This window comes from Pseudarthrobacter sp. efr-133-R2A-89 (genome assembly GCF_030209315.1).
GTDB lineage: Bacteria > Actinomycetota > Actinomycetes > Actinomycetales > Micrococcaceae > Arthrobacter.
Genome location: NZ_JARVSE010000010.1, coordinates 112,368 through 168,375 on the forward strand (window position 1 = coordinate 112,368; position 56,008 = coordinate 168,375).

A 56,008-nucleotide genomic window follows, 5' to 3' on the forward strand; every position below is an offset into this window, starting at 1 on the left:
ACGTCGGCCGAAGAAGTGAAGAACCCGCAAAAGACCCTTCCCCGTGGCATCTTCGGCGGCCTGGCCCTGGTCACGCTGCTGTACATTCTGGTGTCACTGGCGCTGACCGGCATGGTGTCCTACACCCAGCTGGCCGAGGCCAAGAGCCCCACCCTCACCACCGCCTTCGAGGCGGTCGGTGACACGTCGGCCGCCAAGGTCATCGCCTTCGGATCCCTGGTGGGCCTGACCACCGTGATCATGGTGCTCCTCATGGGCCTCTCCCGCGTGGTGCTCGCCATGAGCCGCGACGGCCTGCTGCCCCGGGCCCTGTCCAAGACCAGCGAGAAGCGTTCGACGCCGGCGCGCCTCCAGATCATCTGCGGCGCCGCAGTAGCCCTTGTTGCGGGCCTAACCAACGTGGACCTGCTGGAGGAAATGATCAACATCGGTACGCTCTCCGCGTTCGTGGTGGTGAGCCTGGGAATCCTGGTGCTCCGCAAGAAGCGCCCGGACCTGAAGCCGGCCTTCCGTGTCCCGTTCGGCAAGGTGCTGCCTGTTGTCTCCGCCGTCCTTTGCTTGTACCTCATGACCAACCTCGCCGTGGAGACCTGGATCTTCTTTGCCTTCTGGCTGGTCATTGGCCTGGCCATCTACTTCGCCTACGGCCAGCGCCACTCGCGGCTCAACGAGCGCTTCGCTGAAGCCAACGCGTCCGTCAACAGTCGTCCTGCCACCGCAGACGCACCGGATGCGTCGGATGACGAGGACGAGCTGTCCCGGACCTGAGGTCCCTTCCCCCGCAAGAACTGCCCGCCCGGCACCCAGCCGGGCGGGCAGTGCCGTTTCCGGCTCCTAGGATGGAGGTATGGCACGTCCCTCCCGTTCAGAACGCAAAACTGAACTGCTCGCTGCCATCCTTGACTACCTGATGGACAAGACCCTGGCCGAGCTGAGCTTCCGGAGCCTGGCCGAGGGCCTGGGGATGAGTTCCTACACGCTGGTGTACCACTTCGGCAGCCGGGAACAATTGATCAACGACATCGTGGTGTCCATCGAGTCGCGCCTGGACCGGATGCGTAACACCGATGTCCGCGATATTGACCGGGACGCGTGGCGGGCATTCCTGCTCGACTCGTGGCAGTGGACCATGGCCCAGCGGAACCGGCACCTGACCCGGCTCGAATTCGAGGCCACAGCGCAGGACATTGTGGCTGCGACGCCCCGGGGCACCGCGCAGGAGCATTTCCGCCTGCTGCACCACAAGACCCGCGACTGGCTGATGGTCCAGGGCATTCCCGAAGAGTACGCGGACACCGATGCCAGGCTCTTCACGTCCACCTTTTACGGCCTGCAGTTCGATTTCGTGGTGATGAACCAGCCCGATGCCGCCACCAAGGCCTTTGAACTCATGTTGGCCGTGTTCTTCAACAACCTCGAGACGCGCCTCGAAGCCGCAGCACAGCACCCCGCAGGACAGCAGCCAGCAGCACAGCACCCCGCGGGACCACAGGCCGGAGGGCGTCAGGGGGCTGCGTAGCGGCCCACCCACTCCACAAGCGGACGGAGTTTCCGCCACCGTTCCGCGATCCCCGCCTTGGCGTCCGGTGTGGAAACCCACTCCGGCTGGCCGACCTCGACGCCTGCGGACAGCGATTTGTGCTTGAGCAAATCGGCGCGGGGGTGGTCTTTGGCGAAACCCCGCGGGACGGTCTTCAGTTTCTCGCCCTCGATGGCAAAACCTGCCCCGGCCACGGCGTCCACGATGTCCTGCAGGGCGGACCCGCTGGCGGAAGCATCGACGGCCGAACGGAACCGGGACAGCTGGGCAGGGGTATGGGAATGGTAGCCGCCGCCGATCAACAGTCCGTCGGCATTGATCTGGAGATAGAAACCAACGCCTTCCTGGCGTGCGGCGAATGCTCCCTGGGCGGTCTTGTACGGCGATTTGTCCAGCGAAAAGCGGATGTCCCGGTTGGGGCGGAACAGCTTGGCGGGGCCAAACTCGGGCTCCAGCTCGGCGAGCAGGGCGGTGAGCGGCTGCTTCACCGCCTCCTCATATGTCGCCTTGTGTTCCTGCCACCAGTCGCGGTTGTTGTTCTCTTCCAGCTGCGCGTAGAAGCCAAAGGCCTCCGGGGGAATGCCTGCGAAAGTACTCATGTAGGGAGCCTAGGGCTGCCTGCCGCAACCGGCCAGATCCCGGAAGCCGTATGTGCAAAACAGCCGGACAGCAGAACACCCCGTTCCTGGCAGTCCGGGAACGGGGTGTTCTGTGGCCCGCGGGCCTGAAGGCGGTGCTAGCCCACCTTGTTGGCGGACTCTGCCTGGGAGGTCGGAGCCGAGGGTGCGTCGGCTGCGCCGAGGTTGGCGCGCAGTTTGGCGCCCAGTTCGGCGTCGACGCTGGTCCAGTACTGGATGGCCCGTTCCTTGATGTCGGCGCTCTTGACGCCGCCCACTGCACCGGAGATCGTCTCCAGGAACCGGGCCTTGGCGGCCTCGTCGTAGACCTCGCGGTACAGCGCGCCGGCCTGGACGAAGTCGCTGTCCTCCGCGTGGAGGGAGTGCGCGGCGAGGGTCAGTTCGCCGTCGTTCTCCCAGCCGCCGGCCGGGTTCTGCGGCTCAACCGCAGCCGGGCCGCCCACGGAGTTCGGTGCATAGACCGGAACCGACGGAGCGTTGAACAGGTAGCGTCCTGCGCCGTCCTGGCTGTAGTTGTTGACCTGGTTCTTGGGCTGGTTCACCGGGATCTGGGCGTGGTTGGTGCCCACGCGGTAGCGGTGCGCATCGGCGTAGGAGAAGATGCGGGCCTGCAGCATCTTGTCCGGCGAGGCGGCAATGCCGGGGACGAAGTTCGACGGCGCAAACGTGGCCTGCTCGATCTGCGCGAAGTAGTTCTCCGGGTTGCGGTTCAGCTCCATGGTGCCAACCTTGATCAGCGGGTAGTCGCTGTGCGGCCACACCTTGGTCAGGTCGAACGGGTTGAAGCGGTAGGTCTTGGCGTCCTCGTACGGCATCACCTGGACGTGCAGGTCCCAGGAGGGGAAGTTGCCGGCGGCGATGTTCTCGGACAGGTCGCGGATGTAGAAGTCCGCGTCGGAACCGGCCAGCTGCTCAGCCTGCTCGCTGGTCATGGAGTTCACGCCCTGGTTGGACTTGAAGTGGTACTTGACCCAGAAGCGCTCGCCTGCGGCGTTGATCCACTGGTAGGTGTGCGAGCCGTAGCCCTGCATTTCGCGCCAGGAGGCGGGCAGGCCGCGGTCACCCATGAGCCAGGTGACCTGGTGTGCGGACTCGGGGGACAGGGTCCAGAAGTCCCACTGCATGTCGGCGTCACGCAGGTGCGTGCCCGGGAGGCGTTTCTGCGAGTGGATGAAGTCCGGGAACTTGATGCCGTCGCGGATGAAGAAGACGGGGGTGTTGTTGCCCACGAGGTCGTAGTTGCCCTCGGTGGTGTAGAACTTCACGGCAAAACCGCGGGGATCGCGCCAAGTGTCCGGGGATCCGTTTTCGCCGGCGACGGAGGAGAAGCGGATCAGCATCTCGGTCTCGGCGCCCGGCTGCAGGAACGCGGCCTTGGTGTACTTGGAGATGTCCTCAGTGGCCTTGAACGTGCCGAATGCGCCGCCACCCTTGGCGTGCACTACGCGCTCCGGAACCCGTTCGCGGTTGAACTGGGCAAGCTTTTCGATGAGGTAGTGGTCGGTCAGGATGATGGCACCGTCGGCACCAACTGACTTTGAGTGAGCGTCGGACGTAACCGGCGCACCTGACTGGGTTGTGGAAACGGCAGTCATTGTTCTCCTATTTCTCTTTTTCTTGCGAGGGACTATGGGGAGGAAGTTGCTGGGCCCGCTGGCAGTCCTGGCAGATGCCCTGGTACATGACGTCCGCGATCTGGATGGTCATGGGCTTGGCGTCAGGGTTCCAGTGGGGCGTCAGGCACGGGGCATGGCCGACGGCACAGTCCACGTCCTCCACCCGCCCGCAGCTGATGCAGATGGCGTGGTGGTGGTTGTCGCCCACGCGTGTCTCGTACAGCGCGGGGGAGTGAGGGGGCTCGAAGCGGCGCAGCATGTGCAGGTCCGTCAGGTCGCCCAGGACCACGTAGACAGACTGGGCCGTCAGCTCGGGCAGTTCGGCCCGGGCGGCGGCCAGGATGCTTTCGGCAGGTGAATGCGGGTGGCGTTCGACGGCGGCCAGCACGGCGAGCCGCTGCTTGGTCACCCTGCGGCCGTGGGCGCGCAGGGCCGCAGCCCACGCGTCCTGGCCGTCAAAGTGCTCCGTCATGGCTCCATTCAAACACTTATTTTGAATTTATCGCAATAAGGCGCGGCTAACCTTCTGCCAATTCCTGGTGAACGGCAGGAGCTCCAGGTGACATTAGGGTTGCAGGGTGGGGAAACTGCTTGCTGACATGACGCCGCTCAAGGAGAGTCCCGCATTCCGCCGGCTCTGGCTCGGCTCGGCGGTGTCCGCCGTCGGCAGCCAACTCACCCTGGTGGCCGTGAGCCTCGAGGTGTACCGGCTCACCCAGGACAGCTTCTACGTGGGCCTGCTGGGCGTTTTTGCGCTGGTTCCGCTGGTGGTGGGCGGCCTCATGGGCGGCTCCATCGCGGACGCCCACGACCGCCGGCGCATCGCCCTGCTGGCCACTTCGGTGCTCTGGCTGACCACCGGCATGATTGCCCTGCAGGCCTGGGTGCAACTGGGAAACGTGTGGGTGCTTTACCTGTTGGTGGCACTGCAGAGCGGGGCGCAGGCCATCAACCAGCCGGCCCGCAGCGCCATCATCCCCATGCTCATCCGCAAGGAACTCCTGCCTGCCGCCAACGCCCTGAGCATGCTCTCACTGGGCCTTGCCATGACCGCCGGGCCCCTGCTGGCCGGCCTCCTCGTCGCGTGGCTGGGCTTCGGCTGGACGTACACCATCGATTTCGTGAGCTTCGCATTTGTCCTGTGGGCGGTGTACCGGCTGCCGCCCATGGCGCCCACCGGGGGCCGGCGCAAGGCGGGGATCCGCTCCGTGGTCGAGGGCTTCCGGTTCCTTGGCACCCGTCCCAACCTCCGCATGACGTTCGTCATCGACCTCATTGCCATGATCCTCGCCCAGCCGCGGGCGCTGCTGCCCGCCGTTGCCGCCGTGATGATCGGCGGCGGAGAGGCAACCGTCGGCATCCTGCTGGCGTGCACCGCCGTCGGCGCCTTCCTCGCCGGACTGTTCTCCGGGCCGCTGGGCAGCGTGCGCCGCCAGGGGACCGCCGTCGTGGTTTCCGTCATGGGCTGGGGCGCATCCATCGGGGCCTTCGGGCTGGTGGTTCTGTTGGCCGGCCGGGCGCCGGGCGCCGGCGCCACGCTCTGGTTGCTGCCGGCTGCCGTCTGCTGCGCCTTGGCCGGCATCGCGGACTCCATCAGCAGCGTCTTCCGCAACACCATCCTCCAGGCCGCCGCCCCGGACCACCTGCGCGGGCGGCTCCAAGGGGTCTTCATCGTGGTGGTGGCCGGGGGACCGCGGATCGGCGACCTGCTGGCCGGCGGCGCGACTAGGATTTTGAATGAGGGCTGGGTCCTGCTGCTCGGCGGTGTGTTGTGCATCGCGGGCGCCTGGCTGGCGGCTCAACTGCAGCCGGGATTCCGCCGGTATGACGCCCGGAACCCGGTACCCTAGCGGACCGTTCCCTTAGTGAGGAGGAAACGTGCACAATCATCACAACGGCTTGAAGACGGCGGCCCTATTCGGCGTCCTGTGGGCGGTACTGCTGGGCCTTGGCGGCCTGATCGGGGTGGGAACGCGGAGCTCGGCGCCCATCGTGATCATGGCGCTGATCGGCGTCGGCACCACGTTCTACGGCTACTGGAACAGCGACAAGATCGCCATCCGGTCCATGCAGGCTTTTCCGGTCACCGAAGCACAGGCTCCGCAGCTCTACCAGATGGTCCGGGAGCTCTCGGCCCGCGCCAACCAGCCCATGCCGCGCATCTACGTCTCGCCCACCATGAACCCCAACGCCTTCGCCACCGGACGCAACCCGCGCAACGCGGCCGTCTGCTGCACCGAAGGCATCCTTCAGCTCCTGGATGCCCGCGAGCTCCGGGGTGTGCTGGGGCACGAACTCATGCACGTGTACAACCGCGACATCCTCACCTCCTCGGTGGCTGCCGCCGTCGCCGGCGTCATCACCTCGGTGGGGCAGATGCTCCTGTTCTTCGGCGGCGGAGACCGGCGGAACGCCAACCCGCTGGCCATGATCGCCATGGCACTGCTGGCGCCCTTCGCGGCGTCACTGATCCAAATGGCCATCTCCCGCACCCGGGAGTACGACGCCGACGAGGACGGTTCGCAGCTGACCGGCGATCCGCTGGCGCTTGCCTCAGCCCTGGCCAAGATTGAGCGCGGCGTCAGCATTGCTCCGCTGCCTCAGGACCAGCGCCTGGTCAACGCCTCGCACCTGATGATCGCCAACCCGTTCCGCGGGGGCGCCATGAACAAGCTGTTCGCCACCCACCCGCCCATGCGGGACCGGATCGCCCGGCTCGAGCGGATGGCCGGCCGTCAGCTGTAGCCGCTCCCTGCACGCATGTGCGCGCAGGGAACGACTGCGGCGGGAGCCTAGCTGCGGAAGTTCACGAACTGCAGATCGGCTTCCTCGAAGTCCTTCAGGAGCGCCATGGTGGCCTGGAGGTCGTCACGGGACTTGGAGGAGACGCGCAGCTCATCGCCCTGGATCTGCGACTTGACCGACTTGGGGGCTTCGTCGCGGATCAGCTTGTTGATCTTCTTGGCCAGGTCCTGGGCGATGCCCTCCTTGATGGAGGCTTCCAGACGGAATTCCTTGCCGGAGGCGTAGGGCTCGCCGGTGTCCAGCGACTTCAGCGAGATCCCGCGGCGGATCAGCTTGGACTGCAGCACGTCCAGGACGGCCAGCACGCGCTCCTCCGAGTTGGCCTTCATCAGGATTTTCTCGCCGCTGAAGTCCACCTCCGCGCCGACGCCCTTGAAGTCGTAGCGCTGCGTGAGTTCCTTCTGGGCCTGGTTGAGGGCGTTGGCCACTTCCTGCTTGTCCACTTTGCTTACGACGTCGAACGTTGACTCGCCTGCCATGACTCTCCTTTTGCTGATGGGAGCCCTGCGCGTAACAGGGCCGGGATCACTGGCATCAAGCCTAATACGGATGCCCCCGCCCGGGGCGGCGAGGAATTCACAGTTCCCTCTCAGCGGACGCACCGCGGGAACGAAGGCGCCCTGGCGAGAGTTGGAGCAGTTGTACAAGCTCGAAGGGAACACCATGCACCGCAAAGCCGCCCGTTACGTCACCCGGACCACCTCAGCAGCAGCCGGGGCGGTGGCAACGGCAGCAACCTCGGTGGCAGCGGCGGCGGTGGCGGCCTCGATCGTCTTCAGTCCGGTGGCGGACGCTTCCTCGCGGATGGACGGCGTGCGGGCCGACCTCCAGCGGGCGGTGCAGCTGAACCAGATCACCGCAGAGCAGGCGCTCAGCTTCGAAGCCAAGCTCGCCGGGCGCATCCTGGGTGAGGCCTGACCGGGGCCGGTTTTCCCGTCATTTCAGGGGATTGCGGGTGCTGCAGGGCCCGATTCGATTCTTCGCCGGAAGTTCTGTAAAGTTGTCTTGCCCGCGGTTACTGGAAGCGGAACGGACCGGAAACGGACGCTCCGAACACTGCATCGGCGGGTACTTCTTTTGAAGTTCGGCAGATTACCCGAGCGGCCAAAGGGGGCTGACTGTAAATCAGCTGGCAACGCCTACGGGGGTTCGAATCCCTCATCTGCCACCCTTGGACAAGCCTCCGGAACCATCAGGTTCCGGAGGCTTTTTCGTGTCTTCAGTCAGTTCCGGAGGACGGCCGAAAGCGGGTGCCGGACCGTCGTCGACACCATCCGGCGAACCGTCATGGCCTTGTCCGCGGATCCTGCCGGTAAAGGTTCGGACCCGCGGACAAGCTTCTGAAGTCCCGGTTCAGCGCCGTGGTTCACGTGCCGTCAGTTCAAGGCGATCAGGAGCATCGTGCTGGTGCCCGGGATGCAGGTTTGCAGGATGGCCCGGGGGAACCCGCCGAAGACCGCAATCACGTCGTTGGTGGTTCCGGGGTTGGGGACTGTGCCGCGGCCGGTCACGGTGTAGGTGCCGTATCCGGGGATGCTGACGGTCTCGCCCACGCCGATTCCGGAGAACCGTGCCCAGCCGCCGCAGAAGTCGTGCTCGGTGATGAACAGCGAGTACCCGTCATTCGGGGTGAAGTGGATGGGGCCGATGCACGCGTCCACCATTGACTGGCCGCCCGATCCTGCCACGTAGATGGTGCGGACGGCGGGTGCTGCCGGTGCCGGCGCAGGTGCGGGAGCCGCCGCGGGGGCAGGGGCCGGGGCTGCTGCCGGGGCAGGCGCGGCGGCTGGAGCCGGAGCCGGGGCGGCCACCGCGATGGCAGGGCCGGTCAGCAGCAGTGTCTGGCCCGGGTAGATGATGCTGTATGCGCCCAAGCCGTTGGCGGCGAGCATGGCGTTCATGTCCACGCCGTGGCCGGCGGCAATCGCGCCCACAGTGTCGCCGGACACCACCGTGTAGACGTTGGGGTCCCCTGCCGGCTCGGGAGCGGGAGCAGGTGCCGGAGCCGGTTCGGGGGCTGGTGCCGGGGCGGGCGCCGGTGCCGGGGCTGCTTCCGCGGCTGGGGCGGCCACTGCCGCGGCTGCGGGTGCCGCAGCGGCGGGCGCATCCGGGGCATTTTGTCCGGAGGCGTCTGCTGCCCCGCTGGAGTCAACGGCGGGAGCCGGCGACGGAACGGCGGCCGCCGCCACCTGGACCGCCGCCGCAGGTGTGCCTCCGCTGACGGACGCGGGTGGGGCAGCCATGGCGCCGATGCCCATTGCGGCGACTACGGCCGCCGTGGCCATGCCGGCCCATAACTTGTTGCTGATAACCGGGCGTCCGGTGGTGAGGTCCGTCCGGGGTTCGTCGGTGACAAAGCTCCTGCTGGTGCCGTCGGAAGGGGGGAGAGGCTGGTTCATGGGTGGGCCCATCTGGGTTCGGTCCCGCCAGGACATGCGGTGCATGCCCCCGGTCAAGGACGGATCGCGATGCCATTGCACCGCCGGCCCCGGCAGGTGCCGGAGCCGCGGGCGGTGCAAGATGGAGGCATCCGCATACCCAGAAAATGCGGAGCTCCGCGTGATGGCAGGAACGTCCGGAAGCAACCCGGTGCACCTGCCGGTGCGTGGTGGTCCTAGGAATCCCGAGTCTAGGAATCCGGCCACGGCGCGGGCACCAGTAGGAATTACCCGAGTTTTCGGCACCGGTACTCGTCCCCGGCAGCGCCCCTACTCAGGCCCGGAGCGTTCGGTACTTGCCGCTACAGCGCCCGGCGGTCCCGCAGTTCCGCGATTTCCCGGCGCAGCAGGGCGATCTCGGCCACCAGTTCCGCCACTTCCACCCGCATGGGCTCTTCAACGGCTTCGGCAACCGATTCCGCTGTGTCCTCCACCCGCTGGACCAGCCACGATGCGATGGACGCGGTCACCACGCCCAGCACGGCGATCCCGCTCATCATCAGGGCCGTAGCCACCAGCCGGCCAATGGGCGTGACGGGATACATGTCCCCGTAGCCCACCGTGGTGATGGTGGAGGTGGCCCACCACAGGGCGTCGCCGAACGTGAGGATCTTGGCGTCCGGCGCCCACTGTTCCACGTCCAAGACTGCCAGCGCGCCCACGAACACCAGCAGCGCGGCGGAACCGGCCACATAGGTGGCCACCCGGCCGCGCAGCGTCTCGCCCACGGTGCGGTGTAAAACGGACAACAGCGTCACCAGCCGCAGCAGGCGAAGGGGCCGGAAGAAGGGCAGCGCCACGATGACCAGCTCGTGGAGGTTGCGGATGAACCACTGCCGGCGGTTCTCCGCCAGCCACAGGTTCGCCGCATAGTCCAGCACGAACACGCACCACGTCACCCACATGACCATTTCCAGCCAGTCCGCGCCGCTGCCCTCGAGCCGTCCGATGACCTGCCACGCGTAGGCTGCCAGGAACACCAGTGCCGTTGCCATCAGGGGCCACTCCGCCAGGTCGCGGTAGCGTTGCTGCGTCATGCAGGAAATCCTACGGCGACGCCCCCATCAACAGCAGGTGCCCAGCATGTTACCCGCGGGTAGCATTGGGGCATGCACCTGCTCCTGAGAACCTTGCTCCTGCTGTTCCGTTCCGCCCGGCGCGCGCCCCTGTCCGTGTGGGAGTCCTCGTCGCTGCCGCTTCGGGTCCTGCCCACGGACATCGACATCGCCATGCACGTCAACAACGGCATGTACCTCTCCCTCATGGACCTTGGCCGGTTCGACCTCATGGTGCGCAGCGGCGTCTGGAAGCGGATGCGCCGCCGCGGCTGGAGCCCGGTGGTTTCCGCCGAAACCATCGCCTTCCGCAAATCGCTGCAACTTTGGCAGGAGTACACCATCGAGACCCGCGTCATCGGGCTGGACACCAAGGCGATCTTCTTTGAGCAGCGCATGGTGGCCGACGGCGAGATTTACGCACGTGCCTACATCGCCACCCGGCTGGTCACCAAGGGAGGCCCGGTCAGCCAGGAAGACATCATCGCGGAGTTTGGTGCCCCGCCGGCGGACCTGGTGCTGCCCGAATGGATCCACGAATGGCGCGCCACCAGCGCCCTCCCCGGCAGCCGCACCCCCGCCCCGCACCTGTGGGATGCCTACAGCTGAACCGTTGTGTCGGCGTCGTACGCCGGGTATTCCCGATGACGCGGGGAGCGAACACCCGCGACACGGACAGCCCCGGGCGCGTAGCGTAGTCGCATGGCTACCCTTGACATCACAGGTGAACAGTTCGCATCCACGATCGAAGGCAACGATATTGTCCTGGTCGATTTCTGGGCAGAATGGTGCGGCCCCTGCAAGAAGTTCGGTCCCACGTACGCCACCGTGTCCGAGAAGCATCCGGATGTCCTCTTCACCAAGGTGGACACCGAAGCCGAACAGCAGCTCGCGGCGGAGGCAGGCATCACCTCCATCCCCACATTGATGGCCTTCCGCGAAAAGGTGCTGGTGTTCTCGCAGCCCGGCGCACTGAACGCCCAGCAGCTGGAGCAGGTGGTTGACGCGGTTAAGGCCCTGGACATGGATGAGGTCCACGCCCATGTGGCCCGCCAGCGGGAGGAAGCAGCTGCCGCGGCCGGCAAGCCCGCCGGCGCCCAGAACGGTCCCCAGGACGGCACCCAGATTCCCGACTTCTAAATCCCTGTTAAACGCAGAAATGCGGGACCTCCCTCCGGAGGTCCCGCATTTCTGCGTTTAACGGTTGTGCTAGACGCGCTCCACCTTGACCGGTTCGGCCAGCAGTGCGCTCAACGATTCGTTCAGGTCCTGCACCGCGGTGCCCTTGGAGTGCTTGTCCAGATCTTCCTGGGACGCCCACTGCTCCGTCAGCACCAGCTTTTCCTCCGTTGCCTCGGTCAGCTCGTAGCGGATGCAGCCCGGTTCATTCACCACCTCGTCGATGGCGATTTCCAGGGCCAGTTTGACGCGGAAGAATTCGCCGTCGTTGGGGATGAACGTTGCTATCAGGTCAATGGGTGCACTCATGGTTTTCACAATACCGGGCGCCGCCGGCGGGTCTCCTGTGTTGCGCCCGCGTCCGGCCCTGCCTTCCTTCTCCTGCCGGGATCCTGTTGGTAGCGTTCCAGCATGCGTGCTTATACAGCCGGGGACACTGACGTCCCGCTCCTGGAAGAAACCATCGGCGCGAATTTCGAGCGCGTCGCCGCGCACTTTCCGCTCCATGACGCACTGATCGAGGCCGCACCCGTGCCCGGCGCCGACGCGCGGCGCTGGAGCTACACCAAGATGAACGACGACGTCGACCGGCTGGCCAGGGCGGTCCTCGCCCTGGGAGTCGCCAAGGGGGAGCGGGTGGGCATCTGGAGCCCCAACTGCGCCGAGTGGACGCTCCTGCAGTACGCCACCGCCAAGGCCGGCGTGATCCTGGTGAACGTCAACCCCGCCTACCGCAGCCACGAACTCGAATTCGTCGTCAAGCAAAACGGCATGCGCATGCTGGTCACCGCGCCGTCAGACGCCAACAGCGACTACGTCGGCATGGCCCGCCAGGCCCTGGCCGCGTGCCCGGACCTGAAGGAACTCGTCTTCCTGCCCGACCATGGCCTGGACGGCCTGGCGGCCGGCAGCCCCGAAGGCGGCGCGGAACTCACGTACGCTGAACTGCTCAAGCGGGCGGACGACGTCGGGCACGCTGCCCTGAAGGCCCGGATGGCCGAGCTCAGCCCGCACGATCCCATCAACCTGCAATACACCTCCGGTACCACGGGATTCCCCAAAGGCGCCACACTGACCCACCACAACATCCTGAACAACGGCTACGCGATCGGCGAGTTGCTGGGTTACACCGAGCACGACCGGGTGGTCATCCCCGTGCCGTTCTATCACTGCTTCGGCATGGTGATCGGCAACCTGAACGCCCTCAGCCACGGGGCCGCCACCATCATCCCCGGCCGCGGTTTCTCGCCTGCCGCCGCACTCGAGGCGGTGCAGGACTTTGCCGGCACGTCGCTGTACGGGGTGCCCACCATGTTCATCGCCGAGCTGGCGCTGCCGGACTTCGGCTCCTATGACCTTTCGACGCTCCGGACCGGGGTGATGGCCGGCTCGCTGTGCCCCATCGAGGTGATGAACCGGGTGATTTCCGAGATGAACATGGTGGATGTGGCCATCTGCTACGGCATGACCGAAACCTCCCCGGTGTCCACCATGACGCGCAAGGGTGACACGCTCCGGCAGCGCACGGAGACGGTGGGCCGGACCATGCCGCAGCTGGAAAGCCGGATCGTTGACCCGGCCACGGGGGAGGACCTGGAGCGCGGGCAGATCGGAGAACTCTGCACCCGGGGCTACGCCGTCATGGCTGGATACTGGAACCAGCCGGACAAGACAGCCGAGGCGATCGATGCCGATGGCTGGATGCACACCGGGGACCTGGCCCGCATGGACGGCGACGGCTACGTGGTGGTGGAAGGCCGGATCAAGGACATGGTGATCCGCGGCGGCGAGAACATCTACCCCCGGGAGATCGAGGAGTTCCTGTATACCCACCCGGCGATCCAGGACGTCCAGGTCATCGGGGTCCCGGATCCGAAATACGGTGAGGAACTGATGGCCTGCATCATCCTCAAACCCGGCGCGGAGCCATTGGACGCAGCGGCAGTGGCTGAGTTCTGCCGCGGCCAGTTGGCGCGCTACAAAATTCCCCGCTACGTGGAAGTCCGCGAAAGCTTCCCCATGACGGTGTCCGGGAAGATCCGCAAAGTCCAGATGCGCGAGGAAGCGGTGGCCCGGCTGGGGCTCTAGGCGTCCCTGCGGCGGCGGCCCGTGCCGGCCCGGATGGCCGCGATTGCCGCGACGGCCACCGCTGCCAACGCCGCGACGGCCAGGACCGCACGGCCTCCCCACCCCGACGGGGAGAGCGTGCGGGTACCGGCCGTGCCGGTGGCCTCGTTGGCCGGGATCTTCCACTCCTCCCGGGAGGGGAAGATTCCGGGTGGGAGCTGCACCTCGCGCAGTTCCCGCCGGGCGGCGAGCCGCTTGCGGACCGTTTCATCGGGGGCAGCCTCGAGGTCGTCGGCGGCGATGGCTGTTGGGTAGTCGATGATGTAGGGCTCACCGTAAAACGCGGAGGACGCCGCCGACTCCACCCAGGTGAACGGTGGTGGGGCCACGTCCCGCGCGGCGAACGCGGTCAGCAGCATCTCCCGGATTTCCTCAAGGCTCTTGCCCGTGGCCCCGCGGCGGGTCACGTCGAAGATGGCCAGTTGCAGCTTCAGTTTGGCATCCGGATCAGGATCGTGCGCCTCCGGGTCCACCACCGCGGGTTCTTGCCCGGTTGGATCCACGTCCAGGGGTTCCACGCCGGCGTGATTGGTGCGTCCTGGATCGGAGCTCATGGGGTTCCTCTCAATCGTGGTCCGGCCGTCTTGGCTGGACGCCACACCCTAGCCTTACCCATCCCGGTCCGGATCAAGCACCGGTTGACCTGCCGTGCAGTTCAGTGCCTCCTGTGGTCCTGGATGGTCATCCGCGGGCCAAAAGTGGGTTTGCGGTAACCGGTGCTCTGGATCATCCGCACCACCCGTTGCCGGTGCCCGCGCCACGGTTCCAGCAGCCGGATCATGCCGGCGTCGTCGGTCCTGCGGCCGGTGAGCGCGGCCCCGATGTAGGCTGCCAGGTGGTAATCGCCCACCGCGATCGAGTCCGGGCAGCCGTGGGTGCGCTGCACCACCTCGGCGGCGGTCCAGGCACCGATCCCGGGAATCACCTGCATTTTTTCGGCGGCTTCCGCAGCCGGCAGCGCTGCCAGCCGTTCCAGGGCGGCGGCGGAGCGCAGCGCCCGCATGACGGTGGCGGAACGCTGGGGACCCACGCCGGCCTTGTGCCACTCCCAACTGGGGACCTGCAACCATTGGGCCGCTGTTGGCGCCACGACGAGTCCTGGCGGAGTGGAGGCCCCCGCGCTCGGGGCCGGCGTCCCGTAGCGGTGGACCAGGTACCGGTAGGCGCGCCGGGCCTCCACCACCGTCACCTTTTGTTCCAGGATGATGGGCACCAACTGGTCCACCATGCGGCCGCTCGCGGGCAGGCGCAGCGCCTGGCTGCGCCGGCGTGCCTCCCGGACCATGCGGGGCAGCGTGGCGTGGAAGGCCGGTTCGTCGAAACCCCGCCAGTCGTCGTCGGCCCCCAACAGCCGGGGTGTTGCGTGGACCGCGGCTGCGGCACCCGGGCCCCACGCCTGGACGTCCACCCAGGGGCCGCCCGCGTCGCCGCCCGCGGGGGCCAGCCGCAGGGTGGCAGGGCCGGTGGAAGCCGTAAAGGCGTTCCAGATGACATCGCCCTGGACGCAGAAAGACGGGTCACTGTTGCCGCGCAGCAGCGGTCCAAGCGTCCGCGACAAGCTGTAGGGGGCCTCCGGATACCAGCGCAGGGACACGTCCGCGGCGGCTGCCAGCCGGGGAGGTGCGTCTGCGATCGTCATGTCTTCCATGGTCCCACGGCCCACCGACACCGGCGGGACTATCGGCCCTTCTCCGCATCGCGGCCCGGGCCTACGATCACTGCGGACGGCGCACGGGCAGCGGACTGTCCATAAGCCGCGCCGCAGAGGACCAGGAGGCCATGGTGGGCGGAGCAGTGCATTTTGAGATTCCCGCGGACGACCCCGAGCGGGCCAGGAAGTTTTACCAGGAAGCCCTGGGGTGGCGGATGGAACCGGTGCCGGGGATGGACTACACCATGGTCATCACCACGGACATGGATGCGGCCACCGGCCGGCCAACCACGCCGGGGGCGATCAACGGTGGAATGATGGCCAGGGAAGGCCGGATCACCGCCCCCGTCATCACCGTGGATGTTCCGGACATCAACGCCACACTCAAAACTGTGGAGGAGTTGGGCGGTGCGGTGGTCATGCCCAGGAACGAGATCCCGGGCATGGGCTACACGGCCTACTTCCAGGATTCGGAGGGCAACGTCATGGGGCTCTGACAGAACCTCCCGCCGCAGGCCACCGGGACCCCGGACAGCGCCTGAGCACCCTGGAAAACGAGCCGTCAGGGCATCCCGGAAACCAACCACAGCGCCAGGACGGCCAGCGGCACCGTCAGCACGACCGCCACCAGCCCGGCCAAGGCAAACCCGCCCCACCTGACAGGGACGTTTAGCACCCGCAGGCGCTCATGCCACAGCAGCGTGGCCAGCGAAGCCCAAGGGCTCACCAGCGGGCCCAGGTTCACGCCGATGAGCAAGGCGGCCAGCCTGGCCGGGGATCCGGCCACCGGCTCCAGGGCCAGGTAGGCAGGAAGGTTGTTCGCGGCGTTGGCCGCCCCCGCGCCCAGCCCGGCCAGCTGCAGGAGCGCCGGCAGTCCGTCGCCCGATCCGGCGATGCCTGCAAGCAACGTGGTCAGCCCGTGTGCGTGCAGCGTTTCCATCAGCATGAACAGTCCCACTGTCAGCATCAGCGGCCGCCACGGGACCATGGACCACCGCAGGGCCGAGGGCCTGCGGCGCAGGAACACCGCCAGCAGTACCGCCGCCGCGGCAAGGGCCGGGTACTGGACCGGGACGCCAGACACCAGGGCCGGGAGCAGGACCAGGAGCGTCACGGCGGCGGCCTTCAGCAGGGTGCGGTCACGGACGGGATGGGATGGCTGGGGCCCGTAGGTTCCGCGCAGGTCCCGGCGGAACGCCAACCAGAGCAGGATGAGGGGGACCAGCAGTCCCACGACGGCGGGCGCCCAGACCAGTCCCGCGAAGCGCCAGGGGCTCAGGCCAAGCCGGTCCTGGGCCAGGAGGTTGGTCAGGTTGGAGACGGGCAGCAGGAGTGAGGCCGTGTTCGCCAGCCAGATGCTGGTCAGCGCGAACGGCAGGGGAGGGATCCGGGCGTGGACGGCCAGGAGGACAACCACGGGTGTTACCAGCACCGCGGTGGTGTCCAGGGACAGGAACACGGTGGCCACCGTGGCCACGGCCACCACCAGCAGCCACAAAGTGAAAACGCGGCCCCTGCCCATCGCCGCCAACCGGTCCGTCACCACGCGGAAAAGGCCGGCCTCGTCCACCAGCTCGGTCACCAGGGACATGGCCAGCACGAAAGCCAGGATGGGAATGGTGCGTCCGGCCAGTTCGCCGAAGGCCGGGACGGGGAGGGCGCCGACGGCGAGGGTGGCCAGGCCTGCCGCCAGGGTTGCGCCGGGCAGCAGGTAGCTGCGGGTGGCTTTCAGCCATGCGAACTGCATCACCGGGCTATCCTCGCATCCCGGGCGGGGAACGGCCCGCAGGAAGCGGTAGCTTTGTATCTATGAAGTACGCCCAGTCCATCCTGGACCTCATCGGCAATACGCCGCTCATCAAACTCAACCACGTGACCGAGGGCATCAAAGCCACCATTTTGGTCAAACTGGAGTACCTGAACCCCGGCGGTTCCATCAAGGACCGGATCGCGGCGCAGATGATCGAGGATGCCGAACGCGAAGGCAAGCTCAAGCCGGGCGGCACCATCGTGGAGCCGACGTCCGGCAACACCGGCGTGGGCCTGGCCCTGGTGGCGCAGCAAAAGGGCTACAAATGCATCTTCGTGGTCCCGGACAAGGTGGGCGAAGACAAGCGGGCCGTGCTGCAGGCTTACGGCGCCGAAGTGGTGGTCACGCCCACGTCGGTCCCGCCGGAGAGCCCGCAAAGCTACTACGGCGTCTCGGACCGGATCACCCGGGAGACACCCGGTGCCTACAAGCCGGACCAGTTCTCCAATCCCGCCGCTCCGGGCAGCCACTACAAGACCACCGGCCCGGAGATTTGGCGCGATACCGACGGCAGGGTCACGCACTGCGTCATCGGTGCCGGCACCGGCGGCACCATCACCGGGACCGGCCGCTACTTGAAGGAAGTTTCGGCGGACCGGCCGGAGTCCGACGGCGGCGTGGTCCGGATCATCGGCGCCGACCCCGAGGGCTCGGTCTACTCGGGCGGGACCGGGCGGCCCTACTTCGTCGAGGGCGTGGGCGAGGACATGTGGCCCGGCAACTACGACAAATCCATCCCCGACGACGTGATCGCCGTCAGCGACGCCGACTCCTTCGCCATGACCCGGCGCCTGGCACGGGAGGAAGGCCTGCTGGTGGGCGGCTCCTCCGGCATGGCGGTGGTGGCGGCGCTCAAGGCGGCGCGGGACCTGCCCGAAAGTGCCGTAGTCGTGGTCATCCTGCCCGACTCGGGCCGCGGATACCTGGCGAAGATCTTCAACGACCAGTGGATGCGCTCCTACGGTTTCCTCTCCGGGGGCGAGGAAACATCGGTGGGTGAGGTCATCAAGTCCAAGAACGGCGAGCTGCCGGACCTGGTGCACATCCACCCCAACGAATCCGTACGGGACGTCATCAACATCATGACCGAGTACGGCGTCAGCCACATCCCGGTCCTCTCGCAGGAACCGCCCGTGGTGATGGGGGAGGTCCTGGGCGCCGTGGACGAGCGCACCCTGACCGCCAAGCTGTTCCGCGGCGAAGCGAAGCTGACGGACAAGATCTCCGAACACATGGGGCCCAAGCTGCCCGTGATCGGGTCGCTGGAAACCATCTCCGCCGCCAGGGAGCTGCTCTCGGACGCGGACACCCTGATGGTCACCTTCGTGGGCGCGCCGGTGGGAATCCTCACCCGGCACGACCTGCTGGCCTACTTGAGCAACTAAAGGAGCACCCATGACTGCCTCTGAGAACCAAGGATTCAACACCCGCGCCGTCCACGCCGGCCAGGCCTTCGAGCCCCGCACCGGCGCCGTGGTGCCGCCGCTGCACTTCAGTTCCACCTATGCCCAGGACGGCATCGGCGGCCTGCGCAGCGGGTACGAGTACGGCCGCGGCGGCAACCCTACCAGGGACGCGCTGCAGGAACAGCTTGCCGCCCTGGAACTCGGGACGCACGCCTACAGCTTCAGCTCCGGCCTGGCCGCGGAAGACGCCCTCATCCGTGCCCTCACCCGCCCGGGCGACCACATTGTGCTCGGCAACGACGCGTACGGCGGCACCTACCGGCTGATCAGCCGCGTGCTGGGCGATTGGGGGATCGGCAACACCCCTGTGGACATGGCCAACCTGGACACCGTCCGCAGCGCCGTCGCCGCCAACAAGACGCGCTTCGTGTGGGTGGAGACCCCCTCCAACCCGCTGATGAAGATCACGGACATCGCCGCGCTCGCAGATATCGCCCACGCTGCCGGCGCCCTGCTGGTGGTGGACAATACCTTCGCCTCGCCCTACCTGCAGAACCCGCTGGCCCTCGGTGCCGACGTCGTAGTCCACTCCACCACCAAGTACATTGGCGGACACTCGGATGTGGTGGGCGGCGCCGTTGTGGTCAAGGACGCGGAGCTGGCGGAGAAGATCGGGTTCGTGCAGTTCGCGGTGGGTGCGGTGTCCGGCCCCATGGACGCCTTCCTGACCACCCGCGGGCTGAAGACGCTTGGCGTGCGCATGGACCGGCACAGCGAGAACGGCCAGGCGGTGGCCGAGTGGCTGCTGGAGCGTCCCGAGGTGGAGGCTGTGCTGTATCCGGGCCTGCCGTCGCACCCCGGCCACGATCTCGCCAGGACACAGATGCGCAAGTTCGGCGGCATGGTGTCCGTGCAGTTCAAGGGCGGTGAGGCCGCGGCCCGGAAGGTGGCGGAGTCCACCACCGTGTTCACCCTGGCCGAATCGCTGGGCGGAATCGAATCGCTCATGAACTACCCGTCCGAGATGACCCACGCCTCGGTGAAAGGGACCGAGCTTGCAGTTCCGGTCAACCTGCTGCGCCTGTCCTGCGGCATCGAGGATGTCGAGGACCTCATCGCCGACCTGGACCACGCCTTTTCCGCAATACCGTAGACGCTTCCGCAATACGGTAGCCGTGGCACGGGAACCCTAGCTTTCTTGAAGAAAGTCAGCTAGGGTTCCCGTATGCCCCTCCGATCTGACTGGTCCCAACGCACCTGCAGCATGGCCCGCGGCCTGGACATCCTGGGCGACCCCTGGTCCGTCCTGGTCCTGCGCGAGGTCTTCTTCGGGAACGGCCGCTTCGACCCCATGAAGGCCCGCCTCGAAGTGGCCGACTCAGTCCTCACCAAGCGGCTCGCGGGTCTTGTCGAGTCCGGGCTGCTGGAGAAGAAGCCGTACGACGACGGCGGCCGCACCCGCCAGGAATACGTGCTCACCGCCATGGGTGAAGACGCACTCCCGGTCCTGAACGCGGTCACCATCTGGGCGGAGAAGCACCTGCCGGCACCCTCGGACCAGGCCCACCTGTACGTCATCCATTCGGGCTGCGGGAAACCCACCACCTCGGCCGACACCTGCACCTGGTGCGGGGAACGGCTCACCGCCGCGAACACCAGCTGGCACAGCCGGTCACGGTCCGAGCAGCCCATCCGGTTATCCACCGCAGCCCGGGAAGGATCGGCCGCGTGAGCGCCCTGCCCGAGGACGCAGCCGAACTACCCGCCGACGCCGCCACCCGGCCGGACACGGTCCGGCGCCGCCGGCTGCACCCGGCATGGATCGTCGCCGCCGTAGCGTTCCTGGCGCTGGTCGGGGCGGCCGGATTCCGGGCGGCCCCCGGGGTCCTCATGGTCCCGCTCCAGCAGGAGTTCGGCTGGTCCACCACGGTCCTGTCGGCGGCGGTCAGCATCAACCTTGTCCTGTTCGGCCTGACCGCACCGTTCGCCGCCGCCCTGATGGAACGGTTCGGCATCCGGGCCGTCACGGCAACAGCCCTGGTCCTGATCGGCCTTGGCAGCGCCTTGACGGTGCTGGTGAACCAGTCCTGGCAGATCCTGCTGACCTGGGGCCTGTTGATCGGCCTCGGCACCGGTTCCATGGCCTTGGTCTTCGCGGCCACTATCGCCAACACCTGGTTCACCAAAAACCGGGGGCTGGTCATCGGCATCCTGACCGCCGGGAGCGCCGCAGGCCAGCTCGTCTTCCTGCCGTTCATCGCCTTGCTGGCACAGGACCCCGGCTGGCGGCAGGCGTCCCTGCTGATCGCCGCCGGCGCCCTCGCGGTGGTCCCGCTGGTGCTGAAGTTCCTCAAGAACTCGCCCGCCGACGTCGGGGTGTTGCCGTACGGCGCCCTGCCTCCGGTGCCCGCGGACGCCGTGGAGCCAGACGGAGCCAAAGCCCCCGCAGCCGCGGACGGGCCCCGTGCCAACGCCGCCGTCCGCGCCCTCCAAGTCCTCCGCCGGGCCATCAAAGTCCGGACGTTCTGGGCGCTGGCGGCAGGTTTCGCCATCTGCGGTGCCACCACCAACGGGCTGATCGGCACCCACTTCATCCCCTCCGCACACGACCACGGAATGCCCGAAACCACGGCCGCGGGACTGCTCGCCGTCGTCGGGATGTTCGACATCATCGGCACCATCGCCTCCGGGTGGCTGACCGACCGGTTCAATGCCCGCGTCCTGCTGGCCGTCTACTACCAGTTCCGCGGCATCGGCCTGCTGGTGCTGCCGTTGCTGCTGAACGCCGAGGTCCAGCCCAGCATGATCGTGTTCGTGGTGATCTACGGCCTGGACTGGGTAGCCACCGTTCCCCCCACGGCCGCCATCTGCCGCGAGACGTTCGGTGCGGACGGCAGCGTGGTCTTCGGCTGGGTGTTCGCGGCCCACCAGCTGGGCGCCGCGGCGGCAGCGATCGCCGCCGGAGCCCTGCGCGATGCCACCGGGCACTACACCTACGCCTGGCTGGGTGCGGCGGCCATGTGCACCATCGCTGCGGTCATCAGCGCCACCATCCGCCGGGAGCGGAGTTCGCGGGAAGCGGAGCCGGCTGCTGCCTGAACCAGCGCCCCACGGGGCGGCGCTAGGCTGGTCGGATGGAATCAGACGCACCCGCCGCTGCCCGCCCCGTTGCCCTGGTCACCGGTGCCGGGCGCACCGGGAACATCGGTGCCGGCATCACCCGGCAGCTGGCGGCCGATGGCTGGGACCTCGTCCTCTCCTACTGGGCCGGCTATGACGCCCGGATGCCGTGGGGGAGTGAGCCGGACGATGTCCTCCGCCTTACCGCCGAGCTCGAAGCCATCGGCGCCACGGTCCACGCCGTACCCGCAGACCTGCACGACCCCGGTGTGCCGGAGAGGCTGGTGGCCGAGGCCGTGGAGCTGGCCGGTCCGCTGCGGGGCCTCGTGCTTAGCCATGCCGAATCGGTGGATTCGGGGGTGCTGGACACCAGTGTGGAGTCCTTCGACCGGCACTTCGCGGTGAACACGCGCGCCAGCTGGCAGCTGATCGCCGCATTCGCCCGCCAGGCCACGGATGACGGCGGCGCGATCGTGGCACTGACCAGCGACCACACCGCGTTCAACCTTCCCTACGGCGCCTCCAAGGGTGCCCTGGACCGGATCGTCATTGCCGCCGCACGCGAGCTGGGTCCACAGCGCATCTCGGCGAACGTCCTGAACCCCGGGCCCATCGATACGGGCTGGATGACCCAGGCCGTGCGGGAGGAGCTCACCGCCCAGCAGCCCACCGGCCGCCTCGGCACCCCTGCCGACGTCGCCGGAACGGTGGCGTTCCTGCTCTCGCCCGCCGGGCGCTGGGTCTCCGGGCAGCTGATCAAGGCCGACGGCGGCTTCTCCGCGTGAGTTCCCTGCGGCCCCGTTCGCCCCGCGCCCTCCCAACTGGCTCGCAGTAGATGCCGTTTTGGGCCGCCAAAACGGCAGCAACTGCGACCTAGTTGGGAAGAAGGGTCAGTGGAAGGCGTCCAGCCCGGTGACATGCCTGCCCAGGATCAGGGTGTGCACTTCGTCGGTGCCCTCGTAGGTCCGGACCGACTCCAGGTTCGCGGCGTGCCGGACCGGTGAGTAGTCGCCGGTGATGCCGTTGCCACCCAGGATGGTCCGTGCTTCGCGCGCCACGGCGATGGCCTCGCGGACGTTGTTCAACTTGGCCAGCGAAATCTGCTCCGGCCGGAGGGTCCCGGCGTCCTTCAGCCGGCCCAGGTGCAGCGCCAGGAGGGTGCCCTTCTGGATCTCCAGCAGCATGTTCACCAGCTTCTCCTGCGTGAGCTGGTACCCGGCCAGCGGTTTGCCGAACTGCAGCCGGTCCAGCGAATAGGCCAGCGCGGCCTCGTAGGAGTCACGGGCCGCGCCCATGGCGCCCCACGCAATGCCGTACCGGGCCTCGTTCAGGCAGGTGAACGGGCCACGCAGCCCGCGGGCCGCAGGCAACAGCGCCTCCGGGCCCAGCCGGACGTCGTCGAACACCACGTCGCACTGGATGGACGCGCGCATGGAGAGCTTATGCCGGATGGGCGTTGCCGTCACGCCGGGGGTTCCCGCCGGCACCAGGAAACCGTGCACGCCGTCGTCCGTCATGGCCCAGACCACCATCACCCCGGCCACCGAGGCAAGCCCGATCCAGCGCTTGGCCCCGTTGAGCACCCAGCCGGCGTCGTCTCCACTGCCGTCCCGGGTGGCGAAGGTGGCCATGGCGGCAGGGTCGGAGCCCGCAGTGGGCTCGGTCAGGGCAAAGCAGCCGATCACCTCGCCGGCGGCCATCCGCGGCAGCCATTCCTGCTTCTGCTCCTCCGAGCCCCAGGTGTGGATGGCGGTCATGGCAAGCGACCCCTGGACGGACACGAACGTGCGGATGCCGGAGTCGCCGGCTTCCAGTTCCATGGCCGCGAGTCCGTATTCGACGGCGGTCCGGCCCGGGCAGCCGTAGCCTTCCAAGTGCATCCCCAGGACGCCGAGCTCGCCGAGTTCGGGGGCCAGTTCCACCGGGAACACCGCGTCCTCGTACCACCGGGCGATATCCGGCTTGATCCGCTGGCGGGTGAAGTCCCGGATATGCTCGCGGAGCTCCAGCTCGTCCGCTGACAGCAGGGAGTCGAGGTCCAGGACATCGGACGGGCCGGCGCTCAACGCTTCACCTCGAAGTAGCCGCGGGTGGCCGGCAGGAACCTGCACACGGCTGCCAGGACCACGCCCAGCGCCAGCAGCACCACGCCGCTGACAAACGCACCTCCGACGCCGAAGATCCGGGTATCGCCGTACGCCGGGTCCCACATCTGCACGGCGGAGACGAAGAACGCAGCAGTCAGCAGCACCGCCCCGAGGAGGGGAAGGATGCCGCGGAACCAGAGGTTCCGTGCGGAGTCCCGCAAGGTGGTCCGGAAGTACCAGAAGCAGGCGTACCCGGTAAGGGCGTAGTAGAAGGCGATGAACAGGCTGATGGCGCTGATGGAGTCTGCCAGCAGGTTCTCGCTCAGGAAGCTCATGGCCACGTAGTAGGCGGCAGCCGCACCGCCCATCACCTGGGTGGAAAAACCGGGCGTCTGGTTCCGCTCGTGGACCTCGGCGAACTTCGCCGGCAGGGCCCCGTGGACCCCCATGGACAGGGTGCCGCGGGCCGTTGGCAGGATGGTGGTCTGGGTGGAGGACAGGACGGAAGCCAGGACCGCGACGACGATCAGCCAGCCCCAGGGTCCCAGGACGACGTCCTTCATGGCGAGGAAGACATCGTCCTTGTTTGCCTCGTTGCCCAGGCCGATGCCCTCGGTGCCCACGGTGGCGTACATCATCACCAGCAGTGCCACCGAAACATAGATCGCCATCAGGACGAAAGCTGAAATCACGGCCCCGCGGCCGGGCGTACTGGCGGGGTTCTCGGTCTCCTCGTTCACGGCAAGGCAGGTGTCCCAGCCCCAGTAGATGAACAGGGCAAGGAGGGTTCCATGCACCACGGCGCCGGGATCGGCAAAGGCTCCCGCCGGGTTGAACCACTCAAAATCGAAGGCCTGGCCTTCCGGGGCGCCGCCCACGATCCGCACCACCAGGGCAAGGGCGAAGACGCCCAGGGCAATGTACTGGACATAGGTCAGCACCCGCTGGACGTGTTCACCCAACCGGATGCCGCGGTAGTTCACCAGGGTCATCAGGACGATGAACAGCAGGCCCGTGGCGGTGACAACCACCTTGTTCTGCGCAAGCGACCCGTCACCCACCAGCAGCCACACATACTGGCCGGCCACCTGGGCGAGGTTGGCCAGGACCACGATCCCGGCCAGTGCCACACCCCAGCCGCCCAACCAGCCCGCCCACGGGCCGAAAGCCTGGCGGGACCAGGTGAACGTGGTGCCGCAGTCCGGGATGGCACTGTTGAGCTCCCGGAAGGCGTAGGCGATGAACAGGACCGGGACGAATCCCAGCAGCAGGATCAAGGGAGTGTAGTTGCCGTTGACGGCAACAATCAGGCCCAAGGTGGCGGCCAGTGAGTACACCGGGGCAGTGGAGGCCAGCCCCAGCATTACCGAGTCGCCAAGGTCCAGGATCCCGGCCCGCAATCCCTTGCCCGGCACCGGGGCGCCGGGCCCGCTGCCCGGGCCTCCCGTCGTCGTGATATCCGTGCTCATGCTGTCTCCGGGTTCATAGGACGATACCTGCCTTGCTGGAGTTGGCCACCGCCGAAAGGGGTGCCGGTGCGTCGATGGTGTTGGGCACAAAGCGGCAGAAGTAGTCCGTGACCGGGCCGTCGGATTCCCGGATGCCGCAGCCCACGGATTCGCCGTCCACCACCCAAAGGCCCAGCACTGGACGGTTGCCGTCGAAGTCGGGAAGGGCGTGGTACTGCTGGTAGCACCAGCCCTCGCGGCCGTAACCGCCGGGTTGTTCCACGGTGAGGCCGTCCGCGTGGATCCGGATGTTGTCGCCTTCGCGGCCATGCAGCGGCTTGGCCACCCATTCCTTCAGCGGCCCAGGGTCCGTGAGGTAGGCAGGCAGCAGGTTGGGGTGGTCCGGGTAGAGGTGCCACAATGCGGCCAGCAGGGCCTTGTTGGAAAGCAGCATCTTCCAGGCCGGCTCAACCCATCGTGGATTATGGGCCCGTTCCAGGAGGCGGGGCCCGAACTCTTCCTTCATCATCAGCTCCCACGGGTAGAGCTTGAAGATGGTGCTGATCATGAAGTTGTCCAGGTCCACGAACCGGTTCAGGTTGGGGTCCCAGCCGATATCCGACATGTTGATCCCGATGGTGGTCCACCCCGCCTGGCTGGCGACGTCGCGCATGTACGCGGCGGTCATCCAGTCCTCGCCGGATTCCTCCACTTCGGAGTGGGCCACGTGGAGGGTGCTCATGCCGGTGCGGTACTGGAATTTCTTCCACTGGCGGATCAGGGCCTCGTGGATGCCGTTCCACTGGTCCTTTTCCGGGAACACGTCCTGCAGCCAGAACCACTGCGCCACGGCCGCCTCGATGAGTCCGGTGGGGGTGTCGGCGTTGTATTCGAGCATCTTCGCCGGGCCGCCCTGGCCGTCGTATATGAAGTCGAACCGGCCGTAGACGTCCACGTCGGCGGCCTGCAGGGATTCAGCCGCCAGCTCCAGTGCCTGGGGGCCGATGCCGATGCTCCCCATGGCCCCGGTGGCCAGGAACTTCGCCGCCTCCAGGCACATCCGGTGCATGTCCTCGGCCGCGGCTTCAAGGGTCTCCACCTCGTCCATGCTGAACTCGTAATACGCCGATTCGTTCCAGTACTCGATCCGGCGCCCGTCGTCCATGGTGGTGGTGGAAAAGACCAGGCCCTGCTCTTCGATCTTCTGCTTCCAGCCGGGCCGTGGTTCGGATATCAGTCTCTTCACCGCTCAGCCTCCCGAGACCTTGCCGCCGCCGCCACTCGAGCCGCTCTTGGCGCTGGAACCAAACCCGCCGCGGCTGACCGTGCCGCCCTTGCTGCTGTACCCCGTGGAAGCCTTGGCCCCGCTGGGGATGGTCCGCGTGTAACCCGGCGCCGTGGACCTGTTCTGGCCCACCGGCGGGACGCTGGCCCCGCGGGAGTAGAAATACCAGGCGTAGACGCCGCCGCTGCGGCCGGCGGAGCTGTCGCAGTTGGTGTCCTCGACGCGCTCGCCGGTGTCGTCGTTGAAGCAGACCTGCGCGTACTCGGGGTCGTCCTCGTTGCTGGCCACCACCGCCGTGATGGTTCCCGCCAGGAGGGCCGTGACGCCCAGGCCCACCACCACCGTGCGGCGCTGGGAGCGCTTCTTCTTCGCCGCAGCGGCATTGAGCTGCTTTTCGCGCTCGCGGGCAAACGGGTCCACCAGGGGGACCGGCTCCTTGAGGAGGTCGGGGCGCAGCTCCGGCTTGGGGACCTGCCAGGGCGGCGGCTTGGCGGTTCCGCCTCCCTCCGGAGGCGCCTTTTCCGGGTCCTCTTTCGGGTCTTTTTCGTTCGAGTCCACGGCCGTCCCCCTCGGTTGTCCATACTCTTTGGGCGCAGCGCTGCACCCCCACCTGCAAGCCTCGACCCAGCGTAGTCCCTGCAAGACTGAGTTGACGAGATTGGCACCACCGGCAGGAACCCTAGACTGAAGCCATGGAACCAGCTTCTGTCCTCGCCGTCTGCCGCGTCCACCAGCTCCTGGGAGACCAGGGAAACGTTGGTGTCACGGCGATCGACAAACGCCCGTCCGACGGTCCCGTGAAGGTGCACAAGCTGGGCGTGCACGGGGACATCCAGGCCAACAGGGTCCACCACGGCGGCGAGGACCAGGCCATCTACGCCTACTCCCAGTCCGACGCGGATTTCTGGGCCGGGGCGCTCGGACGCGAGCTGCCGCCGGGGATCTTTGGGGAGAACCTGCGGGTCTCCGGCATCGAACCAACCAATGCGGTGATCGGGGAGCGCTGGCAGGTAGGGACCGACGTCGTCCTTGAAGTCACCTCGCCGCGCGTCCCCTGCGCCACCTTCCAACGCCGGATGAAGGAACCCCAGTGGGTGAAGCGCTTCACCGAGGAAGGCCGGGTGGGCGCCTACCTGCGCGTTATCCGCACCGGCACCATCCAGGCGGGCGATTACATCCACCGGACGTTCGTGCCGCGCCATGGGGTCACCATCGGCCGGTGGTTCAGCGCGCCCGACGCGGAGGCCGTCGAGGCCCTCCGCGATGCCGAGGCCGACGGCGAAATCAGGCTCCAGGACGAATACCACACCAGGTTCGAGGTACTGATGCGGCGGCTGGGGGAGTAGCCACCGCAAGCCCCGTGGCGCGCTGTCTCCGGGGCGTGTGCGCAAGCTCACCGCCGTCGCCGGGCCCTTGATTTCCCGCAGGCGGTGTCCGTCCTTTACACTTGAAATATCCCCCACTCCGGAAATCCCTTATTCCTGCCCAATTTTTGAGGCAGGACTGGCAAGTGTTGGGGCCCGCGCAAGCGATGCGGGCATTTTCATAGGGAGAGCCGGCTAAAGAAAACGCTGTACAGACTGCTGGGATAGCAGCCAAGAGATGCAGCGCGAAGTCCTGCCACGGGATTGCGAAAGCGCCGGACTTCTGTGACCGGCCGGTCAACGTCTGCCCGGCACCATCGGCACGTGTACTGCGGCTCCGCTCACCTCGGGTTGTGCCGCCTGGCCCCCTATGGATGAGGAATATCTCCCTATGCCCGAAAACCAGAACGAAACCACCGCTGTTGTCGAGGACGCCGCCGAGGCTCCCGTAACCGCTCCCGCCGCGGAAGCCCCTGCTGCCGAGGCTCCCGCTGCTGAGGCGCCTGCCACGGCCGCCCCCGCTGCGGATGAAGACGAAAACACCGTCAAGTTCGCCGATCTTGGCATCGATGGCCGCGTCCTGGCCGCCCTGCAGGACGTCGGGTACGAAAAGCCGTCCCCCATCCAGGCAGCCACCATCCCGCTGCTGCTTGAAGGCCGCGACGTGGTGGGCCTGGCCCAGACCGGCACCGGTAAGACTGCAGCATTCGCAGTACCGGCGCTGTCCCGCCTTGCCGAACTCCACGACCTCAACGGCCCCTCCCGGAAGACCCAGGCCCTGGTCCTGGCTCCCACCCGCGAGCTGGCGCTGCAGGTTGCCGAAGCGTTCACCTCCTACGCCAAGCACATTGATGACTTCACCGTGCTGCCGGTCTACGGCGGGTCCGCCTACGGCCCCCAGCTCGCCGGCCTCCGCCGCGGCGCCCAGGTGGTTGTGGGTACCCCCGGCCGCGTGATCGACCACATCTCCAAGGGTTCCCTGGACCTGTCCGAACTCCAGTACCTGGTGCTGGACGAGGCTGACGAGATGCTGCGGATGGGCTTCGCCGAAGACGTGGAGCAGATCTTCCAGCAGACCCCGGAGGACCGCCAGGTGGCGCTGTTCTCGGCCACCATGCCGGGCCAGATCCGCCGGATGTCCAAGCAGTACCTCAACAATCCGGCCGAGGTCCAGGTCAAGTCCAAGACCACCACCGGAGCCAACACCCGGCAGCGCTACCTCCAGATCATGGGCCCGCAGAAGCTGGACGCTCTCACCCGCATCCTTGAGGTGGAAGACTTCGACGGCGTCATCGCCTTCGTGCGGACCAAGATGGCCACCGAGGACCTGGCTGACAAGCTGAAGTCCCGCGGCTTCCAGGCTGCCGCCATCAACGGCGACATCCCGCAGCAGCAGCGCGAACGCACCGTCGACGCGCTGAAGGAAGGCCGGATCGACATCCTGGTGGCCACCGACGTTGCCGCCCGTGGCCTTGACGTCGAGCGGATCAGCCACGTGATCAACTACGACATCCCGCATGACACCGAGTCCTACGTGCACCGCATCGGCCGCACGGGCCGTGCCGGCCGTTCCGGCGAAGCGATCCTGTTCATGACGCCTCGGGAGAAGTACCTGCTGCGTTCCATCGAAAAGGCCACCCGCCAGCCGGTGGAACAGATGCACCTGCCCACGGCCGAGACCGTGAACACGCTGCGCCTGGGCAAGTTCGCCGAGCGCATCACCGAGACCCTCGCCTCCGAGGATGTCGCGGCGTTCCGCGACCTCATCGCCTCCTACGAGGAAGAGCACAACGTCCCGGCGGCAGAGATCGCTGCGGCCCTTGCCGTGATGGCGCAGGGCGGCCAGCCGCTGCTGGTCAAGGAACTGCCTGCCGCTCCCGAATTCCAGAAGCGGGAACGCTCCAAGGACGGCTTTGGCTCCCGCGGGCCCACCCGTGCCCTGACCGAGGGCAATGCCACCTACCGGATCGCCGTGGGACGCCGCCAGCGCGTCATGCCCGGCTCCATCGTGGGCGCCATTGCCAACGAAGGCGGCATCTCGTCCGCGCAGATCGGCGGGATCGACATCCGCTCGGACCACTCCCTGGTGGAGCTGCCCGCAGACCTGAGCGCCGAGCAGCTGCGCGCCCTGTCCCGTACCCGGATCGGCGGCGAGCTGATCCACCTCGAGCTGGACAACGGCCGCAGGCCTTCCGGTGACCGGGGCGCCTACCAGGGCAATCGCGGCGGCGACCGGGGAGGCAACTTCAAGGGCAACGGCGGATTCAAGAAGGAATTCCGGAAGAACGACGGCGAGCGGTCCTCCGCTGAGCGCGGCGGACGTTCCTACAGCGAGCGGTCGGAGCGGTCCTTCAGTGACCGGGGCCAGGCCGGCGACTCGCGCTTCGGTGGCCACGGCGACGGCTCCCGCAAGCCCCGCCACGGCGGCGACAGCGGACACCGCGACTTCAACCGCAAGGGCAAGTGGTAAACGCCCGGCGTTGAGGAATTGACGACGACGATGGGCCGGCTTTCGAGCCGGCCCATCGGCGTTTAAGCGCGCGGGTGTGGGACTCGCCACATTCGTGCCCCGGCGCGATGGTCCGTGGCCCCGGAAAGGTCCCTGGCGCCGTCGTCCTCCTTGCTGTCCATTCCCTCTACAACCCCGGAATTCCGCGGAAAAACAAGCTTTCGCGGACCCTAACAGAGCCCGTCCAACCGTCCGGGACGGGCTCCGGGCGCCGATTTGTTGGTGCGTAAATCTTCCGGTAGAGTATTTACTCGTTGCCCCCCTAGCTCAGTGGTAGAGCGCGTTCTTGGTAAGAACGAGGTCACCGGATCGATTCCGGTGGGGGGCTCTGGATGAGGGCCTGCGTCAAGGCGGTTTTGACCGGCTTGACGCAGGTTTTTCTCATTCGTGGCGGTGTAGCTCAGTTGGTTAGAGCGCACGACTCATAATCGTGAGGTCGGGAGATCGAGCCTCCCCACCGCTACAGGCTAAGCCCCCGGAATCCGCAAGGATTCCGGGGGCTTTCCTGTTCCCCGGATCGGCAGTAGCTTTGCAGCAACTGGCGGATGGGGGATTCGGTGGATGTTGTTGCGGCGGTCATGGAGCCTTTCCGGTGGCTGGTGTCCGTCATCATGGTGGCTTTCCACGACGGGCTGGGTTCGGCGGGAATGCCACCGGCAGCCGGCTCCACCTGGACCTTGGCCATTGTGGGCCTGGTCCTGGTGATCCGGGCCGCCCTTATTCCGGTGTTCCTGGCGCAGGTCCGGGCCCAGCGCAGGATGGGCCGCCTGCAGCCGGACCTGAAGGTACTGCAGGACAGGTACAAGGGCAGGACAGACCAGGCTTCACGGCAGGCCCTGGCCCAGGAGCAGATGGCCCTGTACCGGAAGCACGGCACCAATCCCTTCTCCGCGTGCCTGCCACTGCTGATCCAGGCGCCGTTTTTCCTGGCCCTGTTCCAGGTCCTGTCAGGGGTCTCCAACGCCTCGCAACAGGGGGCCGGCATCGGCGCGATGGGTCCGGCACAGGTGGCCCAGTTCGACTCGTCCAGCATTTTCGGGGCACCCCTGTCCGCGTCCCTGTTTCACGGCGGGGGTGACCCGGCCGCGGTGGCCGTGCTCGCCGTCGTCATGATTCTGGTGATGATCGCCTGCCAGTTCCTCACCCAGAAACTTGTGGCTGCCCGGACCATGGCCGGGCAGGATCCGGAGAGCCCGCTGGTCCGGCAACAGAAGGTCCTCCTCTACGTCCTGCCGGTGGTCTTCGGTGTTGGCGGGATCTTCTTTCCCATCGGCGTCCTGGCCTATTGGACGGTCTCCAACCTCTGGACCTTGGGGCAGCAGTACCTGGTGGCACGAAGTCCTGGGCATGGCTGAGTTCCACGGGCAGAATGGGCCCATGGCGCAGCTGATCTACTCCGGAATCATGTCCCTCGACGGCTACATCGCGGACCGGGACGGCACCTTTGCCTGGTCCGCTCCCGACGAGGAAGTCCATGCCTTCATCAACGACCTCGAACGGGACGTGGGTACGTACCTTTTCGGCCGCAGGATGTACCAGGTGATGTCGGCCTGGGAAACGTGGGACACATCGGATGAACCGGCCGTGATCCAGGACTACGCGCGGATCTGGAAGGGGGCGGACAAGGTGGTGTACTCGACCACTCTTGACGCCGCCGCGACGCCCAGAACCCGGGTGGAACGCCAGTTCAGGCCTGACGACGTGCGGCGCCTGAAGTCGGCCGGCGGCAAGGACATCACCATTGGCGGGCCCACGCTCGCCGCGCACGCCCTGAATGCCGGCCTCGTGGACGAGTGCCGGCTGTTCATCACCCCGGTGGCCGTGGGCGGCGGCCTGCGTTTCCTGCCGGACGGCCTGGAGTCCCGGCTCGAGCTCGTCGATGAGCGCCGCTTCGAAGCGGGCACGGTGTACCTGCGTTACAGATGTCTGACGTAGCAGGCAGAATGGGGGCATGACACGCATCGCCATCATTGGCGGCCACGGGAAAGTGGCCCTCCTCCTGTCCGCCCTCCTGACCGGGGAGGGCCACAGCGTCACCTCGTTCATCAGGAATCCCGACCATGCGCCGGACGTTACGGAGACCGGCGCCACGGCGGTGGTCCTGGACGTCGAGAATGCCACCACGGGGGACATCGCCGGCGCACTCCAGGGTCACGACGCCGTGGTCTGGTCCGCAGGCGCCGGCGGCGGCAACCCTGAACGGACCTACGCCGTTGACCGGGACGCTGCCATCCGCTCCATCGACGCCGCCATCCAGGCGGGCGTCAACCGGTATGTCATGGTGTCCTACTTCGGCGCCGGCAAGGACCACGGCGTCCCCGAAAGCAACAGCTTCTTCGCCTATGCCGAGGCCAAGGCCGCCGCGGACGAGTACCTGCGCGGTACCGCGCTGGAGTGGACCATCCTGGGCCCGGGTGCCTTGACTGACAAACCCGGAACCGGCCTGATCGACGTCGACCCGTCACCTGACGGGGACCGCGACACGTCCCGGTCCAACACGGCCATCGTGGCGGCGGCGGTGCTGGACCTGCCCCAGACCGCCGGCCGGACCATCGAATTCCGCGACGGCACCCTTCCGGTCTCGGCCGCCCTGGGACCGCGCGCCTAGGCGCCGGGCACGAGCCGGATGGATCAGCTCGCACTCATCATTGGCCTGCTGCTTGCCACCGTGGTGGCCGTGGGTTTGGGGGACCGGCTCCGGCTGCCGTACCCGGTCCTGATGCTGCTCCTGGCGGTGGCGTTGACGTTCATTCCAGGATTTCCGGACCTTGAGATTCCACCCGAGCTGATTCTTCCCATCTTCCTGCCGCCGCTGTTGTTCGCCACCGCCCAGCGCAGCTCCTGGGCCGTGTTCCGGGTCCGCTGGCGCACGCTGATCATGCTGGCCGTGGCCCTGGTGGTGATCAGTACCGCTGCGGTGGCCGGGGCGGCATGGCTGATGATTCCCGGCATCGGAGTTCCCGCCGCCATCGCGCTCGGCGCCATGGTGGCCCCTCCGGATCCCGTGGCGGTGGAGTCCGTGGCGGGCCGGGTGCACATGCCGCGGCGCCTGATTACCGTGCTGCAGAGCGAAGGCCTCTTCAATGACGCCGCCGCCATCGTCATTTTCCAGGCGGCCGTCGCCGCCGCTGTAGGCGGCACCAAGGTGGGGTCCGACGTCGTCCTGAAATTCCTGCTGGGCGCCGCGCTCGCCGTGGTGGTCGGCGTCGCCATGGGGTGGGTGATCGCCATGGTCACCAGGCTGGTCACGTCCATGGTTGCCCGGAGCGCGGTGACCCTGGTGGTGCCGTTCGCCGCCTACATCCTGGCGGAGGAGGTGCACGCGTCCGGTGTGATCGCCGTTGTAGTCACGGCCCTCGAAATGCAGCGCCACGCCCGCCCCCAGGACGCAGCCGAGCGCGTCACGCGGAACGCCTTCTGGGACGTGGTGGAGCTGCTGGTCACAGGGCTGGCCTTCGGCCTGGTGGGGCTGGAGATCCGGCACGTCATCCGGGATGAGGGTGCCGATATTTTCGGCATGATCGGGGTGGCGGCCGTGGTGTGCATCCTGGTCTTCGCCGTCCGGTTCCTGTGGCTGGCCGTCCTCGCCGCGGGTGCCCGGAAGCGCAAGAACGTCCTGCAGCCCACGTCGTGGAAGGAAGTCCTCATCCTGACGTGGTGCGGGATGCGCGGGCTCGCCACCCTGGCGCTGGCCCTGGCGCTGCCCTTGACCCTGGCAGACGGTGCGCCGTTCCCCGGCCGGGACTACCTGCTGGTTATTGCCTGTGCGGTGCTGCTGGCCACGCTGGTCCTTCCGGGCCTGACGCTGCCGTGGCTGATGCGCGTCCTGAAGGCCTCCGAGGACGGGACGGCCGAACGCGACGCCGTCCGGGTGCTGGCCGCGCGCGCCCAGGCCGCCGCCGTCGCGGCCCTGAAGCAGCACCACCTGATGAAGGACCTGCCGCAGGAAAAGGTGGCCCTGGTCAAGGAACGGATGCGCCGCCTGCAGGTGGAGCTGGCGGGCGGCAACCTGCCGGATGAGCCCTTGGCGGAAAAACGGAAGCGCGGGCGGGAACTGGCCGTCGCGGTCCAGACGATTGCGTTGGACGCCGCGCGGCAGGAAGTGGTGGCGGCCCGCAACGAACCGGACATGGATCCGGAGGTGGCGGACCGGGTGCTGCGCCAACTGGACCTGCGCACCATGATCATGCCGGAATAGCTACGCCTGCGCCGGCGGAACCAACTCCAGGTCGAGCGAATGCTTCTCCACATAGTCCAGGGCACAGCGCACCGCACCCACCGTCACGATCGCGTCCCCCAGCGGGGAGACGGACACCCGCGCGGGGGTGGCCGTGAAGTTGACCAGCCGTGCGGTAATGGGGCCCAGCAGCACGTCGGCGGAGTTGGCCACGCCGCCGCCGATCACCACCAGCTCCGGGTTCAGCAGGGTGGCCACGGTCCCCACCACCCGGGCCATCCTGTCCGCCAGCCGGTCCAGGATATCCCGGGCCACGGCGTCACCGTCCGCGGCGGCCGAGAAGACCTGCTCGGCCTCGACCCGGCCCGGCTGGAAAGCCCTGAGCACGGTTGGGGCGGGCCCGGCCAAGGCTTCCGCGGCCCAGGTCCGGGCCAGGTGGGCGATCCCGAAGGTGTCGCCCACCCCGTCCACCAAATCCAGGTAGGCAAGCTCCCCGGCGCTGCCGCGGTTGCCGTGCACCAGCCGGCCTCCTTCCACGATTCCGGACCCCAGCCGTTCGCTCGCCAGGATCACCACGACGTCATCGATCCCGGCGGCCGAGCCGAGCCACCGCTCGCCCAGGGCGGCCAGGTTGGCGTCGTTCTCGAGCAGCACGGTCCACCCCCGCGCCTCCTTCAAAGCCGGCCGCAGTCCCAGATCGAACAGGCCCCAGAATTCCTGCGTTGCCAGCACCTCCCCGTGCCGGTCCACCGGCGCGGCAACACCGGCGCAGACCGCCAAGACCTGGTCCGGTGCCGCTCCGGCGGAGCGCAGTGCCGCCATGGCAACGCCATCGATGAACGCAATGCGTTCCCCGGATCCCACCTCGCCGGCCTGGAACGGCCGGCTGGCGCGTCCAACGGTTGTGCCCCGAAGGTCCGAGACCACCACGGTGACCTTGGCGTATCCAATGTCCATGCCCAGCACCACGCCGGCGCGGTCGTTGAGTTCGAACCGGCGGGCAGGCCGGCCCTTCTGGTAGCCCCCGAACTCGCGCTGGTTCTCCCGCTCCAGGACCCAGCCCCGCCGGACCAGGTCCTCGCAGACGGCAATGGTGGTGGCGCGGGTCAGGCCGGTGGCTGCCATGACGTCCGTGACGGTTACTGCCGCGGCGGAGCGCATGAACTCAAGGACCGCGCCGGCACTGACCCGCCGCAGCAATTGGGGAGTCGCCGGAACCGGCTCAGGCATGCTGTTGACCTTCCTGCACAATGCACCAGATAATACTTGGGGAAGTAAATTTAGATCCAATATAAATATACCCACACCGACGAAAAGGACCGTTTCCTTGTCCACCACTGCCACGCTGGCAACCCTGTCCGACTCCGACCGCCTTGCCGATCCCAACTGGTGGCGCCAGGCCTCCGTCTACCAGATCTACCCGCGCAGCTTCGCGGACTCCAACGGCGACGGCATCGGTGACCTGAAGGGCATCACCGCCAAGGTGCCGTACCTGAAGTCGCTGGGAATCGACGCGGTCTGGCTGAGCCCGTTCTACCCCTCCGCCCTCGCTGACGGCGGTTACGACGTGGACGACTACCGCGACGTCGACCCCAAGCTCGGAACGCTGGCGGACTTCGACGAGATGGCCAAGGCCCTGCACGATGCCGGCATCAAGCTGATCGCCGACATCGTCCCCAACCACTCCTCCAACCGGCACCGGTGGTTCCAGGAGGCGCTGGCCGCACCCAAGGGATCCCCGGCCCGCGACCGCTACATCTTCCGCGACGGCAAGGGCCCCAACGGTGAGTTCCCGCCGTCGGACTGGGACTCGGTGTTCGGCGGGCCCGCCTGGGAGCGGATCACCGAACCGGACGGCACGCCCGGCCAGTGGTACATGCACATCTTCGCCAAGGAGCAGCCGGACCTGAACTGGTCCAACCGCGAGATCCGCGACGACTTCCTGAAAACCCTGCGCTTCTGGTCCGACCGCGGCGTGGACGGCTTCCGTGTCGACGTGGCGCACGCGCTGACCAAGGACCTTACCGAGCCGCTGCTGTCCAAGCTGGAACTGAGCGCGGCCAACACCGGCGTGGACGGATTCGACGACGGCTCGCACCCGTTCTGGGACCGCGACGAAGTCCACGAAATCTACGCCGAATGGCGTGAGGTGTTTAACGAGTACAACCCTCCGCGCACCGCCGTGGCCGAAGCCTGGGTGCACGCCACCCGGCGCGCCCGCTACGCCAGTCCGCAGGGACTGGGCCAGGCGTTCAACTTCGACCTCCTCCAAGCCGATTTCGACGCCGCCGAGTACCAGGAGATCATCACCCGCAACCTTGCCGAGGCCGCTGCCACCGGCGCCTCCTCCACCTGGGTGTTCTCCAACCACGACGTCGTCCGGCACGCCACCCGTTACGGCCTGCCGCAGATGGCCAAGGAGAAGGCCGGTGCCAAGGGCCAGGACGGCAAGGACTGGCTCCTCGCCGGGGGACCGCAGGACCAGCTGGACGTTGAACTCGGCGAACGCCGGGCCCGCGCCGCAACCTTGCTGATGCTCGCCGTTCCCGGCTCCGCCTACCTCTACCAGGGCGAGGAACTGGGCCTGCAGGAAGTGGCCGACATCCCCGAATCGGAACGCCAGGATCCGTCCTTCTTCCGCAACAAGGGCGTGGAAATCGGCCGCGACGGCTGCCGCGTACCCCTGCCGTGGAAGGTCGAGGGAACCTCGTTCGGCTTTGGCGATGGCGGCTCCCACCTGCCGCAGCCGGACTGGTTCAGCAAGTACGCCGTCGAGGCCCAGGACGGCACCGAGGGCTCCACCCTGGAGCTGTACCGCAAGGCCCTGAAGCTGCGCCGGGAACTGCTTACGGGTGAGGAGCTGGAGTGGATCGAGGCCGGCACAAAGGACGTGCTGCACTTCAAGCGCCCCAACGGCTGGCAGTCGGTGACCAACTTCGGGGACACGGCTGTCGACCTTCCCGCCGGTGAGGTGCTCGTCAGCAGCTCGCCCCTGGAGGACGGCAAGCTGCCGGCGAACACCACCGCGTGGCTGCGCTGATGCACGGCAGCCGTGGAACCGGGCGCCCCTGATGCAGGAACTCATCTACGGGTGCATGGGATTGGGCGGCAGCTGGTCTGACGAGCCGCATGAAGCCAAGCATGTGGACCAGGCCGCTGCCGCCGTCCAGGCGGCCATGGACGCCGGGATCACCCTGTTCGATCACGCGGACATCTACCGGAGCGGCAAGTCGGAAGCAGTCTTCGGCGAGGTGCTGGCGGCCACCCCGGGCCTGCGGGAGCGGATCCGGCTGCAGACCAAGTGCGGCATCCGGCTCAATGAACGCGGCCTGCAGACCCACTACGACCTCAGCCGGGAAAGCATCCTAGAACGGGTCAACGGAAGCCTCGGGAGGCTTAGGACGGACTTCGTGGACATCCTGCTGCTGCACCGCCCGGATCCGCTGGCGGACCCGGCGGAGGTCGCGTCCGCCGTCGGGCAGCTGATGGCCGAAGGCAAGGTCCGGCAGTTGGGCGTGTCCAACATGTCTGCCGCCCAGATCGAGGCTTTACAGGACCGGCTGGAGACGCCGGTGGTGGCCAACCAGCTGGAAATGAGCCTTCTCAAGCGGGCCTGGCTGGAAAGCCAGGTCCTGGTGAACCACCCGGAGCACCTGGATTACAGCTTCCCGCACGGGACGCTGGAGTACTGCACCCGCAACAACATCACCCTGCAGGCGTACGGGTCCCTTGCACGCGGCGCCTACACCGGGGCGGAGCTGGAAAGCCCCACCCCGGCAGAGGCCGCCACCGCCGAGCTTGTGGCGGAACTCGCGGAAGGGTACGGGGCCACCGGCGAGGCGGTCCTGTTGGGCTGGCTGATGAAGCACCCGGCCGGAATCGCGCCGGTGATCGGGACGGCCAACCCCGAACGCATCCTCGCCTGTGCGGATGCGGAGAGGGTGGCCGGTGCCATGACCCGCACCGACTGGTACCGGCTCTGGGTGACGGCACGCGGCAGCAACATCCCCTGACCGTTCCGCACCCTGTGGCGGCAGGTGCCTTGATGCGTGGCCATCAGGGCACCTGCCGCTTCCGTATCCGGTCACAACGCGTTTAGTTCGTATTGATCCTCACAAGCCGGCCGTTTTCTTCGCCGTGCCGCTTCCCGGGCGGATACTGTAGAAACCATGACGTCTACCATCGCCGCCGAAACCGTAAGGCCGGAACGCAATATCCCCGCAGAGATCGCCCGTTCGTGGCTGCTCGTCAATGCCATGAAGCCGGAGCTCTTCGACCAGTCGGCCGTGTCCCGCGCCGATTCGATCATCCTGGATATTGAAGATGCCGTGGACCCGTCGCAGAAGGACCAGGCGAGGGCCAATGTGGTGGACTGGCTGACCGCCGGCGGCCAGGCCTGGGTCCGGATCAACGACGCCACGAGCCCGTTCTGGGCCGATGACCTCGCGGGCCTGCGGGGCACCCCGGGCCTGCTGGGGGTCATGCTCGCCAAGACCGAGTCGGCTGACCAGGTGACCGAGAGCTTCCACCGCATGGACGGCAAGACCCCCGTGATCCCGCTGGTGGAGTCCGCGGTCGGCATCGAGGAAGCCAACAACATCGCCAAGGCCCAGGGCGCGTTCCGGCTGGCATTCGGTTCCGGCGATTTCCGCCGCGATACCGGCATGGCCGCCACCCCGGAGGCCATGGCCTACCCGCGCGCCAAGCTGGTCGTCGCCAGCCGCGTGGGCAACCTGCCCGGCCCCATCGACGGCCCCACCGTGGGCACCAACCACCCCATCCTGCGCGAGCAGACCGGCATCACGGTGATGATGGGGATGACCGGCAAGCTGTGCCTGGCCATCGACCAGACCCCGGTAATCAACGAGGTCATCAGCCCCACCCCGTCCGACGTCGCATGGGCCACCGACTTCATGAACGACTTCGAAGCCAACGGCCGCGTGATCCGTGACGGCTCCGACCTGCCCCGCCTGGGCCGCGCCGAGAAGATCATGAAGCTCGCAGTAGCCTTCGGGGTCCAGCCGGCCCTTTAACGCCACCCCGTTCCCGCAGGAGACCCCGTTGACCGATACCCCATACCTGGTCCACGGGGTCTTTTGGGATGGGGCACCCGCCTCCGCGGCAGCGCAGGCTTTCACAGCAGCGCACGACGCCGGCAGCCCGGTTTTGCGGCTGCAGTCACCGGACGGGGACTTCCGGGAGCTCGGCCTCCAGCCGCGGGCACGCCTGGGCTTCGAGGTGGTCCGCCCCGGCAAGTCCTGCCTGGGGCATACGGTGGTTCACTCGTCAACGCGCCGGGACCATATCCCTTGTGCCTCGGCGGCGGCCGCCGCCCGTGGAAAACAGTGCGAGCGGTGCTTCGTGCTGGACGAATCCCGTTTGATGCATGATTTCCACCGCGGCGGCCGGGTCACGCCCGGCTTACGGGACTACCTGATGCAGGAACACTGGCTGTATGTGGCCACCTTCGCAGGCGGCGCCACGAAGGTGGGAACGGCCTCCGGACCGCGAAAGTGGAACCGGCTGGCCGAACAGGGCGCCGCTGCGGCAACCTACGTCGCCAGGGCACGGGACGGAAGGGTGGTGCGCGTCCTTGAGGACCTGGTGACGGAGGAGGCGGGCCTGACCCAGCAGGTCCGGTCCGCGGCCAAGGCCGAGGCCCTGTTGTACCCCCTACCGGGTGCCGAGCTGACGGCCGTCAACGCCCGCGCCGCGGGCCAGGTGCGGGCGCTGCTGGCACGGACCGCGGTCGAGGGCTTCGATGCGGTGTCGGAGCAGTGGGTACGGCCGGTGCATGCCGGCGACCTCCATGCGGCCGGGCCCCGCCACGCGTACCCGCACCCATTGGACCGGGGGCGCCACGGCTTCGACGTCGCGTCGCTGAGCGGAGCGAATGCCCTGGCCCGGCTGGACGGCACGGACGCCGGATTCGTGGTCAACCTGTCCCAACTGGCCGCCCGGACCATCGTGCTGGGGGAGTACGCCTCAGCCGTGCCGGCACTGCAGGAAGCCCTGTTCTGACCCGCAGGGTTTGGCGGGCCGCCGGCCTCGGTAGACTTGGACGGTGCTGAACGAATTCTGGGCCACCGCGCCAACCCGCTACAAAGTCCTGGTCTTCAGCGCGATGGGACTGATTGCCGTGGGCATTGTCCTCAACCTCATCGGCAACACCGGCGGCAACCAGGGCCTGGCCATGGCTTCCCTGCCGCTGATCGGGCTGGGCCTGGTGCTGCACGTCGTCGGCATGGTGGTCCGCGGACAGTCCATCCGGAAGAACCTCCGCCGGTAGCGTTTTGGCGCACGTTTCCTGCCGCCAACGCGCGGGAGATAGGCTGGAATCCATGACTATCAATCCGGACCTGCAGGGCCGCAGCTACCCTGCCGCAGAGGTGTACGACGTTGGCCGGGAGAAAATCCGCGAGTTCGCCCGCGCCGTGAAGGCCACGCACGCTGCTCACTTCGACGTTGAGGCAGCCAAGGCGTTGGGCCACCGCGATCTCGTGGCGCCACCCACGTTCGCCATCATCATCGCCCAGCGGGCCGACGCCCAGCTCATTGAGGATCCGGACGCCGGAATCGACTTCTCCCGCGTGGTCCACGCCGACCAGCGGTTCACCCACCACCGCGCCATCGTGGCCGGAGACCGCCTCGTCGCGGAGCTGCACGTCGACGGTGTCCGGGCCATGGGCGGCGGCGCCATGATCACCACCCGCTCGGAGATCTTCGCCCTCGGCGACGGGGATTCCCGCGAGCAGGTCACCACCACCACATCGTCCATCCTGGTCCGCGGAGAGGGACAGTAACCATGCGCCCCAGCCTCACTGAACTCAGCCCCGGCCAGGACATCGGCAACCGCACCATCGAGGTGACCCGCACTGACCTGGTCAAGTATGCCGGCGCCTCCGGGGACTTTAACCCCATCCACTGGAACGAGGCTTTTGCTACCGGCGTGGAACTGCCCGGTGTCATCGCGCATGGCATGTTCACCATGGGCTCTGCCGTCCAGCTGGTCACGGACTGGGCAGGCGACCCTACCGCCGTCGTCGATTTCCAGACCCGCTTCACCAAGCCCGTCCTGGTCACCGATACCACGGGCACTACTGAACCCGGCGCCACCGTGGAGGTCAGCGGCATCATCGGAAAGCTCGACGCCGAGGCCAACACCGCACGGGTTGACCTCACCGTTGTGTCCGCCGGGCAAAAAGTGTTGATGAAGGCGCAGGCACTGGTCAAGCTGGCTTGACCCGGACCTGACACCTCAGCCCGGCCCTTTCACCGGCCTGGCTGCTTCATGCGGTTGAGAGAGGATGCCCGAAAGCATCCTCCCTCAACGTTTTTTATGGCACGTGTGGGTCAGGAAGCGGAAGCGGCGTTGTAGGCCGACTGGATGACCGAGCCCCAATACGGGCCGTACATGGTGGTGGAGTTGCTGCCGTAGCCATAGCTGTTGACCGAGTTCTGGTAACCGCCCGCGGAGGTGCCAATGAACCACGGACCGCCGGACGAACCGCCGGTCATGTTGCAGGGGATGCCTTGGGTGTTGAACTGCGGGTTGTAGGGATCGTTGGTGGCCGTGCCGGAGCAGCTCTTGAGGGTTTCCCCGTTGAAAGGCGGCGCGGCCGGGTAGCCGAATGCCTTGTAGGCGAGGCCGCGCGCGGCATTGAACCGGACACCGGAGGCGCCCACGACATCCGCGAGGTTGCGGCCGTTCAGCGGCGACATCACGGCGAAACCGGTGTCGTACTGCATATTGCCCGAGGAGCTCCACTCGGTGGGGGCGTAGAGGGCCCGGGCCGTCCACTTGCCGTACGGAGCTGACCCGTTGAGGTAGGCGGGGACGAACGTGAACCGGGTTGCGAAGGCGCCGGGACCCTCATTGATGCAGTGGCCCGCCGTGGACACCGTGCTCCGGTTCGTGGAGGCCACCGAGTTGGCCGAGCACACATAGTCTGTCCCGCCCAGGGTAAAGAATACTTTGCCGATATGCGGGACGGGGTTTTCGCTGGCGTTCGCCATCGGCTGGACCGTTGGATCCGATCCCTTGATTTTGGTTTCGCTGCCTGTGCTGGGCGATTCCCCCACGTAGGCAGAATTGCCCTTTTGCCGCTGCAATGCCTTCTTGGCGAGTGCATCGCCCGGGACGGCTGCCCGCATCCGCTCGGGCGTCCAGTAGTCGGCGGTGTCACCGGTTGTCCTGGTGCTGCTGATCCCGGGTGCTGCGTCGTTTCCGGGCGCGGAAGGTGCCGCTGTTGCGCCGCCGCCCGAGGAGAAAGCGAACACTGCGGCTGTCGATAGGCTCATGAGGCTCGTGGCCAGAGTCCTGGTGATGGTCATAGCTGTCCTATGCGGTTTGGGGAATGCGAACCCAGGTCTGTGATCCGCTGGCTCGAAAATACGCACATATGACAACTTTGTAAATATCCAACACTGAACTTGTTAGTTATTTGTTGATTCTGTTACTCCCCGCAAGGCGGGGCCGGGCCGGGGCGGCCTGGGCGTTCCCTAGTATTGTTGACGGGTGACTGCCACCATGCTTTCCCAGCTGACCACGTCCGCCGTCGGCGGCCCCGCCGGAACCTTCATAGAGGCCCGGACCGAGGGCGAGATCATCGACGCCGTCAGGACGGCGGATGCCGCCGGCGAGCAGCTCCTGATCATCAGCGGCGGCTCCAACCTCCTGGTGTCCGACGACGGGTACCCCGGTACCGTGGTGAAGATCGCCTCGGAGGGCTTCACCGTGAATGCTGAGGACTCGTGCGGCGGTGTGGCCGTGGTGGTGCAGGCAGGCCACAATTGGGACCGGTTGGTGGAGTACGCCGTTCGCCATGCGTGGTCGGGGATAGAGGCCTTGTCCGGAATCCCGGGCTCCACCGGGGCCACGCCCGTCCAAAATGTGGGAGCGTACGGTGCCGAAGTGTCCCAGACCATCGCCGCCGTCCGTACCTGGGACCGGGAACGGAACGCGGTGCAGACGTTTACCAACTCGGAGCTGGAATTCGGTTACCGGGACTCCATCCTGAAGCGGAGCACCGTTGACGGCTCCCCCCGGTACGTGGTCCTCACCGTTGAATTCCAGCTGCCGTTGGGCCGCATGAGCGCGCCCATCCGCTATGCCGAACTGGCCCGGTCCCTCGGGGTCGAGGTGGGCAAGCGAGCTTACGCCAATGACGTCCGCCGGGAAGTGCTGCGGCTGCGCGCCTCCAAGGGGATGGTGTGGGACGCCGCCGACAGGGATACCTATTCCACCGGGTCGTTCTTCACCAACCCCATCGTCCCGGCCGATGTGGCCGACACACTGCCCGAATCGGCTCCCCGCTATCCGGCGGGACAGGACGGACAGGTGAAACTCTCGGCAGCGTGGCTGATTGACCAGGCAGGGTTCGGCAAGGGATTCGGGCTGGAACCGGGAAGCGTGTCCGCGGGCCGGGCCTCCCTGTCCACCAAGCACACGCTCGCCGTCACCAACCGCGGCTCAGCCAGCGCGGCGGACATGGTGGCCGTGGCGCGGGAGGTGCGCACCGGCGTCGAACGCCGTTTCGGTATCCTGCTGCACCCCGAGCCGCTGCTTATCGGATTGGAACTCTAAGGGGATGTAACTCCGCACCACCGTGCCCCGGCCTAGGATGGGGCCATGGCTGCACGAGGTACACTGCGCGACCGCAGGATGATTGGCAGGCTGCGGCTCGCGTCGCAGCGCCTTGCGGGCGGAGGCGGCACGGTGCCGGAACTGGTCCGGTGGATGACTGCCATGCAGGCGCAGGACCTGCCCGCGGCCCTGTGGGCCGTGGGGGTGCGGCTACCGGGCGCCGGACTCACGGATGTGCGGGCCGCCATCGACACCGGCACGGTGGTGCGGTCCTGGCCGATGCGCGGAACGCTGCATCTGGTGGCCCCCGAAGACCTGCACTGGATGCTCGATCTGACCGCCGAGCGGCTCACCCGGAGCATTGCTGCCCGGCACCGCCAGCTGGACATTGCCTGGGCAGACGTTGAGAAGGCGCGGGACATCGCCCTTGACCGGATCCTGGCAGACGGCCCCATCAGCCGCCCCGAACTGTTCCGGGAATTCGACGCCGGCGGCCAGCCGACGCAGGGGCAGCGGGGCGTCCATCTCCTGGGCTCGCTCTGCCGGCACGGCTGGCTGGTGCTGGGGCCCCTGGCCGGGAACCAGCAGCTGATCGCCGCGTTCGACCAGTGGATCCCCTCCTCCCGCCGCCCGGACCGGGAGGAGGCCGTAGCGGAATTCCTGCTGCGCTACCTCCGCAGCCACGGCCCGGCCACCCTCCGGGACTTCGCCTGGTGGACGCAGCTGCCGCTGACCGAGGTGAGGTCCGCGCTCATGGAAGTCAGTGCGCAGCTGGTGGAGCTGGAATTGGAGGGGACCTCATACTGGATGTCCCCCGAGACGGCGTCCCTCCTCGATACCGGCCTGCCGGGCGCCCGCTCCGTGCACCTGCTGCCCGGGTTCGACGAGTTCGTGCTTGGCTACACAGACCGCGCGCCTGTCCTGGCCCCGGAGCACTTCGACCTGATCGTTCCGGGCGGCAACGGCATCTTCAAAAAGACACTGGTGGCCGCGGGAACGGTGGCCGGCACCTGGACGGTCCAGGGCACAGGCCGGAGCGCCGTCGTCGTTCCCGAAATGTTCGACGCAACCGCAACGTTTGGCCCTGCCGCCCAAAAAACGCTTGCGAAGGCCGCGCGGGAGTATTTGGAGTTCCTGGACCGCTAGGTTGTCGGAAGCGGCTTCGCAGCTGCCGGCGGCGTCCACCGCCGGGCGGCACGCTGCCCTGCAAAGGCACTCGCAGCGATCGTGACCAAGGCCCCCAGCAGCACTGCGGCGCCCTCACCGGGCAGCAGGACCCCCGTCCGGGTTCCGATGCTGGCCGCAGCCACCGGGATGCCAAGCTGGGCAGCGGACAGGACGCCGAGGATGGCCGGCACGCCGAGCAGGCGGAGGACCACATGAATGAGCAGGGAGCCGCCACCGAGGCACAGTCCCAGCAGGATCATGCCAGGGTGCGCCGACAAGTCCCTCAGGTTCAGCGAGGCGCCCAGGCACACAAAGAAGACGGGGCCCAGGAACCCGTCGCTGACCGCGAACAACTGGTGGGCAAGGCGCCGGGGCTCACCCACCGCCGCCACCACCAGGCCGAAGGCGAAGCCGGCCAGCATGATGGATACGTTATTGAGCACGGCGAGTCCGGCAAGGGCGAAGAGGATTGCCAGTTGGATCCGGAGTTCCAAGGCGAACCTCCGGTTTTCCGAAAGTTTATGCAGCCTGGCGCGGGCGCCGGACTGCTCGGCGCGTCGCAGCAGCAGGAACAGGACCACCGAGCAAAGCGCGACGGCGAGGGAGCCCACCGCGGCCCGGCCTGCGTTCGCAGGGTCCAGGGCAAGGGGGAGTGCCACGATGCAGGCGACATCCGCGATGGCCACCTGTGCCGTCATGGCCAGCACGGGAGGGCCGCCGAGGCCCAGTGAGTCAACAATCGGCAGCACCATGGCTGCTGAGGAGGAAGCGAGCAGGACCGCATAGAGCGGGGCATGGCCGGTACCGAAGGCCGCCGCCACGGCAACTCCGGTGGCGGCAGCCAAGACCGCAGCAACCCCCGCCTGCACCGCACCGTGGCCGAGGGCTGAACGGATCCGGGCGTCCCTCACGGGAACATGGGTACCGACGACGAACATCAGCAGCGCAAAGCCGACGTCGGACAGGAGCCGCAGTGTGGGGTCGGAGGCATCGACCAGGTTCAGCCCGCTCCGGCCAATGGCGACGCCGGCGAACAGCTCGCCCGCCACCACTGGAACCCGCCATCTGGCAGGCAGCGCCAGCAACGGGCCGGCCATGGCAACCACGGTGATCAGGGCGAGGACCAGGAATGCCATGATCTGCCTCCGCGGCGGCCGGGTCGGCTGTTACAGGTTGCCGGTGGCGATGTTGAGCATGCGGCGCAGCGGCTCGGCGGCCCCCCAGAGCAGCTGGTCACCCACGGTGAAGGCGCTGATGTACTGCGGGCCCATTTCCATCTTGCGGATGCGGCCCACCGGGATGTCCAGGGTGCCCGAGGCGGCAACGGGGGTCAGCTCCGCCATGGAGGCTTCCTTGGTGTTGGGAACCACCTTGGCCCACTGGTTGTCTTCGTCCAGCAGCTTCTCGATCTCGGCCACGGACAGGTCTTCGCGGAGCTTGAGGGTCAGTGCCTGGGAGTGGGAGCGCATGGCGCCGATACGGACGCAGAGTCCGTCCATGATCACCCGGTTTTCTTCGGAGGTGCCCAGGATCTTGTTGGTTTCAACCCCGGCCTTCCACTCTTCCTTGGACTGCCCGTTGCCCAGGTCCGCATCGATCCAGGGGATCAGGGAGCCTGCCAGCGGGACGCCGAACTGGGTGGCGTCGATGTCCGTGCGCTGATGGGCGAGGACCTTGCGGTCGATGTCCAGGATGGCCGACGCGGGGTCGTCCAGCTCCGTGCTCACCTCGGCGTTGAGCGTGCCGAACTGGCTGAGCAGCTCGCGCATGTGCCGGGCTCCGCCGCCGGAGGCAGCCTGGTAGGTCATGGAGGTGCCCCACTCCACCAGTCCGTTCTTGAACAGGCCGCCCAGGCCCATGAGCATGCAGGACACGGTGCAGTTGCCGCCAATGAAGTCCTTGGTGCCGTTGACCAGGCCCTTTTCGATGACGTCGCGGTTGATGGGGTCCAGGACGATGATGGAGTCGTCGCTCATGCGCAGGGTGGAAGCGGCATCGATCCAGAGGCCGTCCCAGCCGCGGCTGCGCAGCTCGCCGTGGACCTGCTTGGTGTAGTCGCCGCCCTGGGCGGTGACGATAATGGGCAGCTTGGCCAGCGTGTCGACGTCGAACGCGTTCTCGAGCTTGCCGGCGCCGTCAGCGAAGGACGGCGCGGCACCTCCCGCGTTGGAGGTGGAGAAGAACACCGGGTTGATGTTGGCGAAGTCGCCCTCGTCCTGCATGCGCTGCATGAGGACGGAGCCGACCATGCCGCGCCATCCGACCAGGCCGACGGAAGGGGTAGCTGCTGTAGTCATTCGACCAGTTTAGACTTCGGAACCAGCCGGGCGCAGTCGGTTACGTCACGCCCGGTCAGGCCCTGCCAGCTGTGCAGTTCACCCGTCACGGTGCGGGGGATACTCCGCATCTCGTTTGCTCCACCGGGCACCTGCTGCCGGGCGCGCGGTTCATTCAACGAGCGGTCCTGCTCCAGGTTCCGGAGCATGCCGCTCCTTCCGCAGTTTCTTGGCCCGATACTCGTCCCTCGCCATGCGGACGGTATACCAGGCTCCAAAAATGCCGAATGCAGTGAGGACCAGGGCGCCCCAAAACGGCTGGCCGCCGTCAGCCAGGGGCCTGAGCAGTATTACCAGGGAAAGGAGGGCCAAGAGCACCAGGACGCCTGTCAGGATGCCCATACCCCACCAGGTTTGGACCTGTACCTGGCCACGGCCTGGGGAAAACCCTATTTCGTCGGCGGGGTAACTGTGCAGTTCGCCGGTGCTGGTGGTTCGCAGCACCCGTTTTTCACCCCGTGCAAGCGCGGCCTTATGTTCGGCGTGGAAGGCATCGTTGCGCCGCCCACGGTCACTGTCGAAGGTCACTGCTGCATCACGTCCGTCGTCGTGCTGAACTGCTGCGCGCTGATCCTCGTTTGCCCGAAGTCGTCGCCCCCCAAAGTTACTGCCACCAGGATTCCCCCCAATATTCGTTCAACAGCCTCCCGGAAAGCTGCGTGCACCAGCCTGGCCGTCCCAAGGCAACCTCCAAGTTGGCCGGACCTAACCCCGGTCCGAGTGCTCCAACACAGCAGCTTTCCGGGCGCGCAGCGCGAAGAACGCCCCGAAGGTGAACACCTGGGTGACCACCACCAGCACGATGGCCCCGGCGATCTTGTTTCCGCCCAGGATCATGGTCAGCCCCACGATGGCGGACAGCAGTGCCAGCAGGGGCAGCAGCATGTAGCCCAGGACGAACAGGGTTTCCGGTTTCTTCAGCATGTTCCTAGCCCTCGGTCCGTGACCATTTGGTGAATCGGTAGCGTGTGCCGTTGGCGGCCGTCAGCCAGCCGTCCGGCGGGACGGAGGAAGTGGCCTCCCAACTGGGGCCAAGCTCCGGGGCGAACGTGTCGCCGTCGGCCTTCACGTCGATGGTGGTGACCACCGCGACGTTGGCGAGCTCAGTGGACTGGCGGAAAACCTCGCCGCCGCCCAGGATCCAGACGGTCTCGCCGCCGTCGACAAACTGCGACTCAAGGAGCGCGTCATCAAGGGAAGGAACCACGACGGCGCCCTCCGCCTCAGGCGTGCCGGCCCAGCTTTTCTGCCGGGTGATGACGATGTTCGTGCGCCCCGGCAGCGGACGGTACTTGTCCGGGAAGGACAGCCAGGTTTTGCGGCCCATGATGACCGGGTGCCCGGTGGTCAGCCGGTTGAAGTGCTTGAGGTCCTCCGGCAGATGCCAGGGCATGTCTCCTTCCATCCCGATGACCCCATCAGAGGTCTGGGCCCAGACCAGGCCCACGCCGGTTATGGAGGAAGCCAGTTCCTCCGTGAAGGACTGCGGATCGGTGAAGTTTTCGGTGCTCATACCGCGATCGGCGCCTTGATGGTGGGGTGGTGCTGGTAGCCCACCACGTCGAAGTCCTCCAGTGTGTAGTCGAAGATCGACGCGGGCTTGCGGGTGATCTTGAGCTGTGGATACTCGTAAGGCTCGCGTTCAAGCTGCTTGAGGACCTGGTCCATGTGGTTTTCGTAGATGTGGACGTCCCCGCCGGTCCAGACAAACTCGCCGGGTTCGAGCCCCACCTGCTGGGCGATCATGCAGGTGAGCAATGCGTAGGAGGCGATGTTGAACGGGACGCCCAGGAACATGTCAGCGGAGCGCTGGTAGAGCTGGCAGGAGAGCTTGCCGTTCGCCACGTAGAACTGGAAGAACGCGTGGCAGGGCGGGAGCGCCATGTCGTTGAGCTCGGAGACGTTCCAGGCGGACACGAGGTGCCGGCGGGAGTCAGGGTTCGATTTCAGGTTCTCGATGAGTTCGGCGATCTGGTCGATGTGGCCGCCGTCGGGGGTGGGCCAGGAACGCCACTGCACGCCGTAGACCGGGCCCAGGTCGCCGTCTTCGTCGGCCCATTCATTCCAGATGGTGACGCCTTGGTCCGTCATCCACTTGATGTTGGTCTCGCCGCGCAGGAACCACAGAAGTTCCACCGCCACGGACTTGAAGTGGACCCGCTTGGTGGTGATCAGCGGGAAGCTCTTGGAGAGGTCAAAGCGCATCTGGCGGCCGAAAACGCTGGTGGTTCCGGTGCCGGTGCGGTCCGATTTATGGGTGCCGGTGGCCAGGACATCGCGCAGGAGGTCTTCATAAGGCGTAGGGATGCTCACGCCCCAAGTCTACTGGGTGGTCCCAACGAAAGGCTGGCTTCGGGTCCCCGGGCAAGGGCGGAGACCGGGGCCACTGCGATCACTACGGCGGCGGCGGTCAACAAGGCGCCGAGGCCGGACGCCCCCTGCCACACCGCGTCCCATGGGCCCTGGGCGGAAGCTGCGTGCGGCCCAAGGTTGGGCCCCGCGCTCATCAGGAGCACCCCCGCTTGGGCAGCGAAGAAGGCTGTCAGTGTGCGCGCCACACGGTGTACCGTGATGGCCCGGAGGGCGGCGTCGAGTCCCGGGACCTCGGGGGCAACACTGCGGCGCCGCCTCGCAAGCACGACGGGGACGGCGGCGAGGAGCGCGGTGCCTGCGCCGGTCCACACTGTCACCTCCCACGTCTGCCGCACCGCGAGTTCCGCCTGCCGGCCTGCGACACAGGCGACCACCACCGCCATGACGGCTGCCGCCGCCACAAGAGCCACCATCAAGGCCGGATGCACGGGCTGCCGGGGCCAATGCCTGGGCAGGCCGGCCGAGCCATAATTGCGGTGCATCACCAAGTCCCCGAGTGAAACAACGGCCAGTATCGCAGCCGCCGAAACTGCCGCCACCGGGGCGGCGTGCCCCGTCACCGCCCACGGGACGAAAATGGCCACCGGCACGGGAACGAACGCCGCGAGCCCCATGGCCGGTCCCACTGACACAGCCAGCATCGTTTCGGGCCGGGCAGTGACCTGGGCGGACTTGAGGGGTGGCCGCTGGCCCTGGAGGGCGGGCGGGCGCCAGAAGAGCATCACCGCCAGGACCACCAGGTTCAGCGCACCGGCAGGATTGGTCCAACTGCTGGCTCCGGTGGCCGGATCGGGGCGCGCTGCGTGGTTTCCGGCGATCGCCCCCAGCCCGGACGCCACAGTTGCCACGGTCCGGAGGAGGCGGTTGCCGGCGATCGTCCGCAGGAGGTCGTCTTCCCTTGGGGTCAGCCCGGGGACTGGTGGCCGGCGGGCGGCCAGGGCCAGGACGAACAACGTTCCCGCCGCCAGGACGATGAGTGCGCCGCCCAGGTACGGTGCCAGCTCCTGGCCGGGGATGCGCCCCTCCCCGCCGAAGGTGGTGAAACCCCCATGGCCGTCGGGCCGTGACTCGTAGGCGCGGGAAGGGAAACCCGGGAGCGTGGACATCCATGCGATGTGCGCGGCGGCTCCCGCGAAGATGGCCGCCACCGTCCACCCAAGGCGGCGCGGAACGATGTCACGGATCCGCCGCCGGGATCCGCTTGGCGTGTCCGGCTTGGACTGCCGCCGTGGATAGCTCAGTTGCCCAAGGACATGCGCAGCCACGCAACCAAGGACAGGCCAAGCAAGGGCGGGAAGGATGGGCGCCGGGATTGCCGCTGAGTGGGGGAGGGGAATGATTCCCGCGTTCGCGGCGGGCACCAGGGAACTGGCAAGCCAGCCGATCAGCCCTGCCAGAAATGCGTGGCGCGACGCCGACGCCCTTGGGCTGCCCTCCCTCGCGCCCCGGATGACCAGCCAGAGGAGCCAATACACTCCACCGGCCAGAAGAAGCGGCCACAGCAGGGCCAGCGGTGGAACGTCGTCGAGAACAGCGATGGTGGCAGCGTGCACGTTATTCCCCCAGAACAGTGCGTGGTCCCTCCAGTCAAGACGGGCGGGAGCCGTCGGTCAAGCCGGTGTCCGGTTAGTCGTCGAACGGCTTGAACTGTTCCACAGCCACGATCCGCTTCTTCCCGCCATGGGTTACATGGCACACCACCAGCTCGCCGGGGGAGAGGAAGGGCTCGTCCGCGGGCAACAATTTCGCCAGGTGCGAAGGCATGTGGCCGGCAAGCTGTTTGAGGACTGTCGGCAGGGCCGGCCGGTGGGTGCAGGCAACCACTGGCCGCTGCTTGTCAAAAAGGGATTCGATGACGGCGGCCGTTTTGCGCGGGCTTCGCTGGTGCCTGTGCTCGGTAAGGCCTTCGGCGAGCTTCACCTTCGCCCCGGTGGCCCGTGCGTACGGAGCAACGGTGGCAACGCAGCGCAGCCACGGGCTGGTGACCACCCGCATCGGCTTCCATGCCTGCAGGAGCCTGCCCACGGCCTGCGCCTGCCGTGTCCCGGTGGCAGCCAGCGGCCGCTCGCCCTCGGCCTTGCTCCACGACGAACGGGGTTTGGCCTTGGCATGGCGGAGCACCACCAGGGGCCACGTGTCCAGGGTGCCGCGCCCATGCGCGGCCTGCAGGTACTCCAAAGGAACGACGTCGGACGGGTTGGACAGCAGCCGGGCCGCCTTGTCGGGGCCGCACCACATCACGCTGTCCACCTCCTTGCCGTCCGGAACAAGGCCATTGCCGTTGACCTTGACCGCCCAGTAGTGGACCTTCTTGAGGCCGGAGGCGACGTGGTAGTGGATGGGCGGCAGGGGAATTCCCAAGGGCGCGTCGAGGCCGATCTCCTCGCGCACCTCCCGAACAGCGCATTCCGGAACCGTCTCGCCGTCGTCAATCTTTCCCTTGGGCCATGACCAGTCGTCATAGCGCGGCCGGTGGATCAACAGGACTTCCAGCCGGTCTTTGTTGACCCGCCACGGGATGGCACCCGCAGCCGTCACGGCTACGGGTTCCCCCGGGTGGTCAGTCTGGTCGGCTACGAGTGCATCGCTCGACAATGCGCTGCCTAGCGCCGGCTCAGGCTGCGCTGCCGCGGCCGGGACGCCAGCAACCAGGACTGGACATCCTCAAGCGGCTTGCCGTCGTCGGAAAGGTGGTGCCGGGTCCACCGGCCTTCGTTGTCCAAGTGCCAGCTGGACGTGTCCGGGTCCATGTAGCGCTGCAGGAGGTCAAGGACATAGGTGATGTCGTCCGCACTGCTCAACTGGACCAGTGCCTCCACCCGGCGGTCCAGGTTGCGGTGCATCATGTCCGCCGAACCGATGTACACCACGGGGTCGCCGCCATTGGCAAAGGCGAAGACCCGTGAGTGCTCAAGGAACCTGCCCAGGATGGAGCGCACGGTGATGTTCTCGCTCAGTCCCGGGACGCCCGGGCGCAGCGAGCAGATGCCGCGGACGATCACGTCCACCTTCACGCCGGCCTGCGAAGCACGGTAGAGCGAATCGATGATGGCCTCGTCCACCATCGAGTTCACCTTGATCTGCACCAGGCCGGGAACGCCCGCCCGCGCATTGCGGATCTCCGTCTCGATCCGGTCGATGAGTCCCGACCGGACGGACCGGGGCGCTACGAGCAGACGCTTGAAGGTGGACTTGGGGGCGTAGCCGGAGAGCTGGTTGAACAGCTTGGAAAGGTCCTCGCCCACCTGGTCGTTCGCGGTCAGGAGGCCCAGGTCCTCGTAGTACCGGGCCGTCCGGGGGTGGTAGTTGCCGGTGCCGATGTGGCAGTAGCGGCGCAGCCCATCAACCTCCTGGCGCACCACCAACGAAAGCTTGCAGTGCGTCTTCAGGCCGACGATGCCGTACACCACATGCACACCTGCCTGTTCCAGCTTCCGGGCCCAGGAGATGTTGGCCTGCTCGTCGAAGCGTGCCTTGATTTCCACCAGGGCCAGGACCTGCTTGCCTGCCTCCGCGGCGTCGATCAGGGCATCCACAATGGGGGAGTCCCCGGACGTGCGGTAGAGGGTCTGCTTGATCGCCTGGACCTTGGGATCCGACGCCGCCTGCTCCAGGAACGCCTGCACCGAGGTGGAGAAGGAATCGTACGGGTGGTGCAGCAGGATGTCCCGGCGCCGCATGGCGGCAAAGACGTTGGCGGCCTTGGAGGTTTCGGACTCGTTCAGGTACCGCGACGTGTGCGGCATGTGCTTGGGATAGTGGAGGTCGGCCCGGTCGATTCCGGCAATGACCGACAGGCCACGCATATCCAGCGGCGCGGGGACGGAATACACCTCGGATTCCTCCACCCCCAGCTCGCGGATCAGGAGTGCACGGATGTTCGGGTTGATGTCCGTGGTCACCTCAAGCCGCACCGGAGGGCCGAAGCGGCGGCGCAGCAGTTCCTTCTCCAGCGCCTGCAGCAGGTTCTCAGCGTCGTCCTCCTCCACCTCCACGTCCTCGTTGCGGGTAACGCGGAAGGTGTGGTGCTCCAGGACTTCCATGCCCGGGAACAGCTTGTCCAAGTGGACGGCAATGACTTCTTCGAGGGCAATGAACCGTGCAACCCGCCCGGGAACTGCGCCGGCCCGCGGACCGTCGATGGAAATCAGGCGGGGCAGCTGGTCGGGCACTTTGACGCGGGCGAAGAGCTCCTTGTCACTGACCGGGTTCCGGACCACGACGGCAAGGTTCAATGACAGCCCGGAGATGTACGGGAACGGGTGTGCCGGGTCCACTGCCAGCGGCGTGAGGATGGGGAAGACCTTCTCGGCAAACATCACGCTGAGCTGCTGCTGGGCGGCGTCGTCCAGCTCGCCCCACTGCATGACGTGGATGTGCTCGTACGCCAGTGCCGGGCGGATCTGGTCCGCGAAAACCTGGGCATGCCGCTCCTGCAGCCGGTGGGCTTCCTCGCTGATCCGCTCCAGCACCTCCACAGGGCTCAGCCCGGCGGGCGACGGAACGGCGAGGCCGGTGGCGATGCGCCGCTTAAGGCCGGCCACGCGGACCATGAAGAATTCGTCCAGGTTGGAGGCGAAGATGGACAGGAAGCTGACGCGTTCCAAGAGGTGAAGGGTAGGATCTTCGGCCAGCTCCAGCACCCTGGAATTGAAGGCGAGCCAGCTCAGTTCGCGGTCAAGGAAACGGTCCGGCCGGATGTCGCCCTCAGGCTGCAGGTTGGGCGCGAATTCCGGGATGTCGATGCGGTCCTGGGTGGCCCTCGCCGCAGGGACCTCGGAGGAGCCGAAACGCGCCCGGGCAGGCAACGCAACATCCTGGGACGTGGCTGTTCCGGAGGGTTCCGGGTTCATGGCTTCTCCTTATGGCTGGCGCTGTGGTGCCGGCGCTTCCGCCCCGCGCGGCTCCACTCCAACCTTACAAGCATTCACCGGCCCCACTGCCCTGTTTAACGCACCGCCGGGCTTTGTTCCGGCGCCCTTAACCTAGCCTGCTGCCGGGCCATACATGACGTCCATGTCCCACCGGGTGAACCCTAGCCGCCGGTACAGTGCAACTGCCGCCGTATTGTCCGCATCCACGTACAGCATGACCCCGTTGAGGCCGGAGTCGCGCAGGTGCTTGATGCCGGCGATCGTCAGGGCTTTGCCCAGGCCCAGGCCCTGCGCCTCCGGCGCAACACCCACCACGTACACCTCGCCGATGGCCGGATGCTCTCCGTGGCGCGGGTGGACCTTGGTCCAGTGGTAGCCGAGCAAACGGCCTTCACGGTCCTCGGCCAGGAAGAACCCGGCTGGATCGAACCAGTCCTCCGCCATCCGGGCGTCCAGGTCCGCGCGCGTCAGGTTTCCTTGCTCGGGGTGGTGTGCGAACGCCGCCCGGTTCGCCGCCAGCCAGGCCTCCTCATCCTTGCCGGGCACGAATGCGCGGATGGCCACACCGTCCGGCAGGCCGGCGTCGGGCAGCTCCGCGCCCGCCGTCGTCATCCGCATCTTCCACAATTCGCGCACCGGCGCGTAGCCGTAGCGGGCCGCGAGGTCCGCGGCAGCCTCATGGTTCCCGTGGGACCAGGCTTTCAGCCCGTCGAAGCCCCGCACCTCCCTGAGCGCACCCACCAGCCGGTCCGCCACGCCCTGGTTCCGGTAGGAGGGGTGCACGGCGATTTCCAGGACACCGTTGCCGTCCGTCTCGTCCACCACCACGGCGAACCCGGCCAGGTCCTGGCCGGTGGCGGGGTCGGAGTCCTCATCCGGCGCGTACAGGGCCAGCGTCAGCAGGGTGTGGTCCGGCGAGTCGCCGGCGCGCATGGTCACCAGGGTCTGTTCGGAGATCGAGGGATTGCCGTCCGATTCCTCGGCCGCCGCGAGGAGGTCGCGGCAGTCTTTCAGGAGTTGCTGGTCAACGCCGCCCCGGACAACATGGACGGGCCACTTCTGCGGATGCGCTGGAGTCATGAGCCAAGGCTATACGGCGAAGGCGCACAGGGCTCAGGCTTCGGTGAGTTCGTCTTCCTGCTGCCTGACCAGGGTGAGGCGGTAGCCCACGTTACGGACCGTGCTGATCAGGTTCTCGTGGTCCGCGCCGAGCTTCGCGCGAAGCCGGCGGACGTGGACATCCACAGTGCGGGTGCCGCCGTAGTAGTCGTAGCCCCAGACTTCCGTGAGCAGCTGCTGGCGGGTGAAGACGCGGCCGGGGTGCTGCGCCAGGTACTTCAGGAGCTCGAATTCCTTGAAGGTCAGGTTCAACGGTGCCCCGTTGACGCGTGCCGTGTAGCTTGCTTCGTCGATGATC

The 56,008-nt window shown here is 67.2% G+C and carries 56 protein-coding genes and 3 tRNA genes (2 of these 59 only partly in view); 32 read left to right on the top strand and 27 right to left on the bottom strand.

Annotated features, from left to right (window positions below; translation table 11 throughout):
• On the top strand, positions 1-768 hold the 3' portion of the coding sequence (locus QRM95_RS16240; RefSeq protein ID WP_285248568.1) for an amino acid permease. 792 nt of this gene lie to the left of the window's left edge; only the last 768 of its 1,560 coding nucleotides appear in the window; its start codon lies beyond the left edge, outside the window; its stop codon occupies positions 766-768.
• A 79-nt stretch (positions 769-847) separates the two neighbouring features.
• A complete protein-coding gene (locus QRM95_RS16245; RefSeq protein WP_285248569.1) occupies positions 848-1,519 on the top strand; it encodes a TetR/AcrR family transcriptional regulator in 672 nt (223 codons plus the stop codon).
• Here the strand turns inward: QRM95_RS16245 and QRM95_RS16250 are convergent.
• The 3 genes from QRM95_RS16250 to QRM95_RS16260 all read right to left on the bottom strand — a co-directional run bounded on the left by QRM95_RS16250 (position 1,504) and on the right by QRM95_RS16260 (position 4,266).
• The gene (locus tag QRM95_RS16250; protein ID WP_285248570.1) at positions 1,504-2,139 is read right to left on the bottom strand and encodes a DUF2461 domain-containing protein; all 636 of its coding nucleotides are present in this window, start codon (positions 2,137-2,139) and stop codon (positions 1,504-1,506) included. The genes QRM95_RS16245 and QRM95_RS16250 overlap by 16 nt on opposite strands.
• Before the next feature lie 137 nt (positions 2,140-2,276).
• Positions 2,277-3,773 (bottom strand): catalase, encoded by a 1,497-nt coding sequence (locus QRM95_RS16255; RefSeq protein WP_285248571.1) that lies wholly within the window; start codon positions 3,771-3,773, stop codon positions 2,277-2,279.
• A 7-nt stretch (positions 3,774-3,780) separates the two neighbouring features.
• On the bottom strand, positions 3,781-4,266 hold the full coding sequence (locus QRM95_RS16260; protein WP_018760544.1) for a Fur family transcriptional regulator: 486 nt from the start codon (positions 4,264-4,266) through the stop codon (positions 3,781-3,783).
• Between the two features lie 106 nt (positions 4,267-4,372).
• Here QRM95_RS16260 and QRM95_RS16265 point away from each other — a divergent pair, with 106 nt between their 5' ends.
• Positions 4,373-5,644, top strand: a complete 1,272-nt coding sequence (locus tag QRM95_RS16265; RefSeq protein WP_285248572.1) for an MFS transporter — start codon at positions 4,373-4,375, stop codon at positions 5,642-5,644.
• Positions 5,645-5,672: 28 nt separating this feature from the next.
• Positions 5,673-6,539 carry a zinc metalloprotease HtpX gene (gene htpX, locus QRM95_RS16270; protein ID WP_285248573.1) on the top strand — a complete coding sequence of 289 codons (867 nt, stop codon included), beginning with the start codon at positions 5,673-5,675 and terminating at the stop codon, positions 6,537-6,539.
• Between the two features lie 47 nt (positions 6,540-6,586).
• Here the strand turns inward: htpX and QRM95_RS16275 are convergent, their stop codons facing one another.
• Positions 6,587-7,078, bottom strand: coding sequence for a YajQ family cyclic di-GMP-binding protein (locus tag QRM95_RS16275; protein WP_018760541.1), 492 nt, complete (start codon positions 7,076-7,078; stop codon positions 6,587-6,589).
• Positions 7,079-7,262: 184 nt separating this feature from the next.
• Here QRM95_RS16275 and QRM95_RS16280 point away from each other — a divergent pair, with 184 nt between their 5' ends.
• The gene (locus QRM95_RS16280; protein WP_285248574.1) at positions 7,263-7,517 is read left to right on the top strand and encodes a hypothetical protein; all 255 of its coding nucleotides are present in this window, start codon (positions 7,263-7,265) and stop codon (positions 7,515-7,517) included.
• Positions 7,518-7,685: 168 nt separating this feature from the next.
• Positions 7,686-7,767: transfer RNA gene (locus QRM95_RS16285), tRNA-Tyr, on the top strand.
• A 208-nt stretch (positions 7,768-7,975) separates the two neighbouring features.
• Here the strand turns inward: QRM95_RS16285 and QRM95_RS16290 are convergent.
• Together QRM95_RS16290 and QRM95_RS16295 are read right to left on the bottom strand one after the other, a co-directional pair.
• Positions 7,976-8,998 carry a LysM peptidoglycan-binding domain-containing protein gene (locus QRM95_RS16290; protein ID WP_285248575.1) on the bottom strand — a complete coding sequence of 341 codons (1,023 nt, stop codon included), beginning with the start codon at positions 8,996-8,998 and terminating at the stop codon, positions 7,976-7,978.
• A 341-nt stretch (positions 8,999-9,339) separates the two neighbouring features.
• Positions 9,340-10,074, bottom strand: a complete 735-nt coding sequence (locus QRM95_RS16295; RefSeq protein ID WP_285248576.1) for a potassium channel family protein — start codon at positions 10,072-10,074, stop codon at positions 9,340-9,342.
• A gap of 72 nt (positions 10,075-10,146) precedes the next feature.
• On the opposite strand from QRM95_RS16295, the gene QRM95_RS16300 reads away from it, so the two are divergent.
• Positions 10,147-10,701 carry an acyl-CoA thioesterase gene (locus tag QRM95_RS16300; protein WP_285248577.1) on the top strand — a complete coding sequence of 185 codons (555 nt, stop codon included), beginning with the start codon at positions 10,147-10,149 and terminating at the stop codon, positions 10,699-10,701.
• A 93-nt stretch (positions 10,702-10,794) separates the two neighbouring features.
• Entirely contained in the window at positions 10,795-11,232 is a 438-nt protein-coding gene (locus QRM95_RS16305) for a thioredoxin family protein (RefSeq protein ID WP_285248578.1), read from the top strand.
• A gap of 69 nt (positions 11,233-11,301) precedes the next feature.
• On the opposite strand, the gene QRM95_RS16310 is transcribed toward QRM95_RS16305, so the two are convergent.
• A complete protein-coding gene (locus QRM95_RS16310) occupies positions 11,302-11,580 on the bottom strand; it encodes a putative quinol monooxygenase (protein WP_285248579.1) in 279 nt (92 codons plus the stop codon).
• Positions 11,581-11,682: 102 nt separating this feature from the next.
• Here QRM95_RS16310 and QRM95_RS16315 point away from each other — a divergent pair, with 102 nt between their 5' ends.
• Positions 11,683-13,359, top strand: a complete 1,677-nt coding sequence (locus QRM95_RS16315; protein WP_285248580.1) for an AMP-binding protein — start codon at positions 11,683-11,685, stop codon at positions 13,357-13,359.
• On the opposite strand, the gene QRM95_RS16320 is transcribed toward QRM95_RS16315, so the two are convergent.
• Positions 13,356-13,952: a hypothetical protein gene (locus QRM95_RS16320; RefSeq protein WP_285248581.1), complete on the bottom strand. Its 597-nt coding sequence runs from the start codon at positions 13,950-13,952 to the stop codon at positions 13,356-13,358. The genes QRM95_RS16315 and QRM95_RS16320 overlap by 4 nt on opposite strands.
• 101 nt (positions 13,953-14,053) lie before the next feature.
• The gene (locus tag QRM95_RS16325) at positions 14,054-15,037 is read right to left on the bottom strand and encodes a DNA-3-methyladenine glycosylase family protein (RefSeq protein ID WP_285248582.1); all 984 of its coding nucleotides are present in this window, start codon (positions 15,035-15,037) and stop codon (positions 14,054-14,056) included.
• Positions 15,038-15,177: 140 nt separating this feature from the next.
• On the opposite strand from QRM95_RS16325, the gene QRM95_RS16330 reads away from it, so the two are divergent.
• Positions 15,178-15,546: a VOC family protein gene (locus QRM95_RS16330; protein ID WP_285248583.1), complete on the top strand. Its 369-nt coding sequence runs from the start codon at positions 15,178-15,180 to the stop codon at positions 15,544-15,546.
• A gap of 65 nt (positions 15,547-15,611) precedes the next feature.
• On the opposite strand, the gene QRM95_RS16335 is transcribed toward QRM95_RS16330, so the two are convergent.
• Positions 15,612-16,796: an ArsB/NhaD family transporter gene (locus QRM95_RS16335; protein WP_285248869.1), complete on the bottom strand. Its 1,185-nt coding sequence runs from the start codon at positions 16,794-16,796 to the stop codon at positions 15,612-15,614.
• 62 nt (positions 16,797-16,858) lie between these two features.
• Here QRM95_RS16335 and QRM95_RS16340 point away from each other — a divergent pair, with 62 nt between their 5' ends.
• The 5 genes from QRM95_RS16340 (at position 16,859) to QRM95_RS16360 (ending at position 22,170) form a co-directional block, all read left to right on the top strand.
• Entirely contained in the window at positions 16,859-18,244 is a 1,386-nt protein-coding gene (locus QRM95_RS16340) for a cystathionine beta-synthase (protein WP_285248584.1), read from the top strand.
• A gap of 10 nt (positions 18,245-18,254) precedes the next feature.
• The gene (locus tag QRM95_RS16345; RefSeq protein WP_285248585.1) at positions 18,255-19,418 is read left to right on the top strand and encodes a cystathionine gamma-synthase; all 1,164 of its coding nucleotides are present in this window, start codon (positions 18,255-18,257) and stop codon (positions 19,416-19,418) included.
• A 72-nt stretch (positions 19,419-19,490) separates the two neighbouring features.
• A complete protein-coding gene (locus QRM95_RS16350) occupies positions 19,491-19,997 on the top strand; it encodes a winged helix-turn-helix transcriptional regulator (RefSeq protein ID WP_285248586.1) in 507 nt (168 codons plus the stop codon).
• A 5-nt stretch (positions 19,998-20,002) separates the two neighbouring features.
• A complete protein-coding gene (locus tag QRM95_RS16355; protein WP_285248870.1) occupies positions 20,003-21,364 on the top strand; it encodes an MFS transporter in 1,362 nt (453 codons plus the stop codon).
• A gap of 35 nt (positions 21,365-21,399) precedes the next feature.
• Positions 21,400-22,170, top strand: coding sequence for an SDR family oxidoreductase (locus QRM95_RS16360; RefSeq protein ID WP_285248587.1), 771 nt, complete (start codon positions 21,400-21,402; stop codon positions 22,168-22,170).
• A 105-nt stretch (positions 22,171-22,275) separates the two neighbouring features.
• Here the strand turns inward: QRM95_RS16360 and QRM95_RS16365 are convergent, their stop codons facing one another.
• Genes QRM95_RS16365 through QRM95_RS16380 form a run of 4 tightly spaced genes read right to left on the bottom strand, consistent with a single transcriptional unit; the run spans position 22,276 to position 26,763 of the window.
• Complete coding sequence (locus QRM95_RS16365) at positions 22,276-23,451, bottom strand: acyl-CoA dehydrogenase family protein (RefSeq protein ID WP_285248588.1); 1,176 nt, start codon at positions 23,449-23,451, stop codon at positions 22,276-22,278.
• The gene (locus QRM95_RS16370) at positions 23,448-24,941 is read right to left on the bottom strand and encodes an APC family permease (protein WP_285248589.1); all 1,494 of its coding nucleotides are present in this window, start codon (positions 24,939-24,941) and stop codon (positions 23,448-23,450) included. Before QRM95_RS16370 ends, QRM95_RS16365 begins: the two co-directional genes overlap by 4 nt.
• A 13-nt stretch (positions 24,942-24,954) precedes the next feature.
• Positions 24,955-26,166: a glutathionylspermidine synthase family protein gene (locus tag QRM95_RS16375; protein ID WP_285248590.1), complete on the bottom strand. Its 1,212-nt coding sequence runs from the start codon at positions 26,164-26,166 to the stop codon at positions 24,955-24,957.
• A 3-nt stretch (positions 26,167-26,169) separates the two neighbouring features.
• The gene (locus QRM95_RS16380; protein ID WP_285248591.1) at positions 26,170-26,763 is read right to left on the bottom strand and encodes a Tat pathway signal protein; all 594 of its coding nucleotides are present in this window, start codon (positions 26,761-26,763) and stop codon (positions 26,170-26,172) included.
• A 134-nt stretch (positions 26,764-26,897) separates the two neighbouring features.
• Here QRM95_RS16380 and QRM95_RS16385 point away from each other — a divergent pair, with 134 nt between their 5' ends.
• From QRM95_RS16385 to QRM95_RS16420, 8 genes are all read left to right on the top strand, one after another.
• Positions 26,898-27,551 (top strand): MOSC domain-containing protein, encoded by a 654-nt coding sequence (locus tag QRM95_RS16385; RefSeq protein WP_285248592.1) that lies wholly within the window; start codon positions 26,898-26,900, stop codon positions 27,549-27,551.
• A gap of 409 nt (positions 27,552-27,960) precedes the next feature.
• On the top strand, positions 27,961-30,039 hold the full coding sequence (locus QRM95_RS16390; RefSeq protein ID WP_285248593.1) for a DEAD/DEAH box helicase: 2,079 nt from the start codon (positions 27,961-27,963) through the stop codon (positions 30,037-30,039).
• Positions 30,040-30,334: 295 nt separating this feature from the next.
• Positions 30,335-30,406 (top strand) — tRNA-Thr (locus QRM95_RS16395).
• Between the two features lie 61 nt (positions 30,407-30,467).
• A tRNA-Met gene (locus QRM95_RS16400) sits at positions 30,468-30,541 on the top strand.
• Positions 30,542-30,623: 82 nt separating this feature from the next.
• Positions 30,624-31,433, top strand: a complete 810-nt coding sequence (gene yidC / locus QRM95_RS16405) for a membrane protein insertase YidC (protein ID WP_285248594.1) — start codon at positions 30,624-30,626, stop codon at positions 31,431-31,433.
• A gap of 22 nt (positions 31,434-31,455) precedes the next feature.
• Positions 31,456-32,013 (top strand): dihydrofolate reductase family protein, encoded by a 558-nt coding sequence (locus tag QRM95_RS16410; RefSeq protein WP_285248595.1) that lies wholly within the window; start codon positions 31,456-31,458, stop codon positions 32,011-32,013.
• Positions 32,014-32,029: 16 nt separating this feature from the next.
• Entirely contained in the window at positions 32,030-32,686 is a 657-nt protein-coding gene (locus tag QRM95_RS16415) for an SDR family oxidoreductase (protein ID WP_285248596.1), read from the top strand.
• 18 nt (positions 32,687-32,704) lie between these two features.
• On the top strand, positions 32,705-34,276 hold the full coding sequence (locus QRM95_RS16420) for a Na+/H+ antiporter (RefSeq protein WP_285248597.1): 1,572 nt from the start codon (positions 32,705-32,707) through the stop codon (positions 34,274-34,276).
• Here the strand turns inward: QRM95_RS16420 and QRM95_RS16425 are convergent, their stop codons facing one another.
• Entirely contained in the window at positions 34,277-35,485 is a 1,209-nt protein-coding gene (locus QRM95_RS16425) for an ROK family transcriptional regulator (protein WP_285248598.1), read from the bottom strand.
• Positions 35,486-35,582: 97 nt separating this feature from the next.
• Here QRM95_RS16425 and QRM95_RS16430 point away from each other — a divergent pair, with 97 nt between their 5' ends.
• The 7 genes from QRM95_RS16430 to QRM95_RS16460 all read left to right on the top strand — a co-directional run bounded on the left by QRM95_RS16430 (position 35,583) and on the right by QRM95_RS16460 (position 41,498).
• Positions 35,583-37,295 carry a glycoside hydrolase family 13 protein gene (locus QRM95_RS16430; RefSeq protein WP_285248599.1) on the top strand — a complete coding sequence of 571 codons (1,713 nt, stop codon included), beginning with the start codon at positions 35,583-35,585 and terminating at the stop codon, positions 37,293-37,295.
• A 31-nt stretch (positions 37,296-37,326) separates the two neighbouring features.
• The gene (locus QRM95_RS16435) at positions 37,327-38,268 is read left to right on the top strand and encodes an aldo/keto reductase (RefSeq protein ID WP_285248600.1); all 942 of its coding nucleotides are present in this window, start codon (positions 37,327-37,329) and stop codon (positions 38,266-38,268) included.
• 156 nt (positions 38,269-38,424) lie between these two features.
• Positions 38,425-39,288 (top strand): HpcH/HpaI aldolase/citrate lyase family protein, encoded by an 864-nt coding sequence (locus QRM95_RS16440; protein WP_018760509.1) that lies wholly within the window; start codon positions 38,425-38,427, stop codon positions 39,286-39,288.
• A gap of 28 nt (positions 39,289-39,316) precedes the next feature.
• Entirely contained in the window at positions 39,317-40,276 is a 960-nt protein-coding gene (locus QRM95_RS16445) for a DUF2797 domain-containing protein (RefSeq protein WP_285248601.1), read from the top strand.
• 43 nt (positions 40,277-40,319) lie between these two features.
• Positions 40,320-40,544, top strand: a complete 225-nt coding sequence (locus QRM95_RS16450) for a DUF3188 domain-containing protein (RefSeq protein WP_018760507.1) — start codon at positions 40,320-40,322, stop codon at positions 40,542-40,544.
• A 52-nt stretch (positions 40,545-40,596) separates the two neighbouring features.
• A complete protein-coding gene (locus tag QRM95_RS16455) occupies positions 40,597-41,058 on the top strand; it encodes an FAS1-like dehydratase domain-containing protein (protein WP_285248602.1) in 462 nt (153 codons plus the stop codon).
• 2 nt (positions 41,059-41,060) lie between these two features.
• Positions 41,061-41,498: a MaoC family dehydratase gene (locus QRM95_RS16460; protein ID WP_285248603.1), complete on the top strand. Its 438-nt coding sequence runs from the start codon at positions 41,061-41,063 to the stop codon at positions 41,496-41,498.
• 110 nt (positions 41,499-41,608) lie between these two features.
• On the opposite strand, the gene QRM95_RS16465 is transcribed toward QRM95_RS16460, so the two are convergent.
• Positions 41,609-42,589 (bottom strand): trypsin-like serine peptidase, encoded by a 981-nt coding sequence (locus QRM95_RS16465; RefSeq protein WP_285248604.1) that lies wholly within the window; start codon positions 42,587-42,589, stop codon positions 41,609-41,611.
• 184 nt (positions 42,590-42,773) lie between these two features.
• Here QRM95_RS16465 and QRM95_RS16470 point away from each other — a divergent pair, with 184 nt between their 5' ends.
• Both QRM95_RS16470 and QRM95_RS16475 read left to right on the top strand, forming a co-directional pair.
• Positions 42,774-43,841 carry a UDP-N-acetylmuramate dehydrogenase gene (locus tag QRM95_RS16470; RefSeq protein ID WP_285248605.1) on the top strand — a complete coding sequence of 356 codons (1,068 nt, stop codon included), beginning with the start codon at positions 42,774-42,776 and terminating at the stop codon, positions 43,839-43,841.
• A gap of 45 nt (positions 43,842-43,886) precedes the next feature.
• Positions 43,887-44,987 (top strand): winged helix DNA-binding domain-containing protein, encoded by a 1,101-nt coding sequence (locus tag QRM95_RS16475; RefSeq protein WP_285248606.1) that lies wholly within the window; start codon positions 43,887-43,889, stop codon positions 44,985-44,987.
• Here the strand turns inward: QRM95_RS16475 and QRM95_RS16480 are convergent.
• The 11 genes from QRM95_RS16480 to QRM95_RS16530 all read right to left on the bottom strand — a co-directional run.
• On the bottom strand, positions 44,984-46,144 hold the full coding sequence (locus QRM95_RS16480; protein WP_285248607.1) for a cation:proton antiporter: 1,161 nt from the start codon (positions 46,142-46,144) through the stop codon (positions 44,984-44,986). The genes QRM95_RS16475 and QRM95_RS16480 overlap by 4 nt on opposite strands.
• Positions 46,145-46,174: 30 nt before the next feature.
• A complete protein-coding gene (asd, locus tag QRM95_RS16485; protein WP_285248608.1) occupies positions 46,175-47,305 on the bottom strand; it encodes an aspartate-semialdehyde dehydrogenase in 1,131 nt (376 codons plus the stop codon).
• A 150-nt stretch (positions 47,306-47,455) separates the two neighbouring features.
• Positions 47,456-47,686 (bottom strand): hypothetical protein, encoded by a 231-nt coding sequence (locus QRM95_RS16490; RefSeq protein ID WP_285248609.1) that lies wholly within the window; start codon positions 47,684-47,686, stop codon positions 47,456-47,458.
• A 363-nt stretch (positions 47,687-48,049) separates the two neighbouring features.
• Entirely contained in the window at positions 48,050-48,268 is a 219-nt protein-coding gene (locus tag QRM95_RS16495) for an NF038396 family protein (RefSeq protein ID WP_285248610.1), read from the bottom strand.
• Between the two features lie 4 nt (positions 48,269-48,272).
• The gene (locus QRM95_RS16500; protein ID WP_285248611.1) at positions 48,273-48,857 is read right to left on the bottom strand and encodes a dihydrofolate reductase; all 585 of its coding nucleotides are present in this window, start codon (positions 48,855-48,857) and stop codon (positions 48,273-48,275) included.
• On the bottom strand, positions 48,854-49,657 hold the full coding sequence (locus tag QRM95_RS16505) for a thymidylate synthase (RefSeq protein WP_285248612.1): 804 nt from the start codon (positions 49,655-49,657) through the stop codon (positions 48,854-48,856). The genes QRM95_RS16500 and QRM95_RS16505 overlap by 4 nt, the downstream gene beginning before the upstream one ends.
• On the bottom strand, positions 49,654-51,270 hold the full coding sequence (locus QRM95_RS16510) for a hypothetical protein (protein ID WP_285248613.1): 1,617 nt from the start codon (positions 51,268-51,270) through the stop codon (positions 49,654-49,656). Before QRM95_RS16510 ends, QRM95_RS16505 begins: the two co-directional genes overlap by 4 nt.
• Positions 51,271-51,343: 73 nt before the next feature.
• Positions 51,344-52,312, bottom strand: coding sequence for an NUDIX hydrolase (locus QRM95_RS16515; RefSeq protein WP_285248614.1), 969 nt, complete (start codon positions 52,310-52,312; stop codon positions 51,344-51,346).
• An 8-nt stretch (positions 52,313-52,320) separates the two neighbouring features.
• The gene (locus tag QRM95_RS16520) at positions 52,321-54,570 is read right to left on the bottom strand and encodes an RNA degradosome polyphosphate kinase (RefSeq protein ID WP_285248615.1); all 2,250 of its coding nucleotides are present in this window, start codon (positions 54,568-54,570) and stop codon (positions 52,321-52,323) included.
• A gap of 132 nt (positions 54,571-54,702) precedes the next feature.
• Positions 54,703-55,671, bottom strand: coding sequence for a mycothiol synthase (gene mshD / locus QRM95_RS16525; RefSeq protein ID WP_285248616.1), 969 nt, complete (start codon positions 55,669-55,671; stop codon positions 54,703-54,705).
• Positions 55,672-55,704: 33 nt separating this feature from the next.
• Positions 55,705-56,008: the 3' portion of a winged helix-turn-helix transcriptional regulator gene (locus QRM95_RS16530; protein WP_043456042.1), read on the bottom strand. Its footprint extends 395 nt past the window's final position; only the last 304 of its 699 coding nucleotides appear in the window; its start codon lies beyond the right edge, outside the window — the gene reads right to left on this strand; it ends in the stop codon at positions 55,705-55,707.

Coding starts and splice junctions, on each gene's coding strand:
- QRM95_RS16245 (WP_285248569.1), top strand. CDS start 848: ATGGCACGTCCCTCCCGTTCAGAACGCAAAACTGAACTGCTCGCTGCC.
- QRM95_RS16250 (WP_285248570.1), bottom strand. CDS start 2,139: ATGAGTACTTTCGCAGGCATTCCCCCGGAGGCCTTTGGCTTCTACGCG.
- QRM95_RS16255 (WP_285248571.1), bottom strand. CDS start 3,773: ATGACTGCCGTTTCCACAACCCAGTCAGGTGCGCCGGTTACGTCCGAC.
- QRM95_RS16260 (WP_018760544.1), bottom strand. CDS start 4,266: ATGACGGAGCACTTTGACGGCCAGGACGCGTGGGCTGCGGCCCTGCGC.
- QRM95_RS16275 (WP_018760541.1), bottom strand. CDS start 7,078: ATGGCAGGCGAGTCAACGTTCGACGTCGTAAGCAAAGTGGACAAGCAG.
- QRM95_RS16280 (WP_285248574.1), top strand. CDS start 7,263: ATGCACCGCAAAGCCGCCCGTTACGTCACCCGGACCACCTCAGCAGCA.
- QRM95_RS16290 (WP_285248575.1), bottom strand. CDS start 8,998: ATGAACCAGCCTCTCCCCCCTTCCGACGGCACCAGCAGGAGCTTTGTC.
- QRM95_RS16295 (WP_285248576.1), bottom strand. CDS start 10,074: ATGACGCAGCAACGCTACCGCGACCTGGCGGAGTGGCCCCTGATGGCA.
- QRM95_RS16300 (WP_285248577.1), top strand. CDS start 10,147: ATGCACCTGCTCCTGAGAACCTTGCTCCTGCTGTTCCGTTCCGCCCGG.
- QRM95_RS16305 (WP_285248578.1), top strand. CDS start 10,795: ATGGCTACCCTTGACATCACAGGTGAACAGTTCGCATCCACGATCGAA.
- QRM95_RS16310 (WP_285248579.1), bottom strand. CDS start 11,580: ATGAGTGCACCCATTGACCTGATAGCAACGTTCATCCCCAACGACGGC.
- QRM95_RS16315 (WP_285248580.1), top strand. CDS start 11,683: ATGCGTGCTTATACAGCCGGGGACACTGACGTCCCGCTCCTGGAAGAA.
- QRM95_RS16320 (WP_285248581.1), bottom strand. CDS start 13,952: ATGAGCTCCGATCCAGGACGCACCAATCACGCCGGCGTGGAACCCCTG.
- QRM95_RS16325 (WP_285248582.1), bottom strand. CDS start 15,037: ATGACGATCGCAGACGCACCTCCCCGGCTGGCAGCCGCCGCGGACGTG.
- QRM95_RS16330 (WP_285248583.1), top strand. CDS start 15,178: ATGGTGGGCGGAGCAGTGCATTTTGAGATTCCCGCGGACGACCCCGAG.
- QRM95_RS16335 (WP_285248869.1), bottom strand. CDS start 16,796: ATGCAGTTCGCATGGCTGAAAGCCACCCGCAGCTACCTGCTGCCCGGC.
- QRM95_RS16340 (WP_285248584.1), top strand. CDS start 16,859: ATGAAGTACGCCCAGTCCATCCTGGACCTCATCGGCAATACGCCGCTC.
- QRM95_RS16345 (WP_285248585.1), top strand. CDS start 18,255: ATGACTGCCTCTGAGAACCAAGGATTCAACACCCGCGCCGTCCACGCC.
- QRM95_RS16350 (WP_285248586.1), top strand. CDS start 19,491: ATGCCCCTCCGATCTGACTGGTCCCAACGCACCTGCAGCATGGCCCGC.
- QRM95_RS16360 (WP_285248587.1), top strand. CDS start 21,400: ATGGAATCAGACGCACCCGCCGCTGCCCGCCCCGTTGCCCTGGTCACC.
- QRM95_RS16370 (WP_285248589.1), bottom strand. CDS start 24,941: ATGAGCACGGATATCACGACGACGGGAGGCCCGGGCAGCGGGCCCGGC.
- QRM95_RS16385 (WP_285248592.1), top strand. CDS start 26,898: ATGGAACCAGCTTCTGTCCTCGCCGTCTGCCGCGTCCACCAGCTCCTG.
- QRM95_RS16390 (WP_285248593.1), top strand. CDS start 27,961: ATGCCCGAAAACCAGAACGAAACCACCGCTGTTGTCGAGGACGCCGCC.
- yidC (WP_285248594.1), top strand. CDS start 30,624: ATGGGGGATTCGGTGGATGTTGTTGCGGCGGTCATGGAGCCTTTCCGG.
- QRM95_RS16410 (WP_285248595.1), top strand. CDS start 31,456: ATGGCGCAGCTGATCTACTCCGGAATCATGTCCCTCGACGGCTACATC.
- QRM95_RS16415 (WP_285248596.1), top strand. CDS start 32,030: ATGACACGCATCGCCATCATTGGCGGCCACGGGAAAGTGGCCCTCCTC.
- QRM95_RS16420 (WP_285248597.1), top strand. CDS start 32,705: ATGGATCAGCTCGCACTCATCATTGGCCTGCTGCTTGCCACCGTGGTG.
- QRM95_RS16425 (WP_285248598.1), bottom strand. CDS start 35,485: ATGCCTGAGCCGGTTCCGGCGACTCCCCAATTGCTGCGGCGGGTCAGT.
- QRM95_RS16435 (WP_285248600.1), top strand. CDS start 37,327: ATGCAGGAACTCATCTACGGGTGCATGGGATTGGGCGGCAGCTGGTCT.
- QRM95_RS16440 (WP_018760509.1), top strand. CDS start 38,425: ATGACGTCTACCATCGCCGCCGAAACCGTAAGGCCGGAACGCAATATC.
- QRM95_RS16455 (WP_285248602.1), top strand. CDS start 40,597: ATGACTATCAATCCGGACCTGCAGGGCCGCAGCTACCCTGCCGCAGAG.
- QRM95_RS16460 (WP_285248603.1), top strand. CDS start 41,061: ATGCGCCCCAGCCTCACTGAACTCAGCCCCGGCCAGGACATCGGCAAC.
- QRM95_RS16465 (WP_285248604.1), bottom strand. CDS start 42,589: ATGACCATCACCAGGACTCTGGCCACGAGCCTCATGAGCCTATCGACA.
- QRM95_RS16475 (WP_285248606.1), top strand. CDS start 43,887: ATGGCTGCACGAGGTACACTGCGCGACCGCAGGATGATTGGCAGGCTG.
- QRM95_RS16480 (WP_285248607.1), bottom strand. CDS start 46,144: ATGGCATTCCTGGTCCTCGCCCTGATCACCGTGGTTGCCATGGCCGGC.
- asd (WP_285248608.1), bottom strand. CDS start 47,305: ATGACTACAGCAGCTACCCCTTCCGTCGGCCTGGTCGGATGGCGCGGC.
- QRM95_RS16490 (WP_285248609.1), bottom strand. CDS start 47,686: ATGGGCATCCTGACAGGCGTCCTGGTGCTCTTGGCCCTCCTTTCCCTG.
- QRM95_RS16495 (WP_285248610.1), bottom strand. CDS start 48,268: ATGCTGAAGAAACCGGAAACCCTGTTCGTCCTGGGCTACATGCTGCTG.
- QRM95_RS16500 (WP_285248611.1), bottom strand. CDS start 48,857: ATGAGCACCGAAAACTTCACCGATCCGCAGTCCTTCACGGAGGAACTG.
- QRM95_RS16520 (WP_285248615.1), bottom strand. CDS start 54,570: ATGAACCCGGAACCCTCCGGAACAGCCACGTCCCAGGATGTTGCGTTG.
- mshD (WP_285248616.1), bottom strand. CDS start 55,671: ATGACTCCAGCGCATCCGCAGAAGTGGCCCGTCCATGTTGTCCGGGGC.